The organism is Streptomyces sp. NPDC002588 (genome assembly GCF_040295925.1).
In the GTDB taxonomy this organism is placed as follows: domain Bacteria; phylum Actinomycetota; class Actinomycetes; order Streptomycetales; family Streptomycetaceae; genus Streptomyces.
On the sequence record NZ_JBEOWF010000052.1, the window covers coordinates 1 to 57671 of the forward strand.

At 72.0% G+C, this 57671-nt stretch carries 29 protein-coding genes (1 of these 29 running past the window's edge); 13 read left to right on the forward strand and 16 right to left on the reverse strand.

From position 1 onward, the window contains the following. From ABT057_RS40890 to ABT057_RS40950, 13 genes are all read right to left on the reverse strand, one after another. Window positions 1-8566: type I polyketide synthase (locus tag ABT057_RS40890; RefSeq protein WP_352349022.1), on the reverse strand; the 8566-nt coding region annotated here is incomplete at its 3' end. A gap of 59 nt (window positions 8567-8625) precedes the next feature. Beyond that, window positions 8626-10443 carry an acyl-CoA dehydrogenase gene (locus ABT057_RS40895; RefSeq protein ID WP_352349023.1) on the reverse strand — a complete coding sequence of 606 codons (1818 nt, stop codon included), beginning with the start codon at window positions 10441-10443 and terminating at the stop codon, window positions 8626-8628. A 219-nt stretch (window positions 10444-10662) separates the two neighbouring features. Continuing rightward, window positions 10663-12051: a dihydrolipoyl dehydrogenase gene (gene lpdA / locus ABT057_RS40900; RefSeq protein ID WP_352349024.1), complete on the reverse strand. Its 1389-nt coding sequence runs from the start codon at window positions 12049-12051 to the stop codon at window positions 10663-10665. Between the two features lie 533 nt (window positions 12052-12584). Beyond that, complete coding sequence (locus tag ABT057_RS40905; protein ID WP_352349025.1) at window positions 12585-13391, reverse strand: thioesterase II family protein; 807 nt, start codon at window positions 13389-13391, stop codon at window positions 12585-12587. Between the two features lie 4 nt (window positions 13392-13395). Further along, window positions 13396-14367: an LLM class flavin-dependent oxidoreductase gene (locus tag ABT057_RS40910; RefSeq protein WP_352349026.1), complete on the reverse strand. Its 972-nt coding sequence runs from the start codon at window positions 14365-14367 to the stop codon at window positions 13396-13398. Window positions 14368-14447: 80 nt separating this feature from the next. Beyond that, the gene (locus ABT057_RS40915) at window positions 14448-16004 is read right to left on the reverse strand and encodes an AMP-binding protein (RefSeq protein ID WP_352349027.1); all 1557 of its coding nucleotides are present in this window, start codon (window positions 16002-16004) and stop codon (window positions 14448-14450) included. Window positions 16005-16036: 32 nt separating this feature from the next. Next, window positions 16037-18736 carry an amino acid adenylation domain-containing protein gene (locus ABT057_RS40920; RefSeq protein ID WP_352349028.1) on the reverse strand — a complete coding sequence of 900 codons (2700 nt, stop codon included), beginning with the start codon at window positions 18734-18736 and terminating at the stop codon, window positions 16037-16039. Next, window positions 18733-23928, reverse strand: a complete 5196-nt coding sequence (locus ABT057_RS40925; RefSeq protein WP_352349029.1) for a non-ribosomal peptide synthetase — start codon at window positions 23926-23928, stop codon at window positions 18733-18735. The genes ABT057_RS40920 and ABT057_RS40925 overlap by 4 nt, the downstream gene beginning before the upstream one ends. Continuing rightward, window positions 23925-25598 (reverse strand): hypothetical protein, encoded by a 1674-nt coding sequence (locus tag ABT057_RS40930; protein WP_352349030.1) that lies wholly within the window; start codon window positions 25596-25598, stop codon window positions 23925-23927. Before ABT057_RS40930 ends, ABT057_RS40925 begins: the two co-directional genes overlap by 4 nt. An 86-nt stretch (window positions 25599-25684) precedes the next feature. Continuing rightward, window positions 25685-25888 carry a hypothetical protein gene (locus ABT057_RS40935; protein ID WP_352349031.1) on the reverse strand — a complete coding sequence of 68 codons (204 nt, stop codon included), beginning with the start codon at window positions 25886-25888 and terminating at the stop codon, window positions 25685-25687. Further along, window positions 25885-26160, reverse strand: coding sequence for a phosphopantetheine-binding protein (locus ABT057_RS40940; protein WP_352349032.1), 276 nt, complete (start codon window positions 26158-26160; stop codon window positions 25885-25887). Before ABT057_RS40940 ends, ABT057_RS40935 begins: the two co-directional genes overlap by 4 nt. Window positions 26161-26483: 323 nt before the next feature. Beyond that, on the reverse strand, window positions 26484-33257 hold the full coding sequence (locus tag ABT057_RS40945; protein WP_352349033.1) for a condensation domain-containing protein: 6774 nt from the start codon (window positions 33255-33257) through the stop codon (window positions 26484-26486). Beyond that, window positions 33254-36550 carry a type I polyketide synthase gene (locus ABT057_RS40950; protein WP_352349034.1) on the reverse strand — a complete coding sequence of 1099 codons (3297 nt, stop codon included), beginning with the start codon at window positions 36548-36550 and terminating at the stop codon, window positions 33254-33256. Before ABT057_RS40950 ends, ABT057_RS40945 begins: the two co-directional genes overlap by 4 nt. Window positions 36551-36950: 400 nt before the next feature. Here ABT057_RS40950 and ABT057_RS40955 point away from each other — a divergent pair, with 400 nt between their 5' ends. The 13 genes from ABT057_RS40955 (at window position 36951) to ABT057_RS41015 (ending at window position 53155) form a co-directional block, all read left to right on the forward strand. Then, window positions 36951-37271 (forward strand): hypothetical protein, encoded by a 321-nt coding sequence (locus ABT057_RS40955; RefSeq protein ID WP_352349035.1) that lies wholly within the window; start codon window positions 36951-36953, stop codon window positions 37269-37271. Next, the gene (locus ABT057_RS40960) at window positions 37268-38440 is read left to right on the forward strand and encodes a hypothetical protein (protein WP_352349036.1); all 1173 of its coding nucleotides are present in this window, start codon (window positions 37268-37270) and stop codon (window positions 38438-38440) included. Before ABT057_RS40955 ends, ABT057_RS40960 begins: the two co-directional genes overlap by 4 nt. Further along, entirely contained in the window at window positions 38440-39963 is a 1524-nt protein-coding gene (locus tag ABT057_RS40965) for a class I adenylate-forming enzyme family protein (RefSeq protein ID WP_352349037.1), read from the forward strand. The genes ABT057_RS40960 and ABT057_RS40965 overlap by 1 nt, the downstream gene beginning before the upstream one ends. After that, a complete protein-coding gene (locus tag ABT057_RS40970; protein WP_352349038.1) occupies window positions 39950-41257 on the forward strand; it encodes a type III PLP-dependent enzyme domain-containing protein in 1308 nt (435 codons plus the stop codon). Before ABT057_RS40965 ends, ABT057_RS40970 begins: the two co-directional genes overlap by 14 nt. Then, the gene (locus tag ABT057_RS40975) at window positions 41257-41514 is read left to right on the forward strand and encodes an acyl carrier protein (protein ID WP_352349039.1); all 258 of its coding nucleotides are present in this window, start codon (window positions 41257-41259) and stop codon (window positions 41512-41514) included. Before ABT057_RS40970 ends, ABT057_RS40975 begins: the two co-directional genes overlap by 1 nt. A 31-nt stretch (window positions 41515-41545) precedes the next feature. Continuing rightward, window positions 41546-42745: an acyl-CoA dehydrogenase family protein gene (locus ABT057_RS40980; protein WP_352349040.1), complete on the forward strand. Its 1200-nt coding sequence runs from the start codon at window positions 41546-41548 to the stop codon at window positions 42743-42745. A 361-nt stretch (window positions 42746-43106) separates the two neighbouring features. Continuing rightward, complete coding sequence (locus ABT057_RS40985; protein ID WP_352349041.1) at window positions 43107-43901, forward strand: acyl-CoA dehydrogenase family protein; 795 nt, start codon at window positions 43107-43109, stop codon at window positions 43899-43901. Between the two features lie 32 nt (window positions 43902-43933). Further along, window positions 43934-44623 carry a 4'-phosphopantetheinyl transferase family protein gene (locus ABT057_RS40990; protein WP_352349042.1) on the forward strand — a complete coding sequence of 230 codons (690 nt, stop codon included), beginning with the start codon at window positions 43934-43936 and terminating at the stop codon, window positions 44621-44623. A 1-nt stretch (window position 44624) separates the two neighbouring features. Continuing rightward, window positions 44625-45587 (forward strand): hypothetical protein, encoded by a 963-nt coding sequence (locus ABT057_RS40995; RefSeq protein WP_352349043.1) that lies wholly within the window; start codon window positions 44625-44627, stop codon window positions 45585-45587. Further along, a complete protein-coding gene (locus ABT057_RS41000; RefSeq protein WP_352349044.1) occupies window positions 45584-47137 on the forward strand; it encodes an amino acid adenylation domain-containing protein in 1554 nt (517 codons plus the stop codon). The genes ABT057_RS40995 and ABT057_RS41000 overlap by 4 nt, the downstream gene beginning before the upstream one ends. Before the next feature lie 25 nt (window positions 47138-47162). Continuing rightward, window positions 47163-47657, forward strand: a complete 495-nt coding sequence (locus ABT057_RS41005; protein WP_352349045.1) for a flavin reductase family protein — start codon at window positions 47163-47165, stop codon at window positions 47655-47657. Between the two features lie 351 nt (window positions 47658-48008). Then, window positions 48009-49328, forward strand: a complete 1320-nt coding sequence (locus tag ABT057_RS41010; RefSeq protein WP_352349046.1) for an MFS transporter — start codon at window positions 48009-48011, stop codon at window positions 49326-49328. A 515-nt stretch (window positions 49329-49843) separates the two neighbouring features. After that, window positions 49844-53155 (forward strand): AfsR/SARP family transcriptional regulator, encoded by a 3312-nt coding sequence (locus tag ABT057_RS41015; RefSeq protein WP_352349075.1) that lies wholly within the window; start codon window positions 49844-49846, stop codon window positions 53153-53155. Window positions 53156-53225: 70 nt separating this feature from the next. On the opposite strand, the gene ABT057_RS41025 is transcribed toward ABT057_RS41015, so the two are convergent. The 3 genes from ABT057_RS41025 to ABT057_RS41040 form a co-directional block, all read right to left on the reverse strand. Further along, complete coding sequence (locus tag ABT057_RS41025; RefSeq protein WP_352349047.1) at window positions 53226-56255, reverse strand: AAA family ATPase; 3030 nt, start codon at window positions 56253-56255, stop codon at window positions 53226-53228. Next, a complete protein-coding gene (locus tag ABT057_RS41030) occupies window positions 56252-57415 on the reverse strand; it encodes an exonuclease SbcCD subunit D (protein WP_352349048.1) in 1164 nt (387 codons plus the stop codon). Before ABT057_RS41030 ends, ABT057_RS41025 begins: the two co-directional genes overlap by 4 nt. A 235-nt stretch (window positions 57416-57650) precedes the next feature. Continuing rightward, a protein-coding gene (locus tag ABT057_RS41040) for a S8 family peptidase (protein ID WP_352349049.1) crosses the window boundary here: on the reverse strand, window positions 57651-57671 show its end. 1086 nt of this gene lie beyond the right edge of the window; the window shows 21 of its 1107 coding nt (coding positions 1087-1107); the start codon falls outside the window, past its right edge — the gene reads right to left on this strand; its stop codon occupies window positions 57651-57653.

The following is a 57671-nucleotide window of genomic DNA, read 5'->3' on the forward strand; positions in this document are numbered from 1 at the left end:
CACCGTCCTGATTGACCGCACTGCCCCGCACCACCGCCAGCACCGGATGCCCCAGCCGCACCGCGTCCGACAGACGCTCCACCACCAGCACACCCACACCCTCGGCCCACCCCGTGCCATCCGCACCCTCCGCGAACGCCTTGCACCGACCGTCCTCCGACAACCCCCGCTGCCGGCTGAACTCGATGAAGGGCCCTGGGGTCGGCATGACCGTCACGCCACCGGCCAGGGCCAGTGAGCACTCGCCACCGCGCAGCGCCCGTATCGCGAGGTGCAGGGTCACCAAGGAGGAGGAGCATCCCGTGTCGACGGTCACCGCCGGGCCCTCCAGGCCGAAGGTGTACGACAGCCGGCCCGAGACCACGCTTCCCGCGGTGCCGGTCAGGATGTGGCCTTCCGTCTCGGCCGTGCCCTGGTGCAGGCGGTGGCCGTAGTCCTGGACCATGGCGCCGATGTAGACGCCGGTGCGGCTGCCGCGCAGCGACGCCGGATCGATACCCGCCCGCTCGATCGCCTCCCACGACGTCTCCAGCAGCAACCGCTGCTGCGGATCCATCGCCAGCGCCTCACGCGGCGAGATCCCGAAGAAGCCGGCGTCGAACTCCGCCGCGTCGTACAGGAAGCCACCCGACCGGGTGTACGACTTCCCCACCGCGTCCGGATCCGGATCGAACAGTGCCTCCAGATCCCAGCCGCGATCCACCGGGAATCCCGACACGGCATCCGCCCCGGACACCACCAGCCGCCACAGATCCTCCGGCGACCTCACCCCACCCGGGAACCGGCAACCAATGCCCACGATCGCGACCGGTTCGGCATCCGCCTCACCGTTGACGAGCGCCGGCGAAGGCTCCACCGCCGCCGCGGCGTCGTCGGGCTCCCCGAGCAGTTCCGCACGCACGAACCGGGCCAGGTCACCAGCCGTCGGATGGTCGAACACCACCGTGCTCGGCAACCGCAGCCCCGTCGCCGCGTTCAGCCGGTTCCGCAGGTCCACCGCCATCACCGAGTCGAAGCCCAGCTCACGGAAGGCGCGGTCCGGGGCGACGGGATCCGGTGTGCTGTGGCCGAGCGCCGACGCGGCCTGCGCGCGGACCAGGTCCAGTACTGCCAGGTACTGCTCCGCCTCGGTCAGGCCGTCGAGCAGCGCCGACGACGCGGAGCCGGCGGCCGCTCCCTGCTCCGCGCCGGCCGTCCCCTCCAGTACCGCCCGCACCTCGGGGATGTCCGACAGCAGTGGAGAGCGGCGAACGGCGGTGAACTGGGGAGCGAAGACCTCCCAGTCGATGTCGGCGACGATCCGCGTCGTCTCGGTGGCCGCCGTGACGCGGGCCAGCGCGGCGACCGCCCGGTCGGGGTTCATGACCCGTACGCCGCGGCTGAGTATGCGGTCCCCGACCTCGCCGTCGGCCATGCCACCGCCGCCCCAGAGACCCCACGCCACCGACAGCGCGGTCCGCCCCCGCGCCCGGCGCTGCTGGGCAAGCGCGTCGAGGTGGGCGTTGGCCGCGGCGTACGCACCCTGTCCGCCTCCGCCCCAGATGCCGGCGCCGGAGGAGAAGAGGATGAACGCGTCCAGGTCGGTGTCTCCGAAGACGTCGTCGAGATGGTGTGCGCCGCGCACCTTGGCGGAGGTGAGCCGGGCCAGCAGGTCCAGGCCCGTCTCGGCCAGCGGCGCGGAGTCGGTCGTACCGGCCGCGTGGATGACCGCACGGATCGGCTCGCCGTCGGCGGCGGCCCTGGCGACGAGTTCGGCCAGTGCGTCCCGGTCCGCGACGTCGCACGCCGCGAGGGTGACCCGTACGCCCAGGGCCGTCAGTTCTGACTCCAGCTCCCCCGCACCCGGCGCGGAGCCGCCCTGCCGGCTGGTGAGCACGAGGTGCTCGGCGCCGTTGGCCGCGAGCCACCGGGCGAACCGGGCACCGACGGCGCCGGTGCCACCGGTGATGAGAACCGTGCCGCGCGGCTGCCACTGCGGGCGGTCGTGCGGGGACTTGCGGGCAACGCGCACCAGGCGGCGGGCGAAGACTCCGGACGGGCGGAGCGCGAGTTGGTCCTCTCCCTGTTTCCCGGCGAGCGCGCCGCACAGTCTGCGCAGCACCTGCGGGTCGAGGGTTTCGGGCAGGTCGATCAGGCCGCCCCACCGGTCGGAGTGCTCCAGCCCGGCCACCAGCCCGAGCCCCCAGACCTGCGCCTGTTCGGGGCGGATCGCCGTCTCCGCGCCGGGAACCTGTACGGCTCCGCGTGTGGCGCACCACAGCGGTGCGCGTACGGCGGCGTCACCGAGCGCCTGGATCAGGAGCAGCGTCCCGGCCGGTCCGGCCGTCAGCGTCCGGTGGTCCGGACGCTGCGTCCCGTCCAGGGCCAGCAGGGACAGCACCCCGGCCGGTCCCGCACCGTCGAGCGCCTCGGCCGCCCGGGCGACGCGTCCGGCCAGCTGGTCCCGGTCGCTGTCCGCTCCCACGGTCAGACGTGTCACCTGAGCACCGGCGGACGTCAGGGCGTCCTCCACCGTTTCCGCCCACGGGTGGGCCGGGTCGCCGTCCGGTACGACGAGCAGCCAGGTACCGCTCGGCGACACCGACTGCGCGTCGGACACCGGCTTCCAGTCGACGCGGTAGTGCCAGGCATCCGCCTCGGAACGCTCCCGGCTGTCGCGGCGCCAGGGGCCGAGCAGGCCGATGACGTCCTCCAGCCGCGAGGCGTCGTCCATGCCGAGCAGCTCGGCGAGTTCGCGGCGGTCGGCAGTGTCGACGGCCGCCCAGAACCGGCTCTCCTCGGGATCGGCGGCGTCCTCGGACTCCGTGGCGGTCGAATCGTCGAGCCAGTACCGCTGCCGCTGGAAGGCATACGTCGGCAGCTCCAGGACGTCCGCCATCCGCCCGCTCACCGGCCACTGGACAGGAAGTCCGGCCGTGAACGCCTCGGCCAGCGCCAGAACGAAACGCCGCTGCTCGTCCTCGTTGCGCCGCAGGGTGCCCAGCACCACCGCCGACGCGTCCGCCTCCTCGACACTCTCCTCGATCGACGCCGCCAGCACCGGATGCGCACTGGCCTCGACGAACACATCGAAGCCATCCGCGAGCAGCGCCTTGGTCGCACCATGGAAGTCGACGGTCTGCCGCAGATTCGTGTACCAGTACCCCGCGTCCAGCGCCGAGCCGTCGACCACCTCGGCCGTCACAGCCGAATAGAACGGCACCCGACCCGACCGCGGACGCACCGGCTCCAACAGCTCCAACAGCTCCTCACGGATCCGCTCCACATGCGCCGAGTGCGACGCATAGTCCACCGGGATCCGCCGCGCCCGCACACCATCCGCCTCACAGGAGGCGAGCAACTCCTCCAACGCCTCCACATCACCGGAGACCACGGTCGACAGCGGCCCGTTGACCGCCGCCACCGACAACCCCTCACCAAGCCGACCGAGGACCCCGTCCACCGGCAACGCAACGGAGACCATGCCACCACGACCCGCCAGCACACCCAGAGCCTTGCTCCGCAGCGCCACCACCCGCGCCGCATCCTCCAGCGACAGAGCACCGCAAACAGCCGCAGCCGCGATCTCACCCTGCGAATGCCCCACCACCGCCGCCGGCTCCACCCCGCACGAACGCCACAGCTCCGCCAACGACACCATCACCGCGAACAACACCGGCTGCACCACATCCACCCGCTCGAACCCGGGTGCGCCCGCCTCACCACGAACCACCGCGGACAACGACCAGTCCACAAACGGATCCAACGCCCGCTCGCACTCGACCATCCGCTCACCGAACACCGACGACGACTCCCACAACCCCGCCGCCATCCCCAACCACTGCGACCCCTGACCAGGAAACACGAACACCGCACGCCGACCAGCCACACCCACACCACTCACCACACCCGACGCCACACCACCAGACGCCAACGCCTCCAGACCGGTCAGCAGTTCCGCACGATCACCGGCCACCACCACAGCCCTGTGGTCGAACACCGACCGCCCCGACACCAGCGCCGCCCCCGCACCCGCCAGGTCCAACCCGTCACGCCCGGCCACGAACGCACGCAACAACTCCGCCTGCGCCCGCAAAGCCTCCGCACTCCTGCCCGACACCACCCACGGAACCAACCCGGCTTCACTGGGCGCCTTTTCAACATCGGCGGGAGTGTCCGGTGCCTGCTCCAGGACGAGGTGGGCGTTGGTGCCACTCATGCCGAAGGCGGAGACGGCGGCCCGTCGCGGCCGGTCCAGCTCGGGCCACGCCCGCTGCTCGGTCAGCAACTCCACCGCACCCGCCGACCAGTCCACATGCGACGACGGCTCATCCACATGAAGCGTCTTCGGCAACACACCTTGCCGCAGAGCCATCACCATCTTGACGACCCCGCCCACGCCCGCGGCCGCCTGCGCATGCCCGATGTTCGACTTCAACGACCCCAAGAACAAAGGCGGTTCATCAACGGCTCGGTTCTGGCCGTAGGTCGCGAGGAGGGCCTGGGCCTCGATCGGGTCGCCCAGCCGGGTACCCGTCCCGTGCGCCTCCACGGCGTCGACGCCGTCAGCGTCCAAGCGCGCATCGGCCAGCGCCTGCCGGATCACCCGCTGCTGCGACAACCCGTTCGGCGCCGTCAGACCATTGCTCGCACCGTCCTGATTGACCGCACTGCCCCGCACCACCGCCAGCACCGGATGTCCCGACCGCACGGCGTCCGACAGACGCTCCACCACCAGCACACCCACACCCTCGGCCCACCCCGTGCCATCCGCGCCGTCCGCGAACGCCTTGCACCGACCGTCCTCCGACAACCCCCGCTGCCGGCTGAACTCCACGAACAGACCAGGCGACGACATCACCGTCACACCACCGGCAAGCGCCATCGCGCACTCACCGCGCCGCAACGCCTGCACCGCCAGATGCAACGCCACCAACGACGACGAACACGCCGTGTCGACCGTGACAGCCGGCCCCTCCAGACCGAACGTGTACGACAACCGGCCCGCGGTGACACTGCCGTGCGTACCGGTCAGCAGGTAGCCCTCCGTCTCGGGGCTCGCATCGGCGAGACGCGGGCCGTACTCCTGGACCATGGAACCGATGTAGACGCCGGTGCGGCTGCCCCGCAGCGACGCCGGATCGATACCCGCCCGCTCGAACGCCTCCCACGACGTCTCCAGCAGCAACCGCTGCTGCGGATCCATCGCCAGCGCCTCACGCGGCGAGATCCCGAAGAACCCCGCGTCGAACTCCGCCGCGTCGTACAGAAAGCCACCCGACCGCGAGTACGACTTCCCCACCGCGTCCGGATCCGGATCGAACAGTGCCTCCAGGTCCCAGCCGCGATCGGCCGGGAAGCCGGAGATGGCGTCCGTCTCCGAGACCACCAGCTGCCACAGGTCCTCCGGCGAGCGCACGCCGCCGGGGAAGCGGCAGCCGATGCCCACGATCGCAATCGGTTCGGCATCCGCCGAACCGTCCACGGCCACCGGTGAAGGCTCCACCTCGCCCACCGTGTCCTGCGGTATGCCGAGCAGTTCCACACGCACGAACCGGGCCAGCTCACCAGCCGTCGGATGATCGAACACCACCGTGCTCGGCAACCGCAGCCCCGTCGCCGCGTTCAGCCGGTTCCGCAGCTGCACCGCCATCATCGAGTCGAAGCCCAGCTCACGGAAGGAGGCCTCGACCTGGACGTCGTCGGTGTCGGTCGCGCCGAGCACGATGCCGACGTGGGTACGGACCAGGTCCAGCGCCGCGTCCTGGCTCGCGCTCTCGGCCAGCGCGGCCCACTGCTCGCGCAGGGTGGGTTCTTCGTCGTCCGTACCGGGGTCGTTCTCCTCCGCGACGGCGGTGGGCAGGGCCGGTGCGGTGCGGGCGTCCGGCGCGTCCAGCCAGAAACGGCGGCGCTGGAACGCGTAGGTGGGCAGGTCGACGCGCTGGGCGCCGGAGCCGGTGAAGACTGCGGACCAGTCGACGGCCACGCCGTGCACCGATGCCTCGGCCAGTGCGCCGAGCATCCGGTCGAGGCCGCCCTCGCCGCGTCGCAGGGAGCCGACCACGCGTGGCCGGCCATCGGCGTCCTCGACGGTCTCCTGAACGCCAGTGGCGAGGATGGGATGCGGGCTGACCTCGATGAACGTCTCGTGGCCTGCCCCGGCGAGCGCCCGCACGGCGGGCTCGAACCCGACCGTGCGCCGGGAGTTGCGGTACCAGTACTCGGTGTCGAGTTCGGCGGTGTCGAGCCATCGGCCCTCGACGGTGGAGTAGAACGGCACCGTCGCGGATGTGGGGGTCACGGTGCCGAGCAGGGCCAGCAGCGGCTCGCGGATCCGCTCGACGTGGGCGGAGTGGCCGGCGCAGTCGATGGGCAGCAGGCGGACGCGGATGTCCTGGCTCTCGCACCGGGCGATCAGTTCGTGGAGGGCAGGCACATCACCGGAGACGGTGACGGCACGCGGGCCGTTGACGGCCGCGACGGACAGCTGGTCCGCCCACGGTGCGAGCAGTTGCTCCACCTCGGCGGCCGGAAGGGCGACCGACGCCATGCCGCCGGTCCCGGCGAGCAGGGCGAACGCCTGGCTGCGCAGGGCCACCACGCGCGCCGCCTCCTCCAGCGAGAGCGCGCCGGCGACGTGTGCCGCGGCGATCTCGCCCTGCGAGTGGCCCACCACGGCGCCGGGTTCGACGCCGTACGACCGCCACAGTGCGGCGAGCGAGACCATCACCGCGAAAAGGACCGGGTGGACCACGTCGAGCCGGTCGAGGGACAGCTCCGGGTCGGTCTCGCTGCCGCCGCGCAGCACGTGTGTGAGCGACCAGGGCACATGCGGGGCGAGCGCCTGCTCGCAGCGCTGGATGTGCTCGGCGAAGACGGGTGAGGTGTCCATGAGGTCGACAGCCATGCCGACCCACTGCGAACCCTGCCCGGGGAAGACGAAGACCGGGCGGCGCGCGGTGCGGGAAGCGGTGCCCTGGATCAGCCCGGGGGCGGGACGGCCGGCCGCCAGGGCCTCGAGGCGGGTGCGGAAGTCGTCGGCGGCGTGGCCCAGGATCACGGCCCGGTGCGGGAATGCGGTACGGGTGGTGGCCAGCGAGTGGCCGAGGTCGACGGGGGACGCCTCGTCGGCCGGGCGGGCGAGCAGCGCCTCGGCCTGGCCGCGCAGCGCGCCCTCCGTCCTGGCCGAGATCGTCCACGGCACGGGGCCGGACAGGGCGGGGTCCGGACGGTCCCCTTCGGCGTCGGCTTCGGCGCACCAGTCCTCCAGTACGACGTGGCAGTTGGTGCCGCCGACGCCGAAGGAGCTGACGCCGGCGATCAGCGGGCGGTCGGCCTTCGGCCAGGGCCCGTTCTCCGTGCGGACCTGCAGGCGCAGCTCCGCCAGCGGGATCGCCGGGTTGGGTGTGCGGAAGTGCAGACTCGGGGGGAGTTCCCGGTGCTTGAGCGCGAGCGCGGCCTTGATGAGGCCGGCGATACCGGCGGCGCCCTCCAGGTGGCCGATGTTGGTCTTGACCGATCCGACCAGGAGGGGGTCGCTGTCGGGCCGCGCCGTGCCGAGCACCTCGCCGAGCGCGGCGGCCTCGATCGGGTCGCCGACTCGGGTTCCGGTGCCGTGCAGTTCGACGTACTGGACGTCCGCGGGGCGCACACCCGCGTTCTCGTAGGCGCGGCGCAGGAGTTCCGCCTGGGCCTCCCGGCTGGGGGTGGTGAGGCTGTCGCCCCCGCCGTCGTTGTTGATCGCGCTGCCGCGGATGACGCAGTGGATGCGGTCGCCGTCGGCCACCGCGTCGGACAGGCGCTTGAGCACGACGAGGCCGCCGCCCTCACCGCGCACGATGCCGTTGGCCCGGCCGTCGAAGGTGAAGCACCGGCCGTCCGGGGACAGGGCGCCGAACTCGGCGAGGCTGAGCGCGCTTTCGGGGACGAGGTCGAGGTTGACGCCACCGGCGAGGGCGACGCTGGACTCGCCGCTGCGCAGGCTCTCGCAGGCCAGGTGGACCGCGGTGAGCGAGGACGACTGGCCGCTGTCCACCGTCAGGCTGGGGCCGCGCAGACCCAGCACGTACGACAGGCGGTTGGCGATGATGCCGCGCTGGAGGCCGGTCATCGTGTGCTGAGTGATGCCCGCGATGCCCCGGCGGTGGGCCAGCGTCGCGTAGTCGTCCCAGATCGCTCCGACGAAGATGCCCGCGGCGGTGCCGCGCAGTGTGTCCGGCAGGATGCCGGCGTCCTCCAGCGCCTCCCAGCCGAGTTCCAGGGCGAGTCGCTGCTGCGGGTCCATCGCCGCGGCCTCCCGCGGCGAGATGCCGAAAAAGGCGGCGTCGAACCGGTCGGCCTCGTCCAGGAAGCCGCCCCACCTCGTTCCCGGCCGGCCGGGTCCGTCCGTCTCCTGGCCGGTGTACTCGCGGGCGTTCCAGCGGTCCGCGGGAACCTCCCTGATCGCGTCGACGCCGTCGCGCAGGAGTTGGGCGAACGCGCCGGGACCGGAGGCGAGGGGCAGCCGACAGGCCATGCCTACGACGGCGACGGCCTCGGTGGGGGATGTGGACGTGAGCCGGGCACGGGCCTGGGACGAGTCACGCATAGCTGCAAACCTTCCGAGCAGGGCAGGTGCAAGAGGAGAGAAGTGGGGGGCGGGTGCGGCTACGCGGGGTCGGCGAACGTGGCCTTGGTGAAGGCGGTCGCGTAGTCGGCGTGCACGATCGGCGCGCCCACCAGGTCGTAGGGCACGTCCAGGGCGTCGGCGAGGTCCAGGGCGTGCGGGGCGATGTCCTGGCAGAGCTGGTTGACCAGGCCCGGCAGGGCGTTGACCTCTTCGGCGGTGAGCAGGCCCTCGGCGAGGTACCAGCCGCTGTGCGCGGAGATCTCACCGAGCATGTGCAGGGCACACAGGTCGCGGGCGAGGCGGCGCGCGTCGTCGGGCAGCGCGTCGGTCTCCTCGCGGACGAGGTCCGCCAGTAGGCGCAGGGCGTGCGCCTCGGCCATCTGCTCGGCCGGCTCGAAGTGGTCGTTCCAGACCTCGAATTCGCCGAGTCCGCCGGCCCGGGCGGCGCCGAGGCCGGCCACCAGCCGTTCGTGCAGTCGCCGTTCCCGGGCGCCCGTCAGCGCCCGCCACAGGGCCGGGTCGCGCAGGTCGCGCTCCTGTGTCGCGGGGGGTTCGTCGGCGGGCGGCTGGTAGTCCAGGCCGAGGGCCATGGTCCAGGCGGCGTTGAGATAGAGGACCTGGGTGCTCAGTCCGGCGGCGTTGAAGGCGTGGGCCAGGCCCTGGTAGTCCAGAAAGCGGTTCTGCGGGCTGAAGCCGAGGACGCCCGAGGCGGCGCGGGAGGCCGCGGTGACCCGCTCGGCGAGCTGGTCGATCACCGCCTTCAGGGTGAAGAGGGTGCGGATCTCGCCGGCGCTGCGCCCGACCGGTTCGGGCCCGGAGACCGACTTGGCCGCCATCGCGGCGACGTAGGCGGCGGACAGGGCGCCGAACAGCGTGCGCTGCTGGTTGCGGTAGCGGATCACCGGCATGGGGTCGGCGAATCCGGCGAACGTGCCGTTGGTGTACCGGGCGTGGGCGTGCCGGACGGCGACGGCGGCGCTGGCCCGGGTGACGGCGGCGAGTCCGACGGTGGCCACCTCCCAGACGTACCGGATGAGCCGGGACGCCTGCCGTGAGCGCATCGCGGGGTTGCTCAGGGTGTCGGTGAAGCTGCCGTCCGACCCGATCGAGGCGGAGTCCCGCAGCCAGTAGCGGTAGGGGACGCGTACGCCCTGGAAGGAGACGGTCGCCCAGTCGAGAGGGAGGATCGCCGCCGAGTCCTGCGGTTCGATCACCACGCCCGGGCAGGGGCCGGCGGTGTCCCTGAGCGGTACCACGAAGCAGAACAGGCCGCGGTCCTGCTCGGCGACGACGAGCTTGGCGGTGACGATGCCGATCCGGGGTACGCCCGGACATCCGACGCTCGGCGGGTACTTGACGGCTTCCGGCCCGGGCGTGGTCAGGACGAACTCGCGGGTGTCCGGGTCGAAGACGGCTTCGGTGCGAACGGCGGCGTTGCTGTTGCCGTGGCCCAGTTCGGTCATCAGCAGGGCGCCCACCACGTCGGTGGAGGCCAGCTGCGCGAGGACGTCGTCGAGGTCGTCCCGGCCGGCGCCGAACTCCAGGATCGAGCCGACCGTGGTGCAGTGGTGCAGGAAGAAGGCGTAGAAGAGGGACGGGTCGGCGAGAGCGACCCATTCCAGCAGTGGGAAGAGCAGGTCCCGGTGGTGCAGGAGGGGTGTGCCGGTCTCGAGCCGGTCGTTGATGTGCCGCAGTCGCTGGTAGGTGAGCGCGTAGCGGTCCCGGTCCGCCAGACCGGATGGCCTGGCGAAGAGGTCCGGCGAGAAGATCTCCTCCAGCCGTGGCAGCGTCTCCCGGTAGGAGTCGCCGTGCACCAGCGAGGACAAGGCGTCGCGCAGTGAGTTGCCTGGTTCCATCGTGTTGGTTCCCCGTTGCGTCTTCGTCGTCGATGTGTGAAGGGGCCGCGAGCGCGCGTGAAAGCGCCGCCGCGCGCACGGCAGGCCGCGGTCAGGGCCATGGCGACCGCGTGAATGTGCGCGGGCATCACAGCGGGCTGCCCGGCAGGCAGTGATCGAGCGGTGAGTTCTTGGTGGACAAGCGGAAAGGGGTGGAACTGCTCTGTCCCACGGACTGGATCAGTCGTGCGCGTGCAGGGGCTTCCCGGTGAGTGCCAGATGGGCTTCACCCAGAATCTCGGTCTGGGTGGGGTGCGCGTGGATCAGGGGAGCCACCTCTTCTGGCAGCGCATCCCAGTTGACGATCAGTTGCGCCTCGCCGATCAGCTCGCCGACACGCTCGCCGACCATGTGGACGCCGACCACCGGACCGTCCTTCTGACGGACGAGCTTGATCTCTCCGGGCGCCTTGAGGATCTTGCTCTTGCCGTTACTGACCAGGCTCTGGCGCAGTGTGACCACCTGGTCGGCGCCGTAGCGCTCTTTCGCGAGGGCCTCTGTGAGGCCCACGGAGGCGACCTCCGGCTGGGAGTAGGTGACCCGCGGTACGCCGTCGTAGTCGATCGGCACCGGGTCGAGGCCCGCCAGGCGCTCGGCCACCAGGATGCCTTCGGCGAAGCCGGCGTGTGCCAGTTGCGGGGTGGGGATCAGGTCACCGACGGCGGAGATGGACGGCACCGAGGACCGGCAGTACTCGTCGACCTTCACATACCCGCCGTCGAGCTCCACCCCGGCGGCTTCGTAGCCCAGACCGGCCGAGACCGGCCGGCGTCCCACGGCCACCAACAGCAGTTCGGCGTCGATCCGTGTGCCGCTCTCCGTGGTGACACGGACACCGGAGGCGGTGTACTCGGCCTGCGCGAAACGACTGGACAGGTGGAAGGCGATGCCGCGTCCGCGAAAGGATCGTTCAAGCAGCTTCGAGGAGTCCTCGTCCTCCGTGGGGACCAGGTGAGGCAGTGCCTCGATGATGGTCACGTCGGCGCCGAACGACTTCCAGAGGGAGGCGAACTCGCAGCCGATGACTCCGCCCCCCAGTACCACGGCCGAGCCGGGGACGTGATCGAGCTGCAGCGCCTGGTCGCTGGAGAGGATCCGGTCACCGTCGATCACCAGGCCGGGCAGCGAAGCGGGTGCCGAGCCGGTGGCCAGCAGGATGTGGCGGCCCTTCAGGACAGTTTGGCCGACGGCGACTTCATCGGGCGAGCGCAGTCGTCCCTCGCCGGTCACGACCTGGACTCCGCGTGCCTTCAGGGTGCTCCGGAGTCCTCGGTACAGCTGACCGACCACGCCGTCCTTGTACGCGCGCACACCCGGCATGTCTATGCCGACGAACGTCGACCGGATACCGAACTTCGCTGCTTCGCGGGCCGAGTCGGCCACCGCGCCGGCATGCAGCAGGGCCTTGGTCGGGATGCAGCCGCGGTGTAAGCAGGTACCGCCCACCTCGGCCTTCTCGATCAGCACCACCGAGAGACCCACATCGGCAGCACGGAGAGCGGCGGAATACCCTCCCGACCCGCCCCCTAAAACCACTAAGTCGTAAATATTTCCCGCGCCGTAAAGCACGTCGCCTGTCCCCCTAGCTTGCCGCCCCAGTACCACTCGCGACCTCTTGAGTCACAAGGCGTGGTATTCCGTCACAGCCAATCAATATCTATCACGCCATCGGACTGGTTGGCTCGTTAACAAGCGTGGCCAAAATCACTTCGGGGGATCAACTGGCGGCGGTGGCCCGGGAGCTCCAACTACGCGTCGTTCAGGGGTGGTTCGGCCGAAATGTGGATTTGAGTGCCGGTCGGACAAAGAATCAATCCTTCATGAGTCAAAATTTCGATGTAGTTGTTCTGGAGAGGGGTCCGGCGGCTATACCGCCGCATGTCCGCGGCGCGCAACTCTATTTCTCCACCACACGCCGCCCGGCGCAATCGGTGTCGAATTCGCCCATGTGCTGCGCGGCTATGGCGTGGACGTGACCAAAGAATGGCGAGTGCCGGACTCTGGAGACCGACAAGGTGCTCCAGGCCATCGGCTTCGCCCCGAACGTCCAGAACCACGGCCCGGAGACACCGGCCGTACGAGTGGCCGAGTTCCCCTTCGCATCAAGGAGTGGGCTCCAGGCAAGCGGCCAGACGCGTGGCGAGGAGGTCCAGCACCGCGGCCTGCTCCGACAGCAGGAAGAAGTGCCCGCCGGGGAACACCTCCAGGGTGAAGTGCGAGGACGTCAGATCCCGCCACTGGGCGGCCAGGGCGGGGGTGGCCATCGGGTCGTCGGCACCGGTGAGCGCCGTGACCGCAGTGGTCAGCGGCGGACCGACCGTCGGGCGGTAGGACTGGAGCATCCGGAAGTCGTTGCGGATGTAGGGCAGGAAGATCTCGCGCAACTCGGGGTCGGCCAGGAGTTCGTTCTCGGTGCCGCCGAGGCGCTCCAGATGGCGGACCACCTCCTCGTCGTCGGCGTCGGCGATGCCGACGTCGGGGTGGCCGAGGGTCTGGACCGTGCCGCTGCCCGCATCGTCCGGAGCCGACGGCGCGATCTGCCCCGAGACGAACAGGTGCGCCGGCGGCGCCCCGCGCTTCTCGAGGAGCCGCGCCGCCTCGTACGCGATGAAGGCGCCCATGCTGTGGCCGAACAGGGCCAGCGGCCGGTCGAGCAGCGGGGCCAGGTCGTCCACGATGTGTCCGGCCATGGTCCGGACGTCGTCGACCAAAGGTGCCATCCGGCGCTCGCCCCGTCCCGGGTACTGCACCGCGTGCAGTTCGACCAGGGGCGGCAGTCCCTGATGCCATGGCCGGTAGAAGGATGCCGATCCCCCGGCGTGTGGAAAGCAGACCATGCGGACCTGGGCGTCGAGCCGCTCGTCGTAGCCGCGAAGCCATTCGGACGAGGTGTTGACCAGTGAGCTCATCGGATCACCCGGCCTGCGTGTAGGCGTGGTTCAGGGCGATCGTGGTGTGGTGCAGGTCCTCGTGCTCCACCACTTCGTCCAGGATCAGGGTGCTCACTCCGAGCGCGATGTACCGCTGGAGCATCGCACCGACGTCGGCGTAGGTCCCCACGAGGTACGGGCAGAACGTCTGGTAGGCACGGAACGGATAGAGCCAGTAGACCCCCTTGGGTTCGTGCGAGCGCAGCGCGTCGCGCGAGAGCTTCAGGTGCCAGTGCGACTCGACCTTGCCGACCGCCCATTCGTGCAGCTTCTCCCCCGACTCGCTCGACGGAAAACGCTCGTGGGCGATCCGCCACGCCTCCGCGGCGTCGTCGCGGGCGATGACGCCGAAGCGCACGCCGCAGCCGGCGAGCGGCCGTTCGCTCGGGTAGCTGTCGATCTGGTGCGGATAGGACAGTCGGTCGACGCCGAGCAGCCGCGCGACCTCGCGGCAGTCGTCGGAGGCCCCGGACACGTAGAGGTCCGGCGCCAGGGCGGGGTCGGCCGGCGGGCTGACGACGGCGGCGTCCAAGGCGTAGTACTTGCCGGTGTACGTCACCGCCGTCGGCGCGGCCGTCAGCTGCCTGATGATCGCGCCGTACTCGGCCAGCCGGTCGTAGCGCTCCCGATGGCCCAGTTCGCAGCCCAGTTCGCTCAGGTGTTTGGAGAACCCGCCGGTGACCAGGTTCAGGTCGACGCGCCGCCCGTAGAGGAACGCCAGGGTGCTGATCGTCTTGGCGACGGCGAACGGGTGGGTGTCCACAGGGTTGACCGCGACCAGGGGGACGAACCGCTCGGTGTTGTCGATGGCGAGCTGCGCCGCGGCCCAGGCGTCCACGAGCGTGTTGTCGGTGTAGACCAGCGCGCCGCGAAAGCCCGCCTCCTCGGTCCAGCGGGCCACGTCGACGACCCGGCGGCGGTATTCCTGCGGTGTCCGATCCTGCCAGGAAGGCATCGTTGTATAGACGGTCAGCACTGTTCGCGATCCCTCTCTTCGACTTCGGGTGCTGCTCTCGGGCCTGCGGTCCCGGCCGGTCAGGGCCGCGTGAGCTTGGCCTGCTCGGCGACGAGCTTCGCCACGATGGCGCGGTCGATCTTTCCGTTGGGGTTGAGGGGCATGGATTCCACGTGCAGGAACACGTGCGGCACCAGGTGGACCGGCATTCCCGCGGCCAGCGTGCGGCGCAGGTCGGCCTCGCGGGCGGGCTCACCGGTGTAGCAGGCCATCAGCTCGGGGGCGTCGCGGTGCTGCACCGGCACGACGACGGCCTCCCGGACGCCGGGGTGGCGGCGCAGCAGGGTCTCGAATTCGCCCAGCTCGACCCGGTAGCCGCGGATCTTGACCTGGTTGTCGAGGCGGCCGAGGTGGACGAGCGTTCCGTCGTCCTCGCGGCGGACCCGGTCGCCGGTGCGGTAGTAGTGCGCATCGCTGGGCGCACCGCCGTCCGGGCCGTCATGGCCGGCATGGTCGTCGAGGCCGAGGAACCGGTTGGTGTTGTCGCGCGGGTCCAAATAGCCGTCGAAACGCTGCGGACCGCGGACGCACAGCTCTCCGTCGTCGGTGACGACATGCTCCAGACCGGGGTAGACGGCGCCGATCGGCACCGTGTCGTTCACGGTCTCCGGCCAGTCCCGGCGCTTCTTCGGCAGGCGGAACTCCGCGCACGCCAGCGTCAGCTCGGTGGGGCCGTAGATGTTCTCCACGACCGATTCGGGGGCGAACCCGCTCCACGCCTCGGCCTGCGCATAGGTGAACTGCTCACCGCAGAACACGCTGTGGCGCAGCCCGGGGGCCCGGCCTTCGGGCAGGCCGCCGAGCCCGGCGGCGGCCGAGACCGCCGAGGGCACCGAGAACCAGTGCGTGAGCCGCCGGTTCACCGCGTAGTCGACGGGGCTCAGCAGTTCGGCCGCTTCGGGCACGACCAGCGTCGCGCCGCCGCCCCAGGTGACGAACAGATCGAACACCGAGAGGTCGAAGGTCAGGTCGAATGTGTGCGACATGCGGCAGCCCGGACCGACCTCGTAGCGGGGGACGGTGTGCGCCAGGAATGCCAGGACGTTGCGGTGCCGGATCGGCACGCCCTTGGGCCGTCCGGTGGAGCCCGAGGTGAACAACAGGTAGGCGATGTCGTCGGGGCCGGCGGACGGCGGCGGCAGCGAACCGTCCGGGACGGCGGCCAGGAGCTCCTCGTCGGTGAGCGGCAGCACCGGCCGCGACGGCCCGGTGCCGGAGGGGCAGTGTTCGAGCCACTGCTGCCCGGCCGCGTCGGCGATGATCACATCGACGTCGGCCAGCTCGCAGATGGCGGTGTTGCGCCGCGGCGGATATTTCAGGTTCAGCGGCACGACCTGCGCGCCCAGGCGCAGTGCCGCGAGATACCCGGCGTAGGCGACGCCGCTGCGCGCGGCCAGCAGGGCCACCGAGCGGACGCGGCCGTGTGCGGCGGTGACGCTCTCGGCCAGTGCCTCGGCCGCGCGCTCCAGCTCGGCGTAGCTGATCGACGACGCGGCCAGCTCGACGGCCGGCAGCTCGGGGTGGCGCCGTGCCGTGGCGGCGAAGACATCGTGGAGGGTGCTGATGTGGTCTTCCATGTCGACCTTCCCGGTCAGGAGTGGAGTCGGTCTCAGGCTTCGTAGGCGAGGAGCAGACGCGCGATGCCGGCCAGGCGGCCATCGCCCGCGGCGTCGCGGGCGGCGAACCAGGCGGCCTGCCCGGCTGCGGTCGGCCGGTCGAACAGCACGCGCACCGGGACGGTCAGACGGAAGATCTCCGTCAGCTGCGAGGCGACCTCCAGCGCGGTGGCCGATTCGGCGCCGAGGGCGAACAGGTCTGCGTGGACGCCGATGGCGTCGCGGGCCAGGGCGTCGGCCCAGATCTCGACCAGGAGCTCCGCGAACGGCGACGCGGACGCGGTGCCGTCGTCGGCCGCGTCGCCGACGGTCGGGACGGCACCGGGCGCCTCGGCCATGCCGCGCTCCTCGAACACGGCCTCGTACGCGGCGTCGAGGTCTTCGGGCAGCGGCCGGCCGGCCAGCGTGCGCCGATCGACCTTGCCGCTGGGGGTCAGCGGCAGCGCGGTGACGGCGACGCAGGCGAACGGCACCATGTGCCCGGGCAGGATCCGCGCGAGATCGCTGCGCAGTGTCCGCGGCGGGACGTCGCAGCCCTCGGCGAGAAGGTAGTAGGCGATGATCTGCTTTTCCGACGCCCCCTCCCGCACGACGACGACGGCCTCGGCCAGCCCGTCCTGGGTCAGGATCTGCGCCTCGACCTCGCCGAGCTCGACCCGGAAGCCACGGATCTTGACCTGCCCGTCGCGGCGGCCGAGGCACTGGATCCGGCCGTCGGGGAGCCGTGTTCCGAAGTCGCCCGTGCGGTAGGTCCGGACCCTGATCCGCTCGCCGGCGGCCCGGGCGTCGTGCTGGGCATCGGCGGAACCGACGGCCGGGTCGCGGACCACGAAACGCTCGGCGGTCAGGTCGGGCCGGCCCAGATACCCGTCGGCCAGCGGCACGCCGGAGACGCAGATCTCGCCGGGTACGCCGTCCGGCAGGGGCTGCAGCCGCTCGTCGAGGATCTCCACCACCGCGCGGTCGATCGGGCCTCCGATCGCCGGCAGCTCCGGCCAGTCGGCCGGGTCGGCGGACAAGCGCTCGGCGGTGACGACGTGGGTCTCCGAAGGGCCGTACTGATTCTCCAGCGACGCGCCGGTGCGCTGGAAGAACTCGCGCACGGCCGGACTGACGTGCAGCTGCTCCCCCGCCGTGACGACCTCGCGCAGGGCCGCGGGGTAGCGGCCGGAGTGCACAGACGCCTCGGCGAGTTGCTGGAGGGCGACGAAGGGCAGGAACAACCGGTGCACGCTCTGCTCGGTCAGCCAGTCGGCCAGCCGGTCCGGATCGCGGCGGACCTCGTCAGTGATCAGCACCAGGGTGCCGCCGGTGCCCCAGGTGGCGAACATCTCCTGGAAGGCGACGTCGAAGCTGAACGCGGCGAACTGGAGGGTGTTCCAGCCGGGGCCCGCCTGCGAGTGCCGGAACTGCCAGTCCAGCAGGGACGCGAGCGGCCGGTGCGGCATGCCGACGCCCTTGGGCAGTCCGGTCGAGCCGGAGGTGTAGATGACGTAGCAGAGGTCCGCGGTGGTGGTCGGGGTGCGCGGCGCGGACCGCGGATCCACCGGGAGGCTCGGCGCGTCCACGAGCATGTCGTGCAGATCGATGACGCGGACGCCCTCGGGAACGGTGAGCGCACAGTCGATACCGGCCGGGCCGATCAGGACTTCGGCGCCGCTGTCGGTGAGCATGTGGTCGAGACGCTCCCGGGGATACGCCGAATCGAGCGGCACATATCCGGCTCCGCTCTTGAGGATCGCCAGCAGTGCGACGATCAGTTCGGGGCAGCGCGACCCGGACAGCGCGACGGCGCGGGCGGTACCGATCCGGCCGGCGCACCGGTCGGCGGCGGCCTTCAGCTCCGCGTAGGTCATCTCGCCGCCGTCCCAACGCAGCGCCGGGGTCTCGGGATACTTCGCGGCGGCACGGTCGAACAGCTCGTGCGCGGTGACGTCCCACTCGCTCGCCCCGGACATCTCGTCGGCCTCGGCGGCTGGATTCCGCATCGGCGACGGCACCAGAGGCAACAGGCCGATCGGCGTCCTCATGTCGCGGATCGCCGCGCGCAGCAGCTCGAGGTAGCCCGCGACGATGCGCTCGGCCGTGTCCGGCGCATAGCGCAGGCCGTCATATTCCAGCGAGCCGCGGCGCCCGTTCTCGATGTCGAAGGCGAACACGAGATCCAGCGGAAGCTCGCCGTCGCCGATCAGGACGGCGGCCCGGCAGAAGTCCTCCCAGGCGACGGCGGTCTGCTCACCGATCACGAACTCCCCGCCGACCGCGTCCCGCAGATCGGAGGCGGCCCGCAGGGCGAGTTCGGAGAACGCGGTGTCCAGATCGAGGGACTGCCGCAGCGGTGCCCACGAACCGTCCCGCCCGGCACCGACCACGAGCTCCTCGACCCCGGCGTTCTCCCAGGGCGAGGCGACCCGGTACAGCAGCGCTTGCAGCCCGGCGGCCAGCGTCGCGAGCACCGGAACGCCCTGCTCCCGTGCGACGGCCGCGAGACCGTCGGCGAGATCGCCCGGGATCTCGAACGCCAGCGTCGAACGCCGTTGTCCGGGCGGGAAGTGCGGCACGCCGCGGTCGGCGGGCCACGTGGTGGCGGGCGGTGCGCCGCCGAGCCGGTCGAGCAGCGCCGCGCGCGCGGCATCGGAGACCTTCGACGACGATGCGCCGGGGGCCGGAATCGTCGAGGGGGCGACGTTCATCGGGTCACGTTCCCCTCGTCGTCGCGGGCGGCGGTGGCGCGTCGCGATCTCGTCAGCAGGGCGCTTCGCGCTCCGGACCGGGCCGGCTGGACCGCCGGGGCCGGGGCCGTGGTCCGGGGCGCGTCGTCGGAGAGCGCGGCGGCCAGGTCGTGCACGGTCGGATGGGTGAAGAGCTGGAGCGCGGCGATGTCCCGGTCCAGCACCTGCGTCAGCCGGGTCCTGACCCGGGCCAGCAGCAGCGAGTCGCCGCCGATCTCGAAGAAGTTGTCGTGCGTGCCGACCTCGTCGAGGCCGAGCAGGTCGCACCAGACGGCTGCGATGTCCCGCTCCAGACGCGACACCGGTGCGACGCGGGCCGCTCCGGCGTTCCGGTCGCGCGGCGGCTCGGGCAGCTGCGCGTGGTCGATCTTGCCGTTGCCGTTGAGCGGCAGTGCGGCCAGCGGCACGATCACGGCGGGCACCATGAACTCCGGCAGGGTCTGGGCCAGTTGTCGCCGCAACACGGAGGGGTCCAGATCGGCGACGCCGAGCGGCGCGGCGGGCGAGACGTAGGCGATCAGGCGCAGCGGTCCGGGCCCGGACCCGTCGCGACGCGCCGTGACGACCCCGCGCCCGACGCCGGGGATCCGCTCCAGGCGGGCCTCGATCTCGGGCAGCTCGACGCGGTGGCCGCGGACCTTCACCTGCCGGTCGATGCGGCCCAGGTAGTCCAGGTTGCCGTCGGGCAGGCGGCGCACCAGGTCGCCGGTGCGGTAGAGGTGTGCGCCGGGCTGGGGAGCGTACGGGTCCGGCGGGAACTGGCGGGCCGTCAGTTCGGGCCGGCGCACGTAGCCCAGTCCCACACCGAGGCCGCCGATGCACAGCTCGCCGGGGACGCCGACCGGCACGAGGCGCAGGCGCTCGTCCAGGACATGCGCGGTGGTGCCGGGAACCGAGCGGCCGATGGTCGGCCGGCGCTCGGTGCCGTCCAGGAGTGTGTGCGTGCACCAGATGGTGGTCTCGGTGGGGCCGTAGATGTTGAAGAGCCGGCGGTTCGGCGCCCACAAGGGGCCCAGCTCAGGCGGGAAGGCCTCGCCGCCGACCAGGATGGTGCGCAGTCCCGGGACGTCGTCCGGCCGCATCACCGCGAGCGCGGACGGCGGCAGGAACGCCATCGTCACCTGGTGGCGGCGGACGGTCTCGGCCAGGTCGGGGCCGGGCAGCATGCGGTCGCGGGGCACGACGCACAGCCGTCCGCCGTGGGCGAAGGCGAGCGTGAAGTCCAGGACGGAGCCGTCGAAGCTCGGCGAGGAGAACTGGATCACGGTGTCCGGCGACTCCGGGTCGACGAACTCCCGCTCGGCGTGGGCGGAGTTGACCACGCCGCGGTGGTGGATCGCGACACCCTTGGGCCGGCCGGTGGAGCCGGACGTGAAGACGATGTAGGCCGGGTCGCCCGGCTCGATGTTCCGGGCCGGACGGGTGTCCGGATACCGGCCCAGCGGGTCGTCGGGGCCACCCAGGCAGACCACCGGCAGGCGGTCGGCGCCGGGCGGCGCGGCGCGGCCGGCGCGCGTGATCAGGGCCTTGACCCCGGTGTCGTCGATCATGAGGGCCAGCCGCTCGGCCGGATAGCCGGTGTCCAGCGGGACGTAGACCGCCCCGGCCTTGAGCACGCCCAGGAAAGCGACCGGCAGGTCCTGGCAGCGGTCCACCGCGACGCCCACGGCCGTTCCGGGTGCGACTCCGATCTCGGCGAGGTGGTGGGCGAGCCGGTTGGCTCGTGCTTCGAGTTCGGCGTAGCTGAGCTCGCCGTCGGCGCCGACGACGGCGGTCCGCTCCGGCGCCTGGTCCGCCCAGCGCTCGAACAGGGCCGGGACGTCCGCGGCCGGCGGCGCGGGCAGGCCGGTGTCGTTCCAGCGGTCGAGCTGGGCGAGCTCGTCATGGGTCAGCAGGTCCAGGTCGGCGATCACCGTGTCCGGCGCGGACAGCGCGGCTTGGAGCAGGGTGCTCAGATGGCCGAGGAAACGGCTCACGGTGTCCGCGCCGTAGAGGCTGGTGTTGAATTCGGCGGTGCCGAGGAAGCCGCCTCCGGCCTGCTCTCCTGCGTGCTGGAGGATGACGGACAGGTCCTGGATCGAGCCTCCGCCGTGCGCGGGCAGCGGGGCGAGGTCCGCGCCGGGCAGGCTGAGGGCGGTGTCGACGTCCTGCAGGACGAACAGCAGCTGCACGACGGGGTCGTGGCTGGGGTCCCGGTCCGGGCGCAGCAGCGCGACGAGGTCCTCGAAGGGGAAGTCCTGGTGGTCCTGCGCCTCGCTGATGGTGAGGTGGGCGGCGCGCGCCAGGTCGAGGAAAGGGGTGTCCCCGGCGACGCGCAGGCGCAGCGGCACCAGGTTGACGAAGCAGCCGACGGTCTTGGCGAACTCCGGGCGGACGCGGTTGGCGACGGGTGTGCCGATGAGGAGGTCGTCGCGGCCGGTGTGCCGGTGGACGACCGAGGCGAAGGCGGCCAGCAGCGTCGCGTAGGCGGTGACCCCGTGCCGCCGGGAGAACTCGGCGACCCGTTCCTCCAGGTCCGCGGGCCAGGCGAAGTCGATCACCGCCCCGTCCGGCCGGCGCTGCGCGGGCCGGGTCCGGTCGGTGGGAAGGTCCAGGAGCGTGGGGGCGCCTTCGAGTTTTCCGCGCCAGTAGTCGGCGAGACGCTCGCGGTGCGCACCGGTCAGCTGCTCGGACTGCCAGGCGGCGAAGTCCATGAACTGGATCGCCGGCGCCGGTGTGGTGCCGGCGCGGTTTTCGGTGCGGGCGGTGTAGAGCTCCGCCAGTTCGGCGAACAGCAGCTCCAGGCTCCAGCCGTCGCAGGCGATGTGATGGGCGGTCACGACGAGCGCGGCCGACGGAGTGCCTGGTGCGATGAGGCGCGCACGGATCAGCGGGCCGGCGGACAGGTCGAAGGGGGCTCGGGCCTCGGCGTCGATCCGGTCGACCACCCAGGCCACCAGGTCGGCGGGAGCGGTGCCGCCGGGCTCGGCGTCCTCGGGTTCTTCGATGGCCAGGCGCACCGCGAGGGCGGGTGACACACGCTGTCGCGGTTGTTCGTCGTGGACATCGACGACCGTGCGCAGGGCTTCGTGGCGGGCGACCAGGTCGTTGAGCGCCGCTTCGAGGGTGGGGGCGTCGATGTCGCCGCTGACGCGGAAGGCGTACGGCAGGTTGTAGACGGCGTTGTCGGGGTGCAGCTGCGACAGGAGCCACATGCGCCGCTGGGTCGCGGAGAGCGGTGCGCCCGCTTCCGTTCGCTCGGTCACCCGGACGGGCGCAGCCGATGCCGTCGTGTCGGTGCGCCCGCCGCCGGACGCTGCCCAGCCGTCGAGGAACGCGGACACCTCGGCGACGGTCGGATGGTCGAACAGGGCACGGGCCGTGATGGGCAGGCGGAATTCGGAGGCCAGCAGGGAGGCGACCCGGACCGCGCTGAGCGAATGGCCGCCGACGGCGAAGAAGTCGTCGTCGATGCCGGGCGGCACCTGCTCCAGAACGGTTCGCCAGACCTCTGCGACACGCAGTTGCGTCGGATTGGACGGCTGTCGACGAGGGCCGTCGGCGGCGCGGCGCGGCACGGTCCGGCGGCGGTCGGCCTCGATGCCCCGGCCGGCGGCCGACTTGGCAGCCCCCTTGTCGGCCTTGGCGGGAACACTGAGCCCGGCAGGCCACGGCGTCTCGGCTATCGGGCTGTCGGGCGACGACGTCAGGGCTTCGAGAAGGCGGACGAAGCCGGCCACGACGGCGGCGGCCGTCGCGGAGTCCAGCGCGGCCGTCTGGTAGCGCAGGTAACCCGGCATTCCCGTGGGCAGGTCGGCGAGTTGGAGTTCGACCTCGTACAGGGAGCGGCGTGAGAGGTGTTCTGTCGCCTCGACCGTCAGGGGGCCGACGGCGGCAGGGGGGTCCAGCGGCTGGCGGCCACCGAGCAGCACTTGGAACAGCGGGTGCGCATCGGTGCGGCGGGCCGGGGCGAGGCGCTCGACCACCCGGCGGAACGGGATGTCGGAGTCGTCGAAGGCCGACAGCGTCGTCTCGCGGGCCACGCGCAGGGCATCGCGCCAGGTCGCGTCGGCCGGCAGGCGGACGCGCAGCGCGGCCTGGTTGGCGATGAACCCGGCGGTGTCGCGCGAGGCGGCGTCGCGGCGGCCGACGACGGTGCCGAGGACCGCGTCCCCGTGGCCTGACATGCGCTGGATCAGAACGGACAGCGCGGTGAGCCAGACCATGAACGGCGTGGCGCGCTCCGCCGCCGCCACCGCGTGGACGGCCTCGGCCAGCGGAGCCGGAACATCGACCGGGAGGACCGCGGCGGCGTAGGGATCGCCCGGGGCCGGACGCCCGAAGGACGGCCAGCGGTCGGCGTCGGCCGGCAGGTCGGCCAGCTCGGCTGCGCGGCGGTCCAGACGCTGCGCCGTGTCGGGCTTGTCGGCGGCGGCGCGGGTCCGGGAAGCCGCCGCGGCCAGGGTGGGCGGCGGAGTCGGCAGGTCTTCGCCGCGCAGAGCGGCCACCAGGTCGCCGTGGAGCAACTGGAGCGTCCGGCCGTCGGCGACGATGTGGTGGACGACGGCCAGGAGCCGGTGCCGCCGTCCGGCCATCCGGGCCAGGGTGAAGCGGGCCAGTGGACCGTTCTCCAGGTCGAAGGGCCGGTGGGTCTCGCGGTCGGCGAGCGCGGTCCAGCGCAGCTCGGCCCCGGACTCGGTCGCGGAGTCCGACGACGCCGGTTCGGTGCCGGCATCGAACGCGGCGCCCGTCGCGTCGGTACCGCCGGATCCGCTGTCGGCGGCCGGGGCGGGGACGGTCAGATCGACGTATTCGAGCACCCCGGTGAATTCGGGCTCGATCACCATGACCGGTGTGCCGGAGGCGTCGGCCGGGAACCGTGCGCGCAGTGCCTCGTGGCGGCGGCCGAGCACTCGGACGGCGCTCGTCGCGGTTTCCCGGTCGAACGGCCCGGTCAGGTCGACGACCAGGGCGATCTGGTGGACCAGCGCCTCGGGTGTGGTCAGGTCGAACAACCACACGTCTTCCTGCGCGGCGTCCGGCCGGTCGGCCCGCTGCGCAGCGGCCGGGGCGGCCTCGAGCGGATCGAGCCCGGCCTCGTGGTGGACGCGCCGGAGGTTCTGGGCGGAAAACCGGCGGGCGCGGGCGCCCGCCCGAGTGGGGATCTCGGTCATGAGGTGATCACGGCTCCGGTGTCGGTGGTCTCGGCGCGCACGAGGAGATCCAGGCTCGCGCCGTCGGGCGTCTCGGCTGTGCCGCCCGCCGTGGGCGAACGGAGGAAGTCGATGGCCGCGCGGTTGCGGCCGGTGTCGCGGTAGTCGGCGACGATCCGGTCGGCACCCATGGCCCGCGCGTGCGCGGCGATCTCTCGCATCGCCTGGGTCTCGACGCCCTTGCCCATGGCTGGGCAGGAGATGACGAAGGCCTCGACGACGCAGTCCGAGCCCTGCCTGACCAGCGACAGGACGACGCTGGGGCCGAGGTCGCCGAGGCGGTCCCGGACGTTGCCGAGCAGCAGGACCCGGTCTGCGTCGGCCGGCACCGGGGCCGCCGTCACGGGCGGGACCGGCACTCCGAGGGTGAACTCCTTGGAGGCCACGAGCATTTCGTTGATCTTGGGGAGGTCGCCGTCCCGGGCCGCTCGGAAGTCGGCCTCGACTCCGAGCCCGGCGACGAAGGAGGCCAGCGACAGACCACCGGCGGGCTCGGCGACTCCGTCGCCGTCCACGGGGCCGCCCCGGGCGACCGCTCGGGGCGGCGCGCCGGGCACCGGCAGTCGATCGAAGACCCCGGCGGCGGCCAGGCGCGACGGCCAGGCTGCGGCGTCCGCACCGAGATCCACCACCTCGGCGGGGCCGCCGCGGGTCGCCCGCACCGTGACGATCAGATGGTCCTCCCGGCGCTGGAGCAGGGCGACGTCCCGCGCGGCCAGGCCGGCCTCGGCGGCCAGGTCGCGCACCTGGGCGTCGAGGTCACGCCCGTCGAAGAACCAGTCGGACAGCCGTGCCGGAACCGTCGGATCGCTCGTGATGAGGTCACGCCACGCCGCGACCGCGTCTCGGCCGCCGAGCGCGTACGACGGCACTCCGGCGGCGGACAACCAGCGCAGGACTCCGCCGAACCCGTCGACGTCGTCGGCATCGGCGAGACCGCGCAGGTCCAGCGCCGCGGCGTGGCAGGTGTCGCCGGTCCGCAACCGCAGGACGTGGGCGACGCGCGCCCCCAGGTGGTGGAAGACCTCCTCGCGATAGGGGACCTTCGCGAACTGGTACAGCGCCGGATGGTGCGCCTTCGCGGCACCGAGCGAGCGGAGCACCGCTTCGAGATCCACCAGGTGGACGTTCGGCCGGTCGGCCAGCGCGGTCCGCATCGCCTCGCGCGCTGCCGCGGCCTCGGCGGTGCGGCCATCGGCCCAGCAGTCGCCCGCGACGCCCAGCGGATCGGCTGCCGGCAGGCCGGGAAGCACGGCGACCAGGGTGGCGCCCCACCGGGCCGCGGCCTCGCGCGCGGCGTCGGCGACGGCCAGCAGCCCAGCGGTCCAGGCGCCGTCCTCCAGTTCCTCCAAGCGCTGCGCGACGACCACCACGTCCAGGTCGGCCCGGGCGGATCCGCTGTCCGGGTCGAGGCACTCCTGGACGATCTGGTTGTAGGGCGCGACGTGGAAGTCCGGGCGGCCGTACGCCCCGCCGAGCGCCGTGGCGAGATAGGGCACGACCGAGTCGGCCGTGTAGCTGGCCATGATCCCGATGCGCGGTCCGTCGGGCGGTCCCGTGCGCTCGGTCTCCTGGTGGGCGGCCCGCAGCGCGCGCAGGTCGACCGGGACGTCGGTGAGGGGCAGTGGCATGATCGTCCTTCCGTCGGCGCCTGGGGCCGGCGAGGATGTCGGCGGTCTCCAGGGCCTGCTTGACCTCGACGGGGGAACGGACCGCGTCAAGGGTTGAGGTAACGGTGGGCGAGGGAGGCCGGGGGGCTGTCGTGGTGCCCCGGGACCGCCGTACCGTCCGCGGACGGGCTCGCCCCGGTCCGCTCGACGTGCCGGATCATCAGCAGCGCGGCGGGGCGGCCGGCTCCGGTCCCGCCGGGCGCCCGTGCCGGGACCGGCACGGACGGCGGGACGAGGCCGGCGACGGTCACGAGGCCACCCCCGCGACCCCCTTGGCCGCCAGGAGCTCGCGCAGAACGGCGATGCTGGTGATGCCCTTGATCTCCCGGCTGCTGAGGGCCACACCGTAGTGCTCCTCCAGCACGACCACGACCTCGACGTGCTTCAGGCTCGTCCAGGCCTCGTGGACGCCGGGCCCGGAGTCCTCGGCCAGTTCGGCCCCCGGCACCCCCAGGACCTCGGCGATCAGGCCGGACAGCTGGTCGGTCGGCGGCACGGCGGCGGTCTGCTCGGCGGTGCCCATCAGCGGACCGCCTGCCGGGTACGCGGCGTCCGGACGGAAGCCGCGGGGGCGTGGAATGCGGTGTCGGTGCCGGGACTCGTGGACCGGGAGGACATGATCGGATCCACCTTTCACAGGACTCGGATCTGAATGAACGGGAAACACGGGTGCGATCGCCGGACGAAGTGGGCCGGGCCGGGTGTCAGGACACCCCGAAAGCCGGATCCTCGGTGGCGCCGTCAGCCGGGTCGTCCTCCGGCCGGCGCAGTGGGGAGGGCGGCCCGACGGCCGAGCGGGATCATGGTGAGGGCGGCGCATTCGGTGGGGCGTCCGGCCACGGGGTGTCAGTCCTCGGCCGCGGACCGGGGGGCCGGGGTGATGTTCTGGGCCTCGGGTGCGGCCAGGGCGCGGAATCGGTCGGCGATGCGCTCGGCGAGCGCCGTGACGGTCGCGGCGTCATGGATGCTGCGCCGGTAGTAGATCTGGAGGACCAGCGCGCCGTCGACGATGGCCGGCATCAGGTCGAACAGGTAGGGCCAGGTGCACGCACCGTCCTGGCAGGGGCCGTACGAGTCGGGGCAGTGCCCGAACAGGGACGTGTGCGCGGAGGTCTGTTCGAACCCGGACTCGCCCATGTAGTTGAAGCTGAACAACGGCTGCTCGCCCCCCGTCAGGCTGGCGCGCAGTGCGGGATCGGCATGCTGGCCGGCCAGTACCGCGTAGCCGAAACCGGAGTCGGGGACGACCGCGAGCCGGCGGTGTACCGACTGCACCAGCGAGCCGCCCTCGGCACCGGCGACGTCGATGCCGATCGGGAAGTAGATCTGGAACCAGCCCACTGTCCTGACCAGGTCGAGGTCCGGGAACCGGTGGGGCCGCCCGTGCCCGGCCACCGCGAACCGGACGGAGTCGCTTCCGGTCCATTCGGCCAGGACCGAGGCCGAGGCGGCGAAGACCGCGTCGGACAGGCTGGCGCGCCAGCCGACGGTGAGCCGCTGTACCGCGGCGGTCTCCTCGGCACTGACCCGCACCTCGGCGGTCTCCATGTAGGCCATCTCCCTCGAGCCGCCCTCGTGGTCGACCGGCACGACCGGTGCGCGGGCGCCTTCCGGGGTGGGGGCGATCTGCTCCAGCCAGAACGGCACCTCGGCGAGGAGTTCGTCGTCGGCCGCGTACTCGGCGACCCGGTCGGTCCAGTCGCGGAACGACGTGGTCTTCGGCGGCAGGCGCAGCGGTTCCCCCGTGACGGCCTGTTCGGTGAGGGTGGTCAGGTCCTCCAGCAGGATGCCGCGGGACATGCCGTCCACGATCAGGTGGTGGCAGATGATCAGCAGCCGGTCCGGCTCGCCGTCGGTGTGCAGGTGCAGCGCGCGCAGGGTCGGCCCGGCCGTCAGGTCGAGGCCGCTCTGGAGCCCGATGGCCAGGGCCTCGGCCCGTGCGGCGCGGTCCTCGGCCGGTGTCCCGGTCAGATCGACGCGCTCGAACGGCACATCCACACCGGTGGGTTCCGACCACTGGTGCCACTCACCGTCCTCGCCGCGGGCGAAGCGCAGCCGAAGAGCGTCGTGATGGTCCACGAGGACACGCAGCGCGCTTTCCAGGTGTTCCGCGGTGACGTCCGCCCGCACCGTGAGGTAGTAGGGGTGGTTGTAGTAGTTGGGGTCGCCGCCGGTCCCGAGCGGGTTGGCGAAGAACCACCGCTGAGCCGGGGCCAGGGCCACCGGCCCGACGACCGGGCTCTGGTCGGCGACGACGACCGGGGCCGCGTCGGCCTCGGCCAGGTCGGCGACCGACGGCGCCTCGAGGACGGCACGCGGCGAGAGGCTGATGCCGTGCCGGGCGGCCTGGGAGACGACCTGGATCGCGGTCATCGAGTCGCCGCCGAGGGCCATGAAGCTGTCGGAGAGCCCGACGCGATCGATGCCGAGCAGCCGGGCCAGGATCTCGGCCAGCCGCCGTTCACGTTCGGTGCGCGGCTCGACGTATTCGCCGCGGTACACGCGCCAGCGGGCCCGGTCCACGGCCGCCTGGATGCCCGCCGCGTCCGACAGTTCGGTCAGGATGCGCGAGCCGGCGGCCGCGCCGACGCCCGGCGCGGTTCCGGGGGCGGCTTCGGCGTCGTACTCCCCGGAGAAGAGCGGCTGGTCGAGCGCCCACAGGTGGTCCAGTACGTGGCGCGCGGCGTCCGCCTCCTGCGGTATCGCGACCGCGAGAGCGCCCGGGAAGCGGGTGCCCAGCCGTCCGCAGAGTGCGGGGTCCGGGTCCAGCACGACGCAGTCGGCCGGGTCGAGGGCGCCGGCGGCGACCGCCTCCGCGAATCCGGCTTCGAGGTCCCCGGCGGGATGCCCGGCGAGCCATGTGGCGGCGTCCGGGTCGGGCAGCAGGTCGGGACGGGCGGCGAGTTCCCGTCGCACGGCGGGATCGGCACCGGCGAACACCAGCGAGCGGCCCTGGACCGTGGCCCGCCGCAGCGCGCGGGCGACGAGCGCGGCGGTTTCGCCGCCGTCGGCCCCCGTACCGCCGTCGGCCCCCGTACTGCCGGCGAGCCCCAGCAGACGGCCGGGGTCCAGGAGGACGGTGCCGCGCGGTTCGGTGCTCAGGACGGCGCGGGCCAGCACCGTGGCCAGAACGGTGGTGAACTCCGGCGTGTAGGGCATGTGCGCGAGACGGTCGGCGTGTTCGTCGTCGCGTCGGTCCACCGGGTACCGGTCGGCGACGGGCCCGACGTCGAGAACCCGGACGGCGGGCAGGGACGCGGCCAGCCGCGTCAGACGTGCGGTCAGCCCGCGTTCCAGGGTGGCCCACGGTTCCGTCGACCAGCCGGGCGAGGCCGGGCAGACGGCGAGCAGCAGCGGCGTCCGGCTCCAGGTGCGGTGGCTGAGCAGGGCGGCGTGCAGGTCGCCGAGGGCGGTTTCGAGGTCGCGGACGACGTCGCCGAAGCGGGCCGGACCGTCGGCGGCGTCGGCGAGGACGCGCGGGTCGTGGCCCAGGTGGCGAACCCAGTCCTCCCAGCGGAGCAGCACGGTGTTGACGGGTGCCCCGGCCGTACCGAAGGCGGCGTCCGGGTCGAGCAGTTGTTGTACGACCTGCGCGTAGGGGGCGAAGGCGACCTTCGCCGGCCGGCCGAACAGGTCGAACCAGAAACCGAGCGCCGGGCCGGCCGCTTCGGCGGTGAAGCTGGCCGCCACGGCGGTGGAGGGGAGGGTCACTGCGCGGTCGGACTCGGTGTCGGGTTCGGTTCCGGGCGCGATCACCGGGATCCGGCAGTCCTCGGGGAACGCGAGATCGCCGCTGCGGGCCTCGGGATCGCCGGCCACCGCCTCCAGCATGGCGGCGAAGGCCTCCAGCAGTGCCTCGGCCCCGGCGGGTGCGTACAGCCCGGTCTGGTAGTCCAGGGTGATCAGGAACTCGTCGCCCTCGGCGTCGAGGCTGAACAAGAGCTCGAACTCCGTCCCGGCGCGGAGCCAGCTCAACGGCGCCAGGGTCAGACCGTCGAGGTCGGGCAGGCTGTCGTCGCCGTCGACGAAGTTGAACAGGGTCTGGAACAGCGGCTGGCGGCCGGGGACGCGCGTGGCGCGGACCGCCGAGACGATGTTCTCGAACGGCAGCCGCTGGACGGCGCGGGCGTCCAGAATCGCTTGGTGGGTGGCCGCGACCCGGCCGGCGACGGTCAGGTCGCCGACCCCGGTCAGCCGGATCGGCACCAGGTCGGCGAAGTCGCCGACGACATCGGACAGACCGGCGTGCTCGCGGTTGCCGTTGAGCGTCCCGACGACGAACTCGTCGCGTCCGCCGGCCCGGGCGGCCAGCAGGTGGTACGCGGTGAGCACGACGCTGAACAGCGGCACCTCCATCCGGCGTCCGGCGGCGCGCAGTCGCGCGGCCAGCCCGCTGTCGACACGCCGGGTGACCGAGGCGCTGTCCGAACCGATCTCCCCGGCGCGCGGGAAGTCGGTCGGCAGCGAGGAGACCGCCGGGACGTCCCGCATGATCTCCCGCCAGCGCGTCTCGTGTTCGCGCCCGCCCGGGCCGAGGAGCCACTCGTGCTGCCAGTGGGCGTAGTCGGCGAACTGCACCGGCAACTCCGGGAGCTCCGGGACTCGTCCCGAGCAAGCGGCGCGGTAGAGCTCGGCGAGGTCGCGCACGATGACGGCCCAGGACCGGTTGTCGGTGACCGCGTGATGCATGGCCATCGACAAATAGTGGGTGCGTCGCCCGGCGGCGAACAGCCGGAACCTGGCCAGCGGGCCGCGGTCGAGCTCGAAGGTCTCCTCGGCGGCGGCGCGCATCAGGCGCTCGATCTCGCCGGACCGGCCCGGCCCTTCGGGGACGGTCGTCGTCGCGGGGAAGACCTCGCTCCCCCAGCGCGCAGCGTCGGGCACGATGTGCAGCACCGGCACGCCGTCGGGGTCCTCGGTGATCGTCGTGCGCAGGGATTCGTGACGGTCGAGCAGGGCCGCGACAGCCGTGCGGAGTGCGACCTCGTCGAGGTCGCCGTCGATGCGCAGCGGGAAGGCGCTGTTGTGCAGGAGGCCGGCGCCGTGCACCTTCGCCAGGGTCCACAGCCGGCGCTGGGTGGAGGACGGTGCGAGCGCCTGGTCGCGTGACACGGGCACCGGGCCGTCCTCGGGCACGCCGGGTGCCGAGGCGTCGACGAGGTGGGCGAGGTGGCCGAGGGTCGGGCCGCGGAAGAGCTCGAACGGCTCCACCGACCGGCCGAACTCGGCCTTGATGCGGGTCAGCAGCTCGACGGCGAGGAAAGAGTGGCCGCCGAGGGCGAAGAAGCTGTCGTCCAGGCCGACCCGGTCGGCCTTGAGCGCCTGCTGCCACATCGCGGCCAGGCGGCGCTCGGTGTCGGTGACCGGCTCGCGGAATCCGGCCCCGCCCGGCGCTCCGCTCTCAGCGGCCGGTCCGCCGCCGGCGATGTCGGCAGTGTCCGCGCCGCCGACGGGTCCGGCGGCCCCGGCGGCCAGCCGCGACGGCCAGACCGGGAGGAGTTCGGCCGGGCGCCCGTCCTCGTCGCGGACGGTCAGCGGCAGCAGGCTGCGCACGACCGAGGCACCGAGCAGGGCATGGAAGTCGGCACCGGCGTACGGCACGACGTCCAGCCCGTCGAGGAAGTCCGCGTCGTCCCGGTCCTCGTCGAAGCCGTCGCTCCCGGCGCTCCCGTTGCGCTCGGCGTTCTTCGGCGCCGTGGCCTGCGCGGTGCGGATCCGGACGTCGGACCAGCGTCGGCAGGCTTCGCCCAGCCGGCGGGCCGGTCCGTCGAAGACCTCGGTGCCCTGCCAGCGGGACCAGGCCGCCGAGGGCGGGCAGAGCACGATCGTCAGCGGGTCCTCGGACCATGCGCGATAGGCGGACAGCGCATCGCAGAACTCGACGAGTCCGCGGTCCAGGGCCGCGCCGACCGCCTCCGGGTCGCGGCGGTCCGGCACTGCGCCGGCCTTGGCCAGATCCTCCCAGCGCAGCAGCACCACGTGGGCCGCGCCGGGGTTCATGCCGAACACGCCGGTCAGCGCGCGCAGTTGTGCGGCCACCGGGGCGGGCTCGGACGGCACCTCGAAGCCCAGCCCCAGGCCCGCGTGCCTGGCCCAGGCGCGCACCGCCGGCAACACCGGCTCGATCGGGAACGAGGCCGCCAGCGCGACCAGCCCGGCGCGCGCCGGAGCGAGGCGGCTCCACGGCGTGTCGGGAGCGTCGGCGACGGCGCGCGCCACGTCCGCGAAGCGCCCGGTGAGGTCGGCGATGGCGTCCGCGGTGAACAGGTCGGTGTTGTAGCGCAGTTCGCCTTCGAAGCAGCCGTCCTCGCGACGTTCCATGTTGAGGAACAGGTCGAAGTCGGTGACCCCGTTGTCGCGGGTCTCCACGGTGAACTCCGGGACCGCGTCGTCGAAACGGGCCGGGACGACCTCGTGGAAGCCGAACATGACCTGGAACAGCGGGTTGCGGGACGGGTCGCGCGGCGGCGCCAGGGCTTCGACGACCTTGGCGTACGGGACCTCCTGGTCGCCGTAGGCCCGGCCGGCCTCCTCGTGCGCCGCGCGCAGCAGGTCGCGGAAGGTGGCCGAGGCCGCCGGGGCCATGCGCAGGACGAGGATGTCGGCGAAGCAGCCGATCATCGGCTCCAGTTCGGGACGCGTGCGCCCTGCCACCGGGGACCCGATGACCACTTCGTCGTCGTCCGAGGCCCGGCCGAGCAGGATCGTCAGGACGCTGAGCAGGGCCACGAACGGCGTGGTGCCCTCGGCGCGGGCCAGGGCGGCCAGGCGCGCGCTGGTCTCGGAGTCCAGGACGAGGGGGGTCAGAGCGCCGTGGTGGGTCTGGAGCTGCGGCCGGGGCTTGTCGGCGGGCAGGTCCAGGACGAACGGGGCACCGACCAGGCGGTCGCGGACCACGGCGAGGCGACGCTCGTAGCGGTCCCCCGCCACGCGCTCGCGCGCCCACAGCGAGAAGTCCGGGTACTGGATCGGCAGTGCGTCGAGCTTCGGCCGGCGGCCTCCGGTGTCGGCGCGGTAGGCCTCGACGAGTTCTTCCACGAGGACGGAGGTGGACCAGCCGTCGAAGGCGATGTGGTGGACGACGATCTGGAGCAGGTGCTCGTCGTTCCCGACGGGGAACAGGGCGGCGTCCAGGAGGCGTCCGGTGACCAGGTCGAGTCTGGTGCGCGCGTGCCGGAGGAGGGCCGTGTCGAGGTCCTGCGGGCCCTGCCGGTCGCCGGGCGCGGCGTCGGCAGCGACGGTGCCGGCGGGGACGGCGACCGGTCCGGCGGGGACGACGCGCTGGCGCGGCCCCTCGGGGCCGGCGACGAACGCGGTGCGCAGCGCTTCATGGCGCTCCACGACCACGGCCAGCGCGCGTTCCACAGCGCCGTGGTCCAAGGCGCCACGGACCCGGATCGAGACGGTGATGTTGAGGGCCGGGTTGCCCGGATCGAGCAGGTCCTGGAAGTAGAGGCGCTCCTGGGCCGGGCTGAGCGGGATCAGTTCCAGGTCCGCGTCACGGGGGCGCAGTCGACCGGCGGCAGCGGCGTCGATCTTCTCGGCGCGCAGGCGGGCCAGGATCTCGGCGCGCTGGTGGGCCGACATCTCGCGGGCCGGTTCGCGGATGGTCTCGGTCATCGGACGCCCTCTTTCCGGGGGTCGGGCAGCGGATCGGTGGCGGCGGGCTGTGAGGCGGACCGGCTGCCGAGGTAGGCACGCATGAGCTCGTCGTCGGCGTACTCGCACAGCGCGGCCACGGTCGGCGCCTCCATCAGGGCACTGAGCGGGAGTTCGACGCCGAGGACGTCGAGCAGCCGGGCCACGACGCGCGTGGCCAGCAGGGAGTGGCCGCCGAGCTCGAAGAAGTCGTCGTGGACGCCGATCTCGGCGATGCCGAGCAGGTCGCTCCAGATGGCCGCGACGGCTTCCTCCCGCTCGTCGCGTGGCGCGACGAAGACGGTCGCCAGGCGCCGGGGGTACGCGGCCGGCGGCGCGGCGTCGTGCCCGGTCCCGCTCGCTGCGTCCACGTTCGCCGCGGCGCCCCGTCCCGCGGCGTCCGGGTCGGCCTGGGCGGGCGGCGGGGAGGCGGCCGGAGGGCCGGCCTCGATCAGGCCGATGAGCGCGTCGTCGGCCGGAGGGTCGATCCAATACCGTGCGCGTTCGAAGGGATAGGTCGGCAGTTCCGCCCGCCCGCGCGGGTCGTGGCGCCAGTAGCCGGTCCAGTCCGGCTCCGTCCCGGCGAGCCACAGCCGGGCCAGGGCCTCGGTCATGGTCCGGTCGGCGGGGACCGGCCGGCCGGGCGCGGGCAGACTGCCGACCACGAGGTTCCCGGAGATCTCAGGGTTCTGCCGGGCCAGGGTGGCCAGGGCGGTGCCCGGGCCGACCTCGATCAGCGCCAGCGGTCCGGTCTCGGCGAGGGTCACGAGGCCCTCGTGGAAGCGGACCCGCCGGCGCAGGTGCCGTACCCAGTAGTCCGGCGAGGTGGCCTCCTCGTCGGTGATCCAGGTCCCTGACAGGTTGGAGACGAACGGCAGAGCCGGGGCGGCGAGCGGGACGGCGGCCGCGAGGGCGCGGAAGTCCTCGAGGACGGGATCCATCGCCGGGGAGTGGAAGGCGTGCGAGGTGTGCAGCGGACGGACCGCGACACCCTTGGCGGCCAGCGTCCGCTCGATGTCGTCGAGCGCCTCGGCCGGCCCGGACAGAACGGTGAGCGACGGGGCGTTGGACGCGGCGACGGCCACGTCTCCCCCGGCGAACCGTTCGGCCTCCTCGATCGGCAGCGCGACCGACAGCATGCGGCCCGGCGGCAGCGCCTGCATCAGCCGCCCGCGCAGGGCGACCAGACGCAGCGCGTCCTGAAGGGGCATCGTGCCGGCCAGGCAGGCGGCCACGTACTCGCCGACGCTGTGGCCGATCATCGCCGCGGGCCGGATGCCCCAGGACTCCCAGAGCCGTGCGAGGGCGTATTCGACCGCGAACAGAGCAGGCTGCGCGAATTCGGTTCGGCGCAGCGGTTCGGCGACAGCCGGGTCTTTCGCGGCGCCCGGTGGCCGTTCTGCCGCCACGTCGCCGAGGACGAGGTCGCGCAGGTCCCGGCCGAGGGTCGGGACGAGCAGGTCCGCGCAGGTGTCGAAGGCGTCGCGGTACGCGGGCTCGGTGCGGTACAGCTCGGCTCCCATGCCGACGTGCTGGGCGCCTTGGCCGGAGAACATGAACACGATGTCGCGGCGGCCCGTTTCGACGTGACCGGTCATGGCCTCCGGCGATCCGGGGGCGAGTGCGGCCGCCGCGTCGGCCGCGGAGTCCGCGATCAGCGCCATGCGATGCGTGAAGGCGGTGCGGCCGAGTTGAAGGGTGGACGCGGCGTCAGCGAGTTCGGCAGGACTCGGCCCCGGTCCGGTGAGGAGATGCTCACGCAGCCGCTCTCGAGCCGTTTCCAGCGCGCTCGGCGTACGGGCCGAGAGCACGAGCAGGTGCCGCTTACGAAACGGCGGACCGGCCGGGGCCGGGTCGGGCGCCTCTTGGAGGATCACGTGCGCGTTGGTGCCCCCCATGCCGAAGCTGCTCACCGCCCCCAGGCGCCGCCCACCGCGAGGCCGCTTCCAGGTCCGCTCGGCGGTGGGCACCTCGAACGGGCTGCCCACCAGGTCGATGCCGGGGTTCGGCTCACCGAAGTACGGACTCGGTGGCACGACGGCGTGCTCCAGTGCCAGCACGACCTTGAGGAACCCGGTGACGCCGGCGGCCGCGTCCAGGTGTCCGATCAGGGCCTTGACCGAGCCCAGGGCGCAACGCCCGTCGGTCTCGGGGTCGCGCCCGGCGAAGGCCTCGGCGAGCGCCGCGAACTCGATCGGGTCGCCCAGCGGGGTGGCGGTGCCGTGCGCCTCCAGATAGCCGATGTCGGCCGGGTCGACTCCGGCGAGGTCGTGGGCGGCGCGCAGCACGGCGGACTGGCCCTGGACGCTCGGCGCGGTGAACCCGACCTTGCGGCGGCCGTCGTTGTTGACCGCGGTGGCCTTGACCACGGCGTGGACCCGGTCGCCGTCGGCGAGCGCGGCGGCCAGCGGCTTGAGCACCACGGCACCGACCCCGTTGCCGCTGACGGTGCCCGCGCTCCGGGCGTCGAAGGGCAGGCAGCCGCCGTCCGGGGAGAGGATGCCGTTCCCGCGGCCGTCGTGGACGGACAGCTGCGGCAGGCGCACCGAGGCGCCCCCGGCCACCGCGACCTCGCAGTCGCCGGCGAGCAGTGCCTGACAGGCGAGGTGGATCGCGACCAGGGAGGTCGAGCAGGCGCTCTGCACCGACACCGCCGGGCCCGAGAGGTCCAGGTGGTAGGCGGCGCGGGTGGCCAGGGTGTCGGTGATGTTGCCGAGCATCTGCTCCTCGCGCAGGCCGGCCAGGCCCGGGTGGGGCAGCAGATGGCGGATCAGATAGGTGCTCAGGCTGGCGCCTGCGTAGACGCCGGTGACCGGCCGCCCGACCGCCGAGCCGTAGCCGGCCCCCTCCAGGGCGGTCCATGCGCACTCCAGGAAGACCCGCTGCTGGGGGTCGAGCAACTCGGCCTCGCGGGGGCTGTAGCCGAAGAACGCCGCGTCGAACAGCTCGGCCCCGTCGAGTACCCCTCCGGCGCGCACGGCGGTCGGGGCGTCGGGGGCCGCGTCACGGGCGCCGGCACCGGACTCGGGGGCGGGTACCGTCCGCACGGTCCGCTGCCCGGCACGGACGACCTCCCAGAACCGGTCGAGATCGGGCGCCCCGGGAAAGGAGCCCGCCATGCCGATCACCGCGATGTCGAGGTCTCCGGCTCCGGCGGCATCGGAACCGATGCCGGAGTGGTCGTTCGCGTCGGAGTGGTCAGCTCCGCTGTTCCCGCGAAGGTCAGCATTGCCAGAGCTTGATGCCTCGTAGCGCACCGCCGGCCCCTCCCTCATGGATTGGTTTGTGGCTCGCCGAGGAAGCTATCGGAGTGACGTGATATTGCCGCCATTCGTGTGCCATGCGTTCACCATGAGCTCCATGCATAAGAAATCCGATGGCCGCGGCGACGTTCTGACGTGCTCCGAGTCGATGAAAAGAGCTGCGGGCTCGTGGCCGATGAGGCGATGACCCCGGACCGAGAACCTGGAAAGCCGGGTCCTCCGCGGCATCGGAACATTGCTGTAAATCGCTCAAAACAGCACCGATTTCGAGCCGGACCAAGGGGCGTCACGTCCGAACGCGACCTCAACGGGGCCTGCATGCCGAACGCATGGCACGCGAATGGCGGCGATATCACGTCGCTCCGATAGCTTCCTGTGTCGAGCCACAAACCACTCCACGAGGGACGGGACGATGGTGCGCTACGAGGCATCAAGCTCAAGCGATGCTGACCTTCACGGGAGGGACACCGTCCCCGCGAAGAACCTCGAAGTCCCCCCACGCGCTTTGCTGCGGCACCTCGACATTCTCCTGGTCCGGATCCCGGCCACCGCTCCTGATTCCCCTGCGAGGGAAATCCGTATGGACACCAGATTTGATCCTGACGCGGTCATCGAGTCGGTCGAACTCGTGGCGACAGCTACGAAGTCGGCGAGCGACTCGGGAACCCACCTCAATCCTATGGACTCACTGCCCCGGTTTCCTGAGGTGTTCGGCGCGGGAGCCTCGATATGATGCAGACTCCGCCGCCCACCATTCCGTATGAACTCTTCGACTGCCTTCAGGTGAATCTCGCCGTGCTCGCCGACAGGTGGCATGGAATGGGCACCCACCTGAGTCTCGGCGCGACGCTGCACTTCACTCCCCGGATCGGGGCCGACGGGTTGCCGACCGTGGCACGGACCGTCGAGCAGCACCTTGCCGACGCGCAGAGCGCTCTCGGAATCGCCGTACGCGCGCTGCACCGGACACCCGCGACGGCCGGCATCCCTCCGGCCGACGGGTGCTATGTGGTGTCGGACGCCTATCACTTGCCGTGGGTGCCGTACTTCCGGCAGCGCCACATGGCGCACAGTTTCCTCGCCGAGGCCGGCGGCACAGACTGCGTGAACGTCGTGGACGGGTATCACAACGAAACCCCGTGGGGCAGCGCGCGCCCCGGGCTGTGGACCCTGCCGGCCCAGGACTTCGTCGCCGCCGTGCCCAGCCCTGTCCTGATCGCCGAGCTCGCGCCGGCGGCCGAGGGGCCCGGCGCGGCCGCAGCCTCCCTCGATCTCGCGGGCCCTGAAGCCGTCGACGCGTACATCGACGCCTATGCGCGGCATACCGACCGAAACGCGGCCCTCAGCCAACTCACCCTGGAAACCTGGTTCCTCGCCCGCTCTCGCAAGCTGCACGCCGCCTTCCGTGCAGAGTTCGGACCATCGCCGGACGGCGACGTCGACGCCCATCTGCGTGCCTGGAGTGCCCTCACCGAGCAGACCTACCTGGCCGCGCGCCGGGTCGAACGCGGCAGGACGGAGCCCCCGGCGCTGCTGCCCCGCCTCCTCGAGCAGTTGCACGCGGACGGCGTGGTCTTCGGCAACGCCCCGGCTGCGGGCGATCTCGCCGAGTCGCCCTGGCCGGTGGACGCCGAGCTGCGCAGCACCGTCGCCCGTGTGGCCGCGGCAGTGCTCGACACCGGAGTCGAACCGCTCCTGAACGGACAGCTCCTCAGCGATGTACCGCGGTTCAGCTCCTTCCGGATCGTGGAGATCGTCGAACGTCTGGAGGAGGAACTGCACTTCGAGTTCGACGCTGACGACCTGGTGCCCGAGAACCTCCACGACATCGACGCCATCTGCGCAATCGTGCGGCGATCTCTGTACGCCGAGCCTGCGCTCGCCCACCTCGAAGAGGCCTGATGACTACTCAGCCCCCTGCTGCGCTGCTGCACGAACTGCTGGACGAAGCGGCTGTGCGCTGGCCGGATCGCCCCGCTGTGACCTGCCACGACCACACCATCACCTACCTGGAACTGGCCGCCGCGAGCCGACGCGTCGCTTACTGGCTGGGCGAGCTGGGCCTGCAACGCGGGCACCGGTTACTGGTCAGCGCGCAGGCATCCACCACCGTGCCCGTTCTGGTCTACGCCGCCTCGCGCCTGGGCGTGGCATTCTCGCTGTTGCACGAGCAGGTACAGGGCAAGCAGCTTGAGCACGTGCTCAACGACAGCGAACCCATGCTCATCGTCAGCGACTCCGTGCTCGACCAGGCGACGGACGGGCAGCAGGGCGTACGGGTCGAGGACCTCGCGGCCGTGACGGCAGTCGCCTTCGACACCGAGGGCAAGAACGGTCCGGTACCGACCGCGCCGCTGTCCGTGGACCCGGTCTGCCTGATCTACACCTCCGGCACGACGTCGCTTCCCAAAGCCGTCGTCAGCACCCACCAGCAGATGCTCTTCGCGGTGCGGGCGATCCAGCAGGTGCTGGGCTACCGTCCGGACGACGTGGTCTACAGTCCGCTCCCGCTTTCCTTCGACTACGGCCTCTACCAGCTCTTCCTGGGGGCCGGCAGCGGAGCCCACGTGTGGCTGGGCCGACCGGCGGAGGTGGGGCCGCCGCTGCTGACCAACTTGCTGCGCTCGCGGGCCACCGTGCTCCCCGCGGTCCCCGCGGTCGCCGACACCCTGGCGCGGCTGCTGCGGCGCGGTGGAGATCGCAAGCTCTCCTTGCGCATGCTGACCAACACCGGTGCCGCGATGCCACAGGACACGCTGACCGTGCTTCGCGCGAGCCTCCCCGGACTGGACGTACACCTGATGTTCGGGCTCACCGAGTGCAAGCGTGCCACCATCATGCCGGCGAACGGGGATCTGGCCAGGCCGGGCTCCAGCGGGACGGCCCTGCCCGGCACCGAGGTCTTCATCGTCGACGCGAAGGGGGAGCGTCTTCCGGCCGGCGAGGTCGGCGAGATCGTGGTCCGTGGCCCGAACGTCATGTCCGGTTACTGGCGGCATCCCGAACTCAACGCCCAGCGCTACCCCAAAGCCGAGGGGCTGTTCCCCGAACTGCGTACCGGCGACTACGGCCGGCTCGACGAAGAAGGCTATTTGTACGTCGAGGGCCGACGCGACGACGTCTACAAGGAGAACGGCTTCCGTGTCAGCGTCATAGAGGTGGAGGCAGCGGCACGCCGTCTGCCCGCCGTCAGCTCGGCGGCCGTTCTGGCCCCGGACGGATCAGCACCCACCCGCCTGTTCGTGACCGTCACCGAAGAACTGAGCGCGGCAGACGTGCTCCAGGCGATGCGTCAGGTGATCGAGGAGTACAAGATTCCGCGCATCTGTCTCGTGTTGCCGGAGCTCCCCCTCACCGGCAACGGAAAGGTCGACCGCAAGGCGCTGGCCGCACTGGCGAACCGGGTGGACCATGTCCGTGGTTGAGGGCCACGCTGGTGTGCTGCCGGTTCCGCTGGCCGATCTGGCGGGCGTACCGACGCCCGCGTACATCTACGACATCGCGGAAGTGCGCCGCAATCACGAACGGCTGCGCGCAGCCCTGCCGGACCGGGCCGGCCTGTTCTACTCGCTGAAGGCGAACCCGCACCCGGCGCTGCTGACCACGCTGCGCGCGTCCGGCGCGCGTCCGGAGGTCTGCTCGACCGGCGAACTGGACGCGGCACTCGGCGCGGGCTGGGACCCCGCCGACGCGCTGTACACCGGACCCGGAAAGAGCGATGCCGAGATCCGGGACGCCCTCACCCGCGGTGTGCGGCTGTTCTCCGTCGACTCGCCTTATGCGATCGAGCAGTTGGACAGGCTCGCCGCAGAGTGCGATGTCACTGCCCGCTGCCTGCTGCGGATCAACGACGACCAGCCGGTCCCGGGCCAGGGCCTGGTCATGACCGGCGTCGCTTCGCAGTTCGGCGCGGACACGGGCTGGGTGACGGCCGAGCCGGAACGGTTCACGGACCGGCCCAGGGCCAAAGTCGTCGGACTGCACCTGTACATGGGGACCAACCTCACCGAGGTCGACTCCCTGTACGGCCAGTTCCAGCGCTCCCTGGCCACCGCCCGGCGGTTGACCGAGCTGCTCGCCGAACACGGTGTACAGGTGCGCATCCTGGACCTGGGCGGCGGGTTCGGCGCGCCGTTCGCCAAGGCGGGCGAGGCCGTCGATCTCACCGCGCTCCGCCCCCGCCTCCAGGAGCTCTTCGACGAGGAGATACCCGGTTGGCGCGACAGGGCGCCGGAAGTGGTGTTCGAGTCGGGCCGCTACCTCGTCGGCACCGCCGGCACGCTGGTGACCCCCGTCCTGGACGTGAAGCGTTCCCAGGGCAAGGACATCGTCGTTCTCGCCTCCGGCATCCACCATCTCGGCGGGATGTCCGGACTGCGCCGTCTCCCGGTGCTCGCTCCGCACGTGGTGCGCGCCACCGCCGCGTCCGACCCGGCCCCCGAGCTGGATGCCGTCGTGGTGGGGCCGCTGTGCACCCCGCTCGACACCTGGGCACGCGGTGCGAAGCTGCCCGCCCTCAGCCCGGGTGACCTGGTCGCCGTACCCAATGTCGGCGCCTACGGACTGTACGCCAGCCTGGTCGGCTTCCTCGGCCACCCGCTGCCCGCGGAGGCCGTGGTCGACAGCGACCGGCCCGGCACCGCCCCGGTGACGACCCGTGTGTCACTGACCCGCGCCCCTGTTTCCGCAGCGTCCGATCCCACCTCTGGAGTGAACTGATGGACCCCCGCTTCACCGAACTGCTCGCCCCGTTCCTCAAGTTCCTCGGCGACGAGGAGATCACCGCCGAGACGTCGTTGCGGGAGCAGGGTCTGGACTCGATGCAAGCCATCGAACTGCTCTTCGCCATCGAGGACACCTTCGCCGTGGTGCTGCCCGACGAGGACATGAACGACGCCACCTTCGCCACGGCCGGCAGCCTTTGGAACGCGATCAGCGCAGCCTCGGAAGCGGGCCAGGCGGCGAACGTCCGATGACCGGCCACGCCCGCCGAACCGAGGAGCGCACATGAACGCGGTCGCATCCGAACCTGCGGCCGGCGCGGGTCCGCTCGCGCCCGGGCGGCCGGCCGAGCTGACCGACCGGGTCGCCGCCGTGTCCGCCGAGCACCTGGACCGGACCGACCGCGAGGCCGTCTTCCCCGTCGAAGCGCTCGACGAGATGCGCCGCACCGGGCTGCTGGGTCTGCTGGTGCCGGTCGAGTACGGCGGGCTCGGCGGCAGCATCCGGGACATGGTCGAGGCGTGCACGTCGCTCGGGCGTATCGACATGTCCGTGGCGATGATCTTCGGCATGCACTGCCAGCAAGTCGCGGCGGTGGTGAGCCACGGCAACGAGCGGCTGCGCACCGAACTGCTGCCCCAGATCGCCGACGGCAAGATCTATCTCGCCTCGGTCACCACCGAGGCGGGCAAGGGCGGCCACCTGCTCACCGCCGAGACGGCCCTCGACGCCACAGGCGACGAACTGGACGTGGATCGGTTCGCGCCCATCGTCACCGGCGGCGCGCACGCCGACGGTTTCCTGGTGACGATGCTCGCGCCGGGCGCCACGTCGCCGAATCAGGTGTCGCTCGTCTACGCGCCCCGCGACCGGCTCACCATCGAGCAGACCGGTGACTGGCAGCCACTGGGCATGCGGGCCAGCCACAGCGTCGCGCTGCGGCTGCGCGGCAGGGTACCGGAGCACCACGTGGTCGGCGCGCACGGCGGCTTCCGGGCCGTCGTGACCTCGGTGTTCGGCCCGATGGCGCACCTGAGCTGGTCGGCGTCCTGGCTGGGCACCGCGGCCGGCGCGCTGTCCCGGGTGGTGCGGATGCTGCGCTCGCCGGAGAACCGCAATCGGGTCGACCTCGGCTCCGAGCTGCTCTTGACCAGGCTGTCCCAGGCACGCAGGCGTCTGGACACCGTGCACGCCCTGCTCGAGCAGACGGAGCGGACGGTCAGCCAGAGCCCCGATCTGAGCCTGCCGAAGATCCAGTTGCAGCTGAACGCGCTCAAGATCACGGCCGCCGAGGAGTGCTTCGCGGTCGTCGACGGCCTCATCGACGCGGTCGGCATGCGGCACGGCTATCTCAAGGGCTCCCCGACCCGCCTCGAGCACGCGCTACGGGACCTGCGCTCCGCGTCCCTGAACTACAGCAACGACCGCCTGCACCTGGCAGACGGCAAGCTGACCCTCCTCGATCCCGAGGTGCGGTTTGTCTGACCTGGCATCCGCTTCCCGGGAGACATCGCCGGCCGGCTATCAGAGGCTGGTCTCGCAAGCGCTGGAGAGCGTTCCGGTCAGCGCTCCGGCAACCGCCGTGTGGCGAGCGCTCGGGGCAGCCGGCGCCTTGTCCATGCTGTATCGGAGCAGCAACGGCCTGGGCCTGGTCGCGGACCCGGCACGCCTGGGCGCCCTGCTCCGAGCCGTGGACGCCCGCGGAGACAACGGAGCGACGCTCAGCGTACTGGTGCAGGCGGCCAGCGCCCTGCCGATCCTCGGCTCCGGCCGGTCCGGCCCTGCGTCAGCCGCGGCTTCTCCCGTCACGGCCGCCTGTGAACAGGCCTTGGCGGGGACCGCCCAGGTGGCGCTCGCCGCCACCGACGAGGCGGCCGCGGGCTCCGATCTCAGCGGGCTCGGCACAGAGGTGCGGATCGAAGGCGACGAGCTGGTGGTCCACGGCGGCAAGCGCTGGGTGACCAACGCCGGCAGCGCCGAGTACCTGCTGGTTCTGGGCCGGCACCAGCCCGGTCGGCATTTCACCAACTTCAGCTGGGTCCTGGTACCGGCGAGGACGGCAGGCGTGACCGTGAGAACCGCAGCGACCAGTCTGCTCGTGAACTCGGCGACCGGGCACATCGGGTTCGACTCGGTGCGCCTGCCGGCTGATCACCTGGTGGGCAGAAACGGTCGTGGCATGCCCGTGTTCGCCCGGCACATGAGCACGGAGCGGCTCGCAGGGGCACAGTGGGCCGTCGCGCTCACCAGCCGGGTGCTTGCCGACACCCGCGAGCGCCTTCGTCGGCGGACTGTCGACGGAGAGCCGCTGTGGAACAACGCGGCCGTTCGCCAGGGCTTCGCCGAGTGCCTGGTACGCGTTGCCCAGCTGCAAGCGCTGTGCGACAGCCTCGCCGAGACGGCCGTGAAAGGACAGAACCTGTCGGCCGGGGCCCTGTTGAAGTCCGCCGTCGGACTGACGGTCGACACCGTGCTCGCCCAGTGCGCTCGCCTTCAGGGAGCGGACGGCTTCGCCACGAGCGGTGCCCAGGGTATCCGCGCGGAAGCCGGAGTCCTCGGTATCGGCGGGGGCGTGACCGAGTTGATGCTCGCCGGTGTGGCCGACATGTCCGAACAGCTCCTGGCGGAGCTGCGGGCATGACCGCGACAGGGCCGGCCGGGGAGTCCGCGAGCATGTCGATACGAACCGGGACGCCGGGTGGCCGGTACGAGATCACGGACGGGGTGTGGGTCTTGTGCCGCTCCGGTCGGACGGCGACGGACCAGGCAGAACTCCAGCGAGACGATCTCGCCCAGGCGGAAGGCCTCCCGTCCTGGCGGGCCGAGGAGTTCCTGGCGGGGCGAGCCACCCTGCGCCGGCTCATCCGCGAGGTGCGCCCCGACCTCGCGGACACGGCGGTCCGCCCCGACGCGCAGGGACGCCCCTGCCTGGTCGGGCATCCCGACGTCGGCGTGAGCATCTCCCACGACGGCGGCCTCAGCGCCGCGGCTGTGGCACCGGGCCGCCGTGTCGGCGTCGATGTGCAGCTCCCGCCCGACGAACCGTCCGAAGGCATGCTTCGGCGCTGTTTGCAGGGGCACGCCGCACAACTGGAGAAGCTGCCCGCACCGGAGCGGGCACGCGAACTCGCCTGGGTCTGGACCGTCCAGGAGTCGTGCGTCAAGGCGGCGGGCACCGGTCTCGCCGGCCGCCCCTGGACCATCGCCGTGACGCCCGGCCACCGTCACGGCCGCTGGGGCCGGTACCGGTGGGCCAGTCTCCGCGACAGTTCCCCGATCCCCCTCAGCTGCGCCTTCACCCCTCGCGAAGACCCCGATGCCAGGGGCCGGAGCAACACGTTGCCCGCCGACTTGGAGTGCTGATGTGCTTGACGCCATAGCGAAACCGCCCCAGTTGAGCTGCTACACGACCAGCCTGGTCTGCTATCTGGCATCGGAGATCCCCGCCGTGACGCGCCGTTTCGCGGAGGCGACGCGGTTGGCGGTGCGCACCGATCTGCCCGCGAGCGAGCTGGCGTTCTCGCACCACACCCGGATCGACATCACCGCGGACGGCAGAGAGCTGGCCTATCAAGGCGCCGCGGACTGGAAAACGGCCCAGGAGGGGCTGCTCGCCGAACTGGAGGCCCAAGGCCGGGTGCTGGCTGTCGCCAACACCGAGCACATCGCGTGGGCACCGGGATACGGTCGGGCCGCGGCCCCGCACTGGATCTTGATCCACGGACGGCGCAACGGCTCCTGGAAGGTGGCCGACCACTTCGCCGCGCTCACCCCGCACGGCGAACAGGAGCCGTTCCTGGGATGGCTGGACGACGCCGAACTCGCGCAAGCCCTGACACCGCTCGAGGAGTTCGGGCCCGAGGTGGCCCGCCGGGACCGCATGGCCCTCGGCTGGGCCACGGCCGTTCCGCCCATGAGTCACCACCGCTGGCTTGTGCGTACCCGGGGCGACTGCACGGCCGGGCAAGAGCAGCGTGACGGCGCACCGGACGACGGACAGTGGCTGCTCGAGCCGGTGGCGGTGCTGTCCCACATCCTCGCGACGTTGCTCGCGGAGCCGATGGCGGCCGCTCGCTACACGGACGACTTGTGGGCCGCCGCACGCCATTACGCGCACCGGAACGAGGTCCTGGTCTCAGACGGCCTGCTGGATCCCGAAGCGGCTGCTTCCGAGACCGCGTTCTGGCAGGAGCTCCCCAAGATACTGCGCATCGCGGCCCTGTCCGCGGCGCGCGGCCGGCCCCGGACCGGTCTGGTCGAGGAGGCGTTCACCGATCTGATCCGTGCCACCGAGAAGTCGAGCGCCGTCGCACCCAGTGAAGGATGACCGTGAAACAGACTCTGTACGAGTGGTTCGCCGCCTCCGTCGCGGAGTTTCCCGACCATGTGGCCCTCGAAATCGGAGCAGACCGCCTGACCTACCAGGAGCTCCACGACGCGGCCGAGCGCACAGCGGCGCGGCTGCTCACCACAGCCGACGGGGTGCCGCAGCGAGTCGGGCTGCTGGCCGAGCGCAGCGTCCTCGCCTACGCCGGCTATCTCGCGGTGCAGTTCCTGGGCAGCACGGTCGTCCCGCTCAACCCTGCGTTCCCGGCTGCCCGGAACGCCGCGATCGTGACCGCCGGCGACCTCGACCTCGTCCTTGCGGAGACAGCCGGCCAGGAAACCGAGGCCCTTGCCCTGCCGGCCCCGGTCGTGCCCCTCACGCACACGCCGACGGCAGCGGACGGGAACGACATTCCCGCTCCGGGGCCGACCGGGCCCGAGAGCATCGCGTACGTGCTTTTCACCTCCGGTTCGACGGGCACGCCCAAGGGCGTGCCCATCCGGCACAGCAACGTCTCCGCGTATCTCTCACACGTCGTACCGCGGTACGAGTTGGGGCCCGGGAGCCGGGTGTCCCAGACCTTCGACCTCACTTTCGACCTGTCCGTGTTCGACATGTTCGCCGCCTGGGGCAGTGGCGCCACCTTGGTCGTTCCCACGCGCCGTGACCTGATGGCGCCGGTTCGGTGGGCAGCGGAGGCGGAGCTCACACACTGGTTCTCCGTGCCGTCGCTGGTTTCTTTCGCACGCCGGATGCGAGCACTGAAGCCGGGGTCCCTGCCGACCTTGCGCTGGAGTCTGTTCTGCGGGGAACCCCTGACGTTGCAGCAAGCGGAGGCGTGGGCCGCGGCTGCGCCCGAGAGCACGCTGGAGAATCTTTATGGGCCGACCGAACTGACCATCAGCTGCGCTGAGTTCCGACTCCCCCGGGATGTCGCGCAGTGGCCCCGCCCGGCCAACGGCACTGTCCCCATCGGGACGTTGTATCCAGGACTTGCCCACCTGGTGCTCGATGCGGAAGGGCTTCCGGCCGACGACGGCGAACTGGTCGTCCGCGGCCCCCAGCGGTTCCCCGGCTATCTGGACCCACACAACAACTCGGACCGGTTCCTGCTGCACAACGACGCCACCGGCACATCGGTCCCCCACTCCGGGGACGCCCCGATCACCGCCGACCACTGGTACCGCACGGGTGACCGGGTCGCCCGGCGGGATGGACGACTGATTCACCTGGGGCGAATGGACCAGCAGGTGAAGGTTCGCGGCTACCGGATCGAACTGGGCGAGATCGAGGCTCTGTTGCGCGAGCAACCAGGTGTACGCGACGCGATCGTGATTGCGATCCCGGACGCCCTCGGCGACCTGTCCCTGGAAGCGATCTGCACGGGTCTGGATCCTCAGCCGGAACAGATCATGTCGGACCTGCGCTCCCGAATACCCGAGTACATGCTCCCGCGAAGCCTGACCGTGTTCGACGAACTACCCCTGAACATCAACGGAAAGATCGACCGGCAGACCGTTGCCGCCATGATCGCCGGTCGGCGCGGATAACCGCCGCACTGCCGAAAGGAGCGCGATGAAGACCGAGGACTGCGTACCAAGCCATCTGAGCGTCTCCGCCGAGGACTACCGTCATGCAATCTCTCGACTGCCGACCGGTGTCACTGTCGTCACCACGATCGGACCTGTCGGGTGTACTGCCAACGCGGTCATGTCCCTGTCCGTGGATCCACCCAGTGTGCTTCTGTCCCTGACCACCGCAAGCCAGACACTGGCTCACATTCGATCAGAAGGGCGCTTCGCGGTGAACGTCCTGTCCTGGGCGGATCGACGACTGGTGGCGCAGTTCGCCACGGGCACCCCGGCGGAGCGGTTCGCGGGTGTGCCCTGGCATCGGGTGAGCGGCGTGCCCGTACTGACACAGGCTTCGGTCACTGTGGTCTGCACCGTCCGGGAAACCGTGTCACTCCTGGACCACACACTGATCGCAGGCACTGCGGAGTGGACCCAGGTCAACGACACACCGGCGACAGTCCTGTACGGGAATGAGCAGTACGCCGTCGGACCCTGAGCGTGCCTCCATGCGCACCGCGGTGGTGGCTCGATGGAGAGCTCTTGTTCCTGTCCCTGAACCGAGTTCTGACAGAATGCCAGCCGGCCCAGGAGGTTGCGGAGCCTTCGAGGTCTCCGAAGGCTGCAGTCGAGTGGCGACTTCGAAAGCCGGGGCCGCCGCGAACACTTCGAGTCGGGTGGCCCCATGGCCATGGTGCCCGCGTAGTCAGCCGACAGCCTGGGGACGAAGACGCCGGAGGTGGGGAATGGCATGACCGTCGACGACATCGGCGTGCTGTTTCCCCGCGAGCTCTTGGCAGTTCCGTGAAACCCCATGACTCAGAAAGCAGGGCCGCCCATGCCCATACCCATGCCAAAATCGTTGAGCACGCTTCGGGAGCGCCCCTACCGACTCCTGTGGACCGCGCGCAGCATCTCCGCCATGGGCAATGCCCTGATACCGGTGACAGTGGTCTTCGCCATCTTACGCTCAGGCGGCAGCGCCCTGGATGTCGGCACGGTGCTGACCTGCCACGCGGTCGGCCAGGTGGTGATGCTGCCGGTGGGCGGGGTCTGGGCGGACCGGCTGTCCCGCAAGCAGGTGCTGATGGCGAGCGACGCCATCCAGGCGGTCTGCTACGGCCTGCTCGCCATGATGATATTCCTGGACCGGGCAGCGGTTTGGCAGTTCGCCGTCACCTACACGATCGCCGGCATGGCCATGGCCTTCTTCACCCCGGCATCCAGGGCCGTCGTACCCGAGCTCGTCGGCGCTGAGCATCTTCAACCGGCGAACGCACTGCTCGGCCTGACCGACAGCACCACCAAGGTGCTCGGCCCGGCCCTCGCCGCGCTGCTGCTGGCGGTCTCCAGTCCGGGCACCGCGATCCTCATCAACGCCATCAGCTTCCTGCTGAGCTTCGTGCTGGTTTCCCGCATGGACCTGCGCAGGCAGGCGCAGCGGTCCGAGAAGCAGCACTTCTTCGCAGACCTGCGCGACGGCTGGCTGGCGGTGGCCCAGCGCCGCTGGTATCTGGCCAACCTGCTCTGCTGGGGCGTGTGGAACTTCGCGATAGCGTTCTTCTTCGTCCTGGGCCCGGTCGTGATGCAGCACGGCCACGGCGGAGCCACCGCCTGGAGCGTGATCATGATCACCGGTTCGGTGGGCTCCATCATCGGCGGGCTGGCCGCGCTGCACTACCGGCCGCGCCGCCCCTTGGTCACCGCGAACGCGGCCGCGGTGCTCGGCATCGGCCCGCTGGCTCTGCTCGCTCCCCCCGCCCCGATCTTCGTCATCGCTCTCGGCGTGGCCGTGGCCTTCATCATGACCTCGCTCGTCGGCGAGATTCTGGCGACCACGCAACAGCAGCTCTTCCCCGAGGAGATGCAGGCCCGCGTCAGCTCGCTGGACTGGATGATCTCGTTGATCGCCATGCCCGCCGGCTACGCCGCCGCCGCTCCGGTCGCCGAGTTCCTCGGGATGCGCACGACCCTGCTGGCCGCCGCGGCCCTCATCGGCACACCGTGCCTGCTGCTGAACCTGCTGCCGGGCGTGCGTTCGGTCCAGCGCTTCCCCGACGGCACCATCGGCATCGCCGGCGAGCGGGACGGCACTGGGCCCCTCTCCGAAGCCGCATCGGTTCCCTCTCTGAAGGTCGCGACCGAAACGCCCGGTTCACCGGGTCGGTGAACCGGCCCGTTGCCGCGCCGCCCTTGGCTTCCGACCATTCGTAGGTTGTCGAGGGCCGCTCGGGCGGGTGCGTTCCGTGTGATGCGGTGCGGGCCGGCCAGGACGTCGGGCGGCTTTCCTCGGCCCGGCCCCATCGAGCACTCCCCCGCGCGGGGCCGGTCCAGGAACGGCCGTCCGGGGCGTGCGCGCGGGATTCGCGGTTCTCGCGAATCCCGTAGCCGCTCGAGCCCGATGTCTCGCAACCCATCCCCGTATCCACAGGTTCCGCAATGCAGCCGAGGCCCTGTCGAAGTGCCCTCATGCATATGCCATGCGTCCGCAATGCGGCACCCATACGGGGCTCGACCGGAAGTGGATCAGCATGCAATGGTGGCTTTGCACACGCAGGCGAACCGGAGCTGACGACGCATGCCGGGCGCGCGGTCGGCGACCCCGGCGGCAGTCCCGGCTTACGGGGGTTACTGACGGCTATGCGCTACACATTACTCGGACCGGTCGGGATGGACTTCGAGGACATGCCGCTGGCGGTGAAGCGTCCGCGGTGCCGGGCCGTCTTAGCCTACCTACTGTTGCACGCCAACCACGTGGTCTCCACGCGGCAGCTGATCGACGCGCTGTGGGGCGGCTCAGAGCCGCAGACGGCCCGCTCTCAGATCCAGGCCGACATCGCGGCGCTGCGCCGGGTGTGCCGCGATGCCGGAGCCAAGATCCCGGTCGAGAGCCGGGCCCCCGGCTATTCGATCGCCGTCGACGACGGCGAGCTCGACCTGGACGTCTTTCGCAGCGGCATGGCCCGGGCCCGCCAGGAGGCCGCGCGCGGTGACAGCCGCTCGGCGGTGCGCCTGATCCGCAAAGCGCTCGCGCTGTGGCAGGGCATGCCGCTGGCCGACATCGCTGTCAGCTACGCCGAGTCCGCGCAGACCCAGCTGACGAGCCTGCGCCTGACAGCCTATGAGGATCTGGCCGACCTGGAGATCGGCGAAGGGCACCACGGCGCACTCATCGACGACCTGATGCCGCTGGTCGCTGCGCACCCTCTCAACGAGAACCTGCGGGTGAAGCTGATGCTCGCGCTGTACCTCTCGGGCCGTCAGACCGCGGCGCTGGAGCAGGCGCGCGAGCTGCGCTCGCTGCTGGCCGAGCAGCAAGGGCTCACCCCGGGCCGCAAGTTCACCGACATGGAGCAGGCGATCCTGCACGCCGATCCCTCGCTGGACGCCCTGGCGCCGAATCCGTCGGCCGAGACGCCGCACACGATCTCCGAGTGCGAGCCGGCCCCCGTACCCGACGCCCCGTTGGACAGCGTGCTCCCCGATGCCCCGGCCGCGCCCTCGGCACCGCCGGTGCCTATGCAGTTGCCGTCGACGCCACAGCTGGTGGGTCGGCGGGAACTGCTCGACCAGCTCGACGACTTCCTGGCCGGAAGCCTGTCCGGCGAAGGAGTCCCGGGCACGGTCGCGGTGGTCGGCCCCGCCGGCGTCGGCAAGACGACGCTGGCCGTGCACTGGGGCCGGTCGATGGCCGACCGCTTCCCCGACGGCCAGCTCTACATCAACCTGCACGGCCACGACACACAGCGCGCGATGACCCCGACGCGGACGATCGCCCGCGCGCTGCGCTCGCTGGGGCTGCCCCGGGACGCCATCCCGGCCGAGGCCGACGAACTCATCGACCTGTACCGTTCGACGGTCGCCGACAAGCGCCTGCTGGTGCTGCTCGACAACGCCCGGTCGGTCGACCAGGTCCGCCCGCTGCTGACCACCGGGCCGGGCTCGGCGACCCTGATCACCAGCCGTTTCCGGCTGACCGGCCTGGTCGTGCGGGACGGGGCTCGTCAGGTGGCGGTCGGACCGATGTCGCCGCAGGAGGCCGAGCAGCTGCTCGAGCGCATGCTCGGCGCCGAGCGTCTGCGCGCCGAGCCGGGCGCGGTCCACGACCTGGCCGAGGCATGCGGGCGGATACCGCTGGCGCTGAGCATCGCGGCGGCCAACATCGCCAACCATCCGCTGGCGTCGATCGCCGACCACATCAGGGACTTGCTCGACGGCAACCGCCTGGCCGCACTCCAGACTCCCGGCGACAGCGACAGCACGATGCAGACCGTCCTCGGACAGTCCTACGACGCTCTGGACCCTGACACCCGCCACCTGTTCCGGCGGCTCGGACTCTCCCAGGGCCCTGACTTCACGGTCGCGGCGGCCGCGGTACTGGCCGGCCTGAGCCAGGCCGAAGCCGGCCGCCTGGTGGACCGCCTGCTGGACGCCCACCTGATCGGCCAATCGGCGGCGGACCGCTTCACCCTCCACGACCTGACCCGCCTGTATGCGCGAGCACGCGCCGAGGCCGAGGACTCCGGGCCCGACCGCGAGACGGCACGCTGCCGCCTGACCGACTGGTACCTGGAGCGCACCCTTGCGGCGCAGGCGCTGGCCTTCCCCGGGTACGCCCGCCTGTCCGGCGCGGAGCACTCCCCCGACGCGGACTTCGACACCACGGCCGAGGCGCTGGCCTGGTTCGACAACGAGATCCCGAACCTGATCGCGGCCCTGCACGACGACCCGATCGGCACCCACACCTGGCGGATCGCCGACGGCCTTCGCCCCTACTTCGCCACCCGGATGAACGTCGGCGACTGGATCGACGCCGCCAACGCCGCCATCACGGCCGCCGAGCGCATGGGCAACGCCGAAGCCCGGTTCAGCGGGTGGTACAGCCTCGCGCACGCGAACCTGAGCGTGAACGACTACCCGAAGGCGATGAGAAGCTTCAAGACGGCCCTGTCGATCGCGCGCGCCATCGACCACCGCCACGGCATCGACGGCTGCGAGAACTTCATCGCGCAGATCCTGATCTTCACCGGGCACCTCGACGAGGCGGCCGGCCGCCTGGAGTCGGTGATGCCCGCGACACCGTCGGCCCACAGCGCTTCCAGCACGGTGGTCACCCTCTCGCGGCTCGGCGAGGTGTACTTCGAGTTGGGCCGCCTGGCCGACTCGCTGCGCGTCCGGTTCCAGGCACTGGAACTGGCCGCAAAGGCCGGCGCACGACACCAGGAGCCGTACGTCCTGGTCAATCTGGCCATCGTGAAGCACGCCCTGGGAGAGGTGGAGGAGGCGGGCGCCCTGTACACCCGAGCCCTGGTCGTCCTCGGGGAGTTCGGCGACACGGACCTGGAGTCGGCGGCCCGGAGCGAGCTGGCGACGGTCCACCTGGACGCCGGACGGCCGGAGGCGGCGCGCGAGTGCGCGGAGAACGCGTGGTGCCTGGCGCAGGGCCTCAAGGCGCCTCGCTGGAGCTGGCTGGCACGCAGCGTCCTGGCGACGGTCAACCGGGATCTGGAGGAACATCTGTCGGCGGTCGTCCTGGCGGACGAGTCGGGAAACCCGGGCTGGCACAGCCGAGCCCTGGTGGCGACCGCGGCCACGGCCGAGGTCCTGGGGCGGCCCGACGCCGCGCGTGACTACGCCTATCAGGCACTGCAACTGGCGGTGACCCACCGCTACCGCCTGTCCGAGGCCGACAGCCTGCTGATCCTGGCCCGGACGCAGACACCGGGCAGCCCCGAAGCCCACGACTACGCGCGCCGCGCGCTGGCCCTCCACCGGCGGACCGGACGCCGCCTGGGCGAGCAACAGGCGCGAGCGCTGCTGGAGGAGTGGGGAACAGCCGAGGCGGCCGCACGAGTGACCCGCCTGATCCCGATTCCCTCCCGGCAGGCGCCTCTCCCCGTCTGCGTCGGGGTTCCGCGGCAGCGGGCCATCGGCCGGAGAGCGACCGAAGTGGTGCCGCCCGCCGTGGAGATCGGGCCCGGAACGATGGAGCAATGATCGCCACTGTCGTACGCACGGCCTTGGTCGGCAGGATCGGCACGCCGGGGTCGGTCACGACGGGCGTCGTCTACTCCTCGCCGCTCCCCCGGCGCCCGCTCGGTCGGTGGCCCCGCTGCCGCACCACCGACCCGGACCGGCCCTTGACGATCTCCAGCTGGGCGTGGATGCGCCGGCGCAGGTCGGCGACATGGCTGACGATGCCCACGCTGCGGTCGCGTTCGCGCAGGGAGTCGAGGACGTCGAGGACCTCGTCCAGGGTCTGGTCGTCGAGGCTGCCGAACCCCTCGTCGATGAAGAGGGTGTCGAGCCGGACCCCGCCCGCCTCGTCGGTGACCACGTCGGCGAGGCCGAGGGCGAGGGCGAGCGAGGCGAAGAAGGTCTCGCCGCCCGAGAGCGTCGCGGTGTCCCGCTCGCGCCCCGTCCAGGCGTCGACGACATGCAGCCCGAGTCCGCTGCGGCCGCGTCCGGCCCGGTCGTCGGAGTGGACGAGGGTGTAGCGGCCGGAGGACATGCGCTGCAGCCGTACGGTCGCGGCGGCGGCCACCTGTTCGAGGCGGGCGGCGAGGACGTACGCCTCCAGGCGCATCCTGCGCTCGTTGTCGGCCGAGGTGCCCGCGGTGAGACCGGCGAGGCGGGCCACCCGGTCGTACTCGTCGCGCAGGGGAGCGAGCCGCCGTACGCCGTCGGCCGCGCGCGCGGAGAGCTCGTCGAGTTCCGCGCAGCGGCGGACGGCCGCGTCCTCGGCGGAGGCGGCCCGGCGCAGCCGCTCGGCGGCCCGGGCGGCGGTCTGCTCGGCCGCCGCCACCTCGGCGGGCGGCCGCCGGGCTGCGGCCACCGTGTCGGGTTCGGCGAGGACGGCCCGTACGGCGGCCTCCTCGGACTGCCAGGCGTCCAGGCGCCGTTGCAGCTCACGGTGGGCGGTGTCGTCGAGGAGGGCGTCGGCGGCGGCCTGCGGGGTGTCGAAGCCGGCCCGGAAGGCGGCCTCGTCCAGACGCCCGTCGGCGGCCTTGAGGCGCTCGGCGCTCTCCTCGACGGCGCGCGCGCCGTCGGCGGCGTCGGTGAGGAGGGCGGCCTGCCGCTCCAGCTGGGCGGCGCGTGCGGCGACGCTCGGCGCGGAGCCCCGGGCCCGCGCCAACTCCTCTTCCAGCGCGGCCCGTTCACTCTCCAGCCGCTCACGGTGTCCGCCCCGCGAGGCGACCCGGCCGGCGGCCTCCCGCTGGGCTGCGGTGCGACGCTCGTGCTCCTGCTCGGCGTGGCGCAACTCCTCGCGCGCGAGGTGCAGTCCGGAGGCGTCCCGCCGCGCCTGCGCGTGGCTCCGCTCCAGTTCCTCCGCCTCGGCGGCGAGCCGGTCCGCCGGGGCGTCGCCCGCCTCGGCGGAGGCGGCGGCGAGGGCCTCCCGTACGACACCCAGCTCGCGTTCGTCCCTGGCGTGCCGTTCCTCGGCCCGCTGGTGCTCCGTCTGCGCGCTCTCCTCGGCCTCGCGGCCGACGTGACCGGCGTCCTTGCGGGCCGGGGCGGGGTGCTCGGTGGCCCCGCAGACCGCGCAGGCCTCGCCGTCCTTCAGGGTGGCGGCCAGTTCGGCGGCGATGCCGTCGAGGCGCTGTTCCTTGACGTCGAGCCAGCGCGCCCGGGCCGTCTGCGCGCGCTCGCCGGAGGCGAGAGCGGTGTGCCGGGCGGCCTCGAGATCGCGGGTGAGCCGGTCGCGGCGGAGGGCGGCGTCCAGGCGCCGCTGCGCGGGCTCGCGCCGCTCGGCGAGCTGTTCGGCGCGGGCGGCGGCCTCCTGGGCGGACTCGATACGACTCCGCAGTCCCGCGCGCAGGGTGTCCCACTCGGCGAGCCAGCCCTCGCTGTCCGCGAGGACGTCGTCGTCGGCTCGTTCCTGCCGGTCCAGGTCGGCGCGCTCGGCGGTGAGTTCGGCGAGCCGGTGCTCACCGCGCCGGGCCGACTCGAGACCGCCCAGCTCCTCGGCGGCCCTGCGCGCGGCGGCGACGAGCCCGGCGGCCCCGGCGTCCGCGAACCGCTCCGGCAGCAGCGCACGCGCCCGTGCCTCGGCGTCGGCCGCCGCGCGGTGCTCGGCCTCGGCGTCCTCCCGCAGCTTCAGCGCCGGCGCCACCGCCTCCGCCTTGCGCCCCCGCTCCATCCGCGCCTGCGCCTCCCGGTGCGCCCCGGCCCGCTCCTCCAGCAGCCCGGCCCGCTCCCGCGCCTCCCCGAACCGCCGCTGCAACCGGTCGAGTTCGCGTACGGCGTCCAAGGCGCGCTGGGCGGCCGCCTGCGCGGACTCGGCGGCGAGGCGGCCGCACTCGGCAACCGTGAGCCGCTCGCGCGCGGCGGCGCGGGCCAGGGCGGCGGCGGTCAGCACCGCCTCGGCGAGGCCCGGCTCGCCCGGTGTCAGCTCGGGCAGCTCCATGGCGTCCCCGGCGGCCTGTTGCATCCGGTGCGCGTCGGCGAGCAGCGCGGCGTCGCCCTCACGCACGCGTGCCTCGGTCGTACGGCGCCGCTCGGAGAGCCGCTTCTCCACGTCGGCGAACCGCTGGGTGTCGAAGAGCCGGCCGAGCAGCCGGCCGCGCGCCTCGGCGTCGGCGCGCAGAAAGCGCGCGAATTCGCCCTGGGGCAACAGCACGACCTGGCAGAACTGCTCGCGGCTCATGCCGAGCAGCTGGGTGATCTCCTCGCCGATCTCCTGGTGGGAGCGGCTGAGGTCCTTCCAGACGCCGGCGGTGGCGTCGTACTCGCGCAGCCAGGTCTGGGCCTTCTCGACCGTCGTACCGCTGCCCCGCTTCTTGGGGCGTTCGTGCGGTGGCTGCCGGGTGATCTCCAACCGCCGTCCGGCGACGGTGAGTTCGAGGGTGACCTCGGTGCGGGTGCCGGGTGCCGCATGGTCGCTGCGCAGGGTGAGCCCCTGGCCCGGGGCGGTCTGGCGGGCGCCGGGGACGGAGCCGTAGAGCGCGTAACAGACGGCGTCGAGGACGGAGGTCTTGCCGGCGCCCGTCGGCCCGTGCAGCAGGAAGAGGCCGGCGGCGGACAGGTCGTCGAAGTCGACGCTCTGGGAGCCGCCGAAGGGGCCGAACGCGGTCAGATCGAGCCGGTGCAGCCTCACCGTGCGACCTCCTTCACGGCGGCGTCCGCGCGGACCGAGTCGAAGGCGTCCCTCAGCACCCGGCGCTCGCGGTCGTCGGGCCCCGCCCCCCGGACATGGGCGACGAAGTCCTCGGCGATCTCCTGGTCGCTGCGGCCGGCGAGCCGCAGGGCGTAGGACGCCTCGGGGTCGTCCGGGGCGCGCTCGGGGGCGAAGACGAGGCTGAGGGTGTGCGGGAAGCGGTCGGTGAGCCGGGCCATGGGGTCCGCGGGGCGGACCGTGTCGGTGAGGGTCGCCTCGACCCACGCGTCCTCGTGCGGCGCGAGCGCGGGGTCGGCGAGCAGGTCCTCCAGGGTCCCGGAGATCCGGGCGAGGGCACGCGGCACCGGGCAGTCGATCCGCTCGGCGGTGACGGCCCCCGCCGCGTCGAGGTCGACCAGCCACATGGTCTTGCGATGGCCGCTCTCCGAGAAGGAGTACGGCAGCGGCGAGCCGGAGTAGCGGACGCGTTCGGTGAGGGTCTGGGAGCCGTGCAGATGACCCAGTGCCACATAGTCGACGCCGTCGAAGACTCCGGCGGGGACGGAGGCCACCCCTCCGACGGTGATGTCCCGCTCGCTGTCGCTGGGTTCGCCGCCGGTGACGAAGGCATGCGCGAGGACGACGGAACGGGTGCCCGGGGCGCGGGTCGCGAGATCGGCGCGGACCCGGTCCATGGCGGCGGCGAGCACGGCCTCGTGGCCGGCCTTCTCCACGCCGAACTCGTCCTTCACCAGGGCGGGTTCGAGATAGGGCAGCCCGTAGAAGGCGATGTCGCCGTGGGAGTCGGCGAGCACCACCGGGGTGCCGGCCGCCGAGGGGTCGGTCCGCAGATGGATACCCGCCCGCCCGATCAGTCCCGCGCCCACGCCGAGCCGGCGGGCCGAGTCGTGGTTGCCGGAGATCATCACCGTCGGGACGCCGAGGTCGGCGAGCCGGTGCAGGGCGTCGTCGAACAGTTCCACGGCGGCGAGCGGCGGCACCGCCCGGTCGTACACGTCCCCCGACACGACGACCGCGTCGACCTCGCGCTCGCGTACGGTTCTGACGAGATGACCGATGAACCCGGCCTGCGCGCCGAGCATGTTCACTCGGTGGAACGACCGGCCGAGATGCCAGTCGGACGTGTGCAGCAATCTCATCAAATCGCCCCGACCTGCACGTTTACCCCTACTGCGGCTCTGAAACCAGCACGAACCAGCACGGGGCTCGCCGTCAACTCTCGCCACGCTAACGCATATGGCCCCCTGATCCACCACTCACACCCTGACTGCGGCAGGCGCCCCAGCCGGTGACTGTGCTGCGGCACGAGGGCGCGGATCCGGCCCGCAGGGGCCGGCCGTGGAGCCTCACGCTCGCACTCACGGCCGGGGCGGGTCAGAGGCCGCCGGTGTTGAG

Excerpts from the sequence above, each read along its gene's own strand:
- ABT057_RS41005 (WP_352349045.1), top strand. The coding sequence starts at position 47,163 with ATGAAGACCGAGGACTGCGTACCAAGCCATCTGAGCGTCTCCGCCGAG.
- ABT057_RS40925 (WP_352349029.1), bottom strand. The coding sequence starts at position 23,928 with ATGACCGAGATCCCCACTCGGGCGGGCGCCCGCGCCCGCCGGTTTTCC.
- ABT057_RS41010 (WP_352349046.1), top strand. The coding sequence starts at position 48,009 with ATGCCAAAATCGTTGAGCACGCTTCGGGAGCGCCCCTACCGACTCCTG.
- ABT057_RS40965 (WP_352349037.1), top strand. The coding sequence starts at position 38,440 with ATGACTACTCAGCCCCCTGCTGCGCTGCTGCACGAACTGCTGGACGAA.
- ABT057_RS40940 (WP_352349032.1), bottom strand. The coding sequence starts at position 26,160 with ATGGGCACCGCCGAGCAGACCGCCGCCGTGCCGCCGACCGACCAGCTG.
- ABT057_RS40945 (WP_352349033.1), bottom strand. The coding sequence starts at position 33,257 with ATGACCGAGACCATCCGCGAACCGGCCCGCGAGATGTCGGCCCACCAG.
- ABT057_RS40930 (WP_352349030.1), bottom strand. The coding sequence starts at position 25,598 with ATGCCACTGCCCCTCACCGACGTCCCGGTCGACCTGCGCGCGCTGCGG.
- ABT057_RS40980 (WP_352349040.1), top strand. The coding sequence starts at position 41,546 with ATGAACGCGGTCGCATCCGAACCTGCGGCCGGCGCGGGTCCGCTCGCG.
- ABT057_RS40960 (WP_352349036.1), top strand. The coding sequence starts at position 37,268 with ATGATGCAGACTCCGCCGCCCACCATTCCGTATGAACTCTTCGACTGC.
- ABT057_RS40970 (WP_352349038.1), top strand. The coding sequence starts at position 39,950 with ATGTCCGTGGTTGAGGGCCACGCTGGTGTGCTGCCGGTTCCGCTGGCC.
- ABT057_RS40920 (WP_352349028.1), bottom strand. The coding sequence starts at position 18,736 with ATGAACGTCGCCCCCTCGACGATTCCGGCCCCCGGCGCATCGTCGTCG.
- ABT057_RS41030 (WP_352349048.1), bottom strand. The coding sequence starts at position 57,415 with ATGAGATTGCTGCACACGTCCGACTGGCATCTCGGCCGGTCGTTCCAC.
- ABT057_RS40955 (WP_352349035.1), top strand. The coding sequence starts at position 36,951 with ATGGTGCGCTACGAGGCATCAAGCTCAAGCGATGCTGACCTTCACGGG.
- ABT057_RS40950 (WP_352349034.1), bottom strand. The coding sequence starts at position 36,550 with ATGAGGGAGGGGCCGGCGGTGCGCTACGAGGCATCAAGCTCTGGCAAT.
- ABT057_RS40990 (WP_352349042.1), top strand. The coding sequence starts at position 43,934 with ATGTCGATACGAACCGGGACGCCGGGTGGCCGGTACGAGATCACGGAC.
- ABT057_RS40905 (WP_352349025.1), bottom strand. The coding sequence starts at position 13,391 with ATGAGCTCACTGGTCAACACCTCGTCCGAATGGCTTCGCGGCTACGAC.
- ABT057_RS41000 (WP_352349044.1), top strand. The coding sequence starts at position 45,584 with ATGACCGTGAAACAGACTCTGTACGAGTGGTTCGCCGCCTCCGTCGCG.
- ABT057_RS40910 (WP_352349026.1), bottom strand. The coding sequence starts at position 14,367 with ATGCCTTCCTGGCAGGATCGGACACCGCAGGAATACCGCCGCCGGGTC.
- ABT057_RS40975 (WP_352349039.1), top strand. The coding sequence starts at position 41,257 with ATGGACCCCCGCTTCACCGAACTGCTCGCCCCGTTCCTCAAGTTCCTC.
- ABT057_RS41015 (WP_352349075.1), top strand. The coding sequence starts at position 49,844 with ATGCCGCTGGCGGTGAAGCGTCCGCGGTGCCGGGCCGTCTTAGCCTAC.
- ABT057_RS40895 (WP_352349023.1), bottom strand. The coding sequence starts at position 10,443 with ATGGAACCAGGCAACTCACTGCGCGACGCCTTGTCCTCGCTGGTGCAC.
- ABT057_RS40915 (WP_352349027.1), bottom strand. The coding sequence starts at position 16,004 with ATGGAAGACCACATCAGCACCCTCCACGATGTCTTCGCCGCCACGGCA.